39 protein-coding genes are annotated in these 52,692 nt (G+C 32.8%); 13 read left to right on the forward strand and 26 right to left on the reverse strand.

Annotated elements, in window-relative coordinates:
* The first annotated feature begins 326 nt into the window (after nucleotides 1–326).
* The 8 genes from Q5N74_RS16880 (at nucleotide 327) to Q5N74_RS16915 (ending at nucleotide 8,560) form a co-directional block, all read left to right on the forward strand.
* Entirely contained in the window at nucleotides 327–1,931 is a 1,605-nt protein-coding gene (locus tag Q5N74_RS16880; protein ID WP_304390176.1) for a hypothetical protein, read from the forward strand.
* A 68-nt stretch (nucleotides 1,932–1,999) separates the two neighbouring features.
* On the forward strand, nucleotides 2,000–3,148 hold the full coding sequence (locus Q5N74_RS16885) for a hypothetical protein (RefSeq protein WP_304390177.1): 1,149 nt from the start codon (nucleotides 2,000–2,002) through the stop codon (nucleotides 3,146–3,148).
* A gap of 957 nt (nucleotides 3,149–4,105) precedes the next feature.
* On the forward strand, nucleotides 4,106–4,450 hold the full coding sequence (locus tag Q5N74_RS16890; protein ID WP_304390178.1) for a single-stranded DNA-binding protein: 345 nt from the start codon (nucleotides 4,106–4,108) through the stop codon (nucleotides 4,448–4,450).
* A 78-nt stretch (nucleotides 4,451–4,528) separates the two neighbouring features.
* Nucleotides 4,529–4,909 carry a DUF6876 family protein gene (locus Q5N74_RS16895; RefSeq protein ID WP_304390179.1) on the forward strand — a complete coding sequence of 127 codons (381 nt, stop codon included), beginning with the start codon at nucleotides 4,529–4,531 and terminating at the stop codon, nucleotides 4,907–4,909.
* 12 nt (nucleotides 4,910–4,921) lie between these two features.
* Nucleotides 4,922–5,119: a hypothetical protein gene (locus tag Q5N74_RS16900; RefSeq protein WP_026813267.1), complete on the forward strand. Its 198-nt coding sequence runs from the start codon at nucleotides 4,922–4,924 to the stop codon at nucleotides 5,117–5,119.
* A 431-nt stretch (nucleotides 5,120–5,550) separates the two neighbouring features.
* On the forward strand, nucleotides 5,551–5,931 hold the full coding sequence (locus tag Q5N74_RS16905; RefSeq protein ID WP_304390180.1) for a BfmA/BtgA family mobilization protein: 381 nt from the start codon (nucleotides 5,551–5,553) through the stop codon (nucleotides 5,929–5,931).
* A gap of 11 nt (nucleotides 5,932–5,942) precedes the next feature.
* Entirely contained in the window at nucleotides 5,943–6,974 is a 1,032-nt protein-coding gene (gene mobB, locus Q5N74_RS16910) for a MobB family relaxase (protein WP_304390181.1), read from the forward strand.
* Between the two features lie 5 nt (nucleotides 6,975–6,979).
* The gene (locus Q5N74_RS16915) at nucleotides 6,980–8,560 is read left to right on the forward strand and encodes a type IV secretory system conjugative DNA transfer family protein (protein WP_304390182.1); all 1,581 of its coding nucleotides are present in this window, start codon (nucleotides 6,980–6,982) and stop codon (nucleotides 8,558–8,560) included.
* Nucleotides 8,561–8,562: 2 nt separating this feature from the next.
* On the opposite strand, the gene Q5N74_RS16920 is transcribed toward Q5N74_RS16915, so the two are convergent.
* The 19 genes from Q5N74_RS16920 to Q5N74_RS17010 form a co-directional block, all read right to left on the reverse strand.
* Nucleotides 8,563–10,908: a PIN domain-containing protein gene (locus Q5N74_RS16920; RefSeq protein ID WP_304390183.1), complete on the reverse strand. Its 2,346-nt coding sequence runs from the start codon at nucleotides 10,906–10,908 to the stop codon at nucleotides 8,563–8,565.
* A gap of 6 nt (nucleotides 10,909–10,914) precedes the next feature.
* Nucleotides 10,915–16,554 (reverse strand): sacsin N-terminal ATP-binding-like domain-containing protein, encoded by a 5,640-nt coding sequence (locus Q5N74_RS16925; protein WP_304390184.1) that lies wholly within the window; start codon nucleotides 16,552–16,554, stop codon nucleotides 10,915–10,917.
* A 200-nt stretch (nucleotides 16,555–16,754) separates the two neighbouring features.
* A complete protein-coding gene (locus Q5N74_RS16930; protein ID WP_304390185.1) occupies nucleotides 16,755–17,462 on the reverse strand; it encodes a PP2C family serine/threonine-protein phosphatase in 708 nt (235 codons plus the stop codon).
* Complete coding sequence (locus Q5N74_RS16935; protein WP_304390186.1) at nucleotides 17,459–22,879, reverse strand: ATP-binding protein; 5,421 nt, start codon at nucleotides 22,877–22,879, stop codon at nucleotides 17,459–17,461. The genes Q5N74_RS16930 and Q5N74_RS16935 overlap by 4 nt, the downstream gene beginning before the upstream one ends.
* Nucleotides 22,880–22,885: 6 nt before the next feature.
* Nucleotides 22,886–24,439: a hypothetical protein gene (locus tag Q5N74_RS16940; RefSeq protein ID WP_304390187.1), complete on the reverse strand. Its 1,554-nt coding sequence runs from the start codon at nucleotides 24,437–24,439 to the stop codon at nucleotides 22,886–22,888.
* Nucleotides 24,440–24,441: 2 nt separating this feature from the next.
* Nucleotides 24,442–29,172, reverse strand: a complete 4,731-nt coding sequence (locus Q5N74_RS16945; RefSeq protein ID WP_304390188.1) for a protein kinase — start codon at nucleotides 29,170–29,172, stop codon at nucleotides 24,442–24,444.
* On the reverse strand, nucleotides 29,160–30,521 hold the full coding sequence (locus Q5N74_RS16950) for a restriction endonuclease subunit S (protein WP_304390189.1): 1,362 nt from the start codon (nucleotides 30,519–30,521) through the stop codon (nucleotides 29,160–29,162). The genes Q5N74_RS16945 and Q5N74_RS16950 overlap by 13 nt, the downstream gene beginning before the upstream one ends.
* On the reverse strand, nucleotides 30,522–32,543 hold the full coding sequence (locus Q5N74_RS16955) for a class I SAM-dependent DNA methyltransferase (RefSeq protein ID WP_304390190.1): 2,022 nt from the start codon (nucleotides 32,541–32,543) through the stop codon (nucleotides 30,522–30,524).
* A 17-nt stretch (nucleotides 32,544–32,560) separates the two neighbouring features.
* Complete coding sequence (locus tag Q5N74_RS16960) at nucleotides 32,561–33,403, reverse strand: nucleotidyl transferase AbiEii/AbiGii toxin family protein (protein WP_304390191.1); 843 nt, start codon at nucleotides 33,401–33,403, stop codon at nucleotides 32,561–32,563.
* Entirely contained in the window at nucleotides 33,384–34,385 is a 1,002-nt protein-coding gene (locus tag Q5N74_RS16965) for a type IV toxin-antitoxin system AbiEi family antitoxin (RefSeq protein WP_304390192.1), read from the reverse strand. The genes Q5N74_RS16960 and Q5N74_RS16965 overlap by 20 nt, the downstream gene beginning before the upstream one ends.
* Nucleotides 34,386–34,497: 112 nt before the next feature.
* Nucleotides 34,498–34,803 carry a hypothetical protein gene (locus Q5N74_RS16970; protein WP_304390193.1) on the reverse strand — a complete coding sequence of 102 codons (306 nt, stop codon included), beginning with the start codon at nucleotides 34,801–34,803 and terminating at the stop codon, nucleotides 34,498–34,500.
* Nucleotides 34,804–34,867: 64 nt separating this feature from the next.
* Nucleotides 34,868–35,725 carry a DUF4138 domain-containing protein gene (locus Q5N74_RS16975; protein ID WP_304390194.1) on the reverse strand — a complete coding sequence of 286 codons (858 nt, stop codon included), beginning with the start codon at nucleotides 35,723–35,725 and terminating at the stop codon, nucleotides 34,868–34,870.
* Nucleotides 35,726–35,756: 31 nt separating this feature from the next.
* Nucleotides 35,757–36,686, reverse strand: a complete 930-nt coding sequence (gene traM / locus Q5N74_RS16980) for a conjugative transposon protein TraM (protein ID WP_304390195.1) — start codon at nucleotides 36,684–36,686, stop codon at nucleotides 35,757–35,759.
* Nucleotides 36,687–36,718: 32 nt separating this feature from the next.
* On the reverse strand, nucleotides 36,719–37,333 hold the full coding sequence (locus Q5N74_RS16985) for a conjugal transfer protein TraK (RefSeq protein ID WP_034260993.1): 615 nt from the start codon (nucleotides 37,331–37,333) through the stop codon (nucleotides 36,719–36,721).
* An 11-nt stretch (nucleotides 37,334–37,344) separates the two neighbouring features.
* Nucleotides 37,345–38,187, reverse strand: coding sequence for a hypothetical protein (locus tag Q5N74_RS16990; RefSeq protein WP_034260995.1), 843 nt, complete (start codon nucleotides 38,185–38,187; stop codon nucleotides 37,345–37,347).
* Nucleotides 38,188–38,189: 2 nt separating this feature from the next.
* On the reverse strand, nucleotides 38,190–38,759 hold the full coding sequence (locus tag Q5N74_RS16995) for a conjugal transfer protein (RefSeq protein ID WP_304390196.1): 570 nt from the start codon (nucleotides 38,757–38,759) through the stop codon (nucleotides 38,190–38,192).
* Between the two features lie 11 nt (nucleotides 38,760–38,770).
* Nucleotides 38,771–41,167: a TraG family conjugative transposon ATPase gene (locus Q5N74_RS17000; RefSeq protein ID WP_304390197.1), complete on the reverse strand. Its 2,397-nt coding sequence runs from the start codon at nucleotides 41,165–41,167 to the stop codon at nucleotides 38,771–38,773.
* Entirely contained in the window at nucleotides 41,154–41,438 is a 285-nt protein-coding gene (locus Q5N74_RS17005) for a hypothetical protein (RefSeq protein WP_304390198.1), read from the reverse strand. Before Q5N74_RS17005 ends, Q5N74_RS17000 begins: the two co-directional genes overlap by 14 nt.
* Before the next feature lie 2 nt (nucleotides 41,439–41,440).
* Nucleotides 41,441–41,728 carry a hypothetical protein gene (locus tag Q5N74_RS17010; protein ID WP_026813281.1) on the reverse strand — a complete coding sequence of 96 codons (288 nt, stop codon included), beginning with the start codon at nucleotides 41,726–41,728 and terminating at the stop codon, nucleotides 41,441–41,443.
* A gap of 189 nt (nucleotides 41,729–41,917) precedes the next feature.
* On the opposite strand from Q5N74_RS17010, the gene Q5N74_RS17015 reads away from it, so the two are divergent.
* The gene (locus tag Q5N74_RS17015) at nucleotides 41,918–42,547 is read left to right on the forward strand and encodes an N-acetylmuramoyl-L-alanine amidase (RefSeq protein ID WP_304390199.1); all 630 of its coding nucleotides are present in this window, start codon (nucleotides 41,918–41,920) and stop codon (nucleotides 42,545–42,547) included.
* 107 nt (nucleotides 42,548–42,654) lie between these two features.
* On the opposite strand, the gene Q5N74_RS17020 is transcribed toward Q5N74_RS17015, so the two are convergent.
* From Q5N74_RS17020 to Q5N74_RS17040, 5 genes are all read right to left on the reverse strand, one after another.
* Nucleotides 42,655–43,317, reverse strand: coding sequence for an ATPase (locus Q5N74_RS17020; protein ID WP_304390200.1), 663 nt, complete (start codon nucleotides 43,315–43,317; stop codon nucleotides 42,655–42,657).
* Nucleotides 43,301–44,053 carry a hypothetical protein gene (locus Q5N74_RS17025; protein WP_304390201.1) on the reverse strand — a complete coding sequence of 251 codons (753 nt, stop codon included), beginning with the start codon at nucleotides 44,051–44,053 and terminating at the stop codon, nucleotides 43,301–43,303. Before Q5N74_RS17025 ends, Q5N74_RS17020 begins: the two co-directional genes overlap by 17 nt.
* Nucleotides 44,054–44,056: 3 nt before the next feature.
* Nucleotides 44,057–44,341, reverse strand: a complete 285-nt coding sequence (locus Q5N74_RS17030; protein WP_304390202.1) for a helix-turn-helix domain-containing protein — start codon at nucleotides 44,339–44,341, stop codon at nucleotides 44,057–44,059.
* 319 nt (nucleotides 44,342–44,660) lie between these two features.
* Nucleotides 44,661–45,497, reverse strand: a complete 837-nt coding sequence (locus Q5N74_RS17035) for an RteC domain-containing protein (protein ID WP_304390203.1) — start codon at nucleotides 45,495–45,497, stop codon at nucleotides 44,661–44,663.
* A 219-nt stretch (nucleotides 45,498–45,716) separates the two neighbouring features.
* On the reverse strand, nucleotides 45,717–46,922 hold the full coding sequence (locus Q5N74_RS17040) for a site-specific integrase (RefSeq protein WP_304390204.1): 1,206 nt from the start codon (nucleotides 46,920–46,922) through the stop codon (nucleotides 45,717–45,719).
* Nucleotides 46,923–47,179: 257 nt separating this feature from the next.
* Between Q5N74_RS17040 and Q5N74_RS17045 the strand changes: the two genes are divergently transcribed.
* From Q5N74_RS17045 to Q5N74_RS17060, 4 genes are all read left to right on the forward strand, one after another.
* Nucleotides 47,180–48,520: a tyrosine-type recombinase/integrase gene (locus Q5N74_RS17045; protein WP_304390205.1), complete on the forward strand. Its 1,341-nt coding sequence runs from the start codon at nucleotides 47,180–47,182 to the stop codon at nucleotides 48,518–48,520.
* A gap of 1 nt (nucleotide 48,521) precedes the next feature.
* Complete coding sequence (locus Q5N74_RS17050; protein WP_304390206.1) at nucleotides 48,522–49,214, forward strand: hypothetical protein; 693 nt, start codon at nucleotides 48,522–48,524, stop codon at nucleotides 49,212–49,214.
* A gap of 61 nt (nucleotides 49,215–49,275) precedes the next feature.
* Nucleotides 49,276–49,806, forward strand: coding sequence for a hypothetical protein (locus Q5N74_RS17055; protein WP_304390207.1), 531 nt, complete (start codon nucleotides 49,276–49,278; stop codon nucleotides 49,804–49,806).
* 585 nt (nucleotides 49,807–50,391) lie between these two features.
* Nucleotides 50,392–50,874 (forward strand): hypothetical protein, encoded by a 483-nt coding sequence (locus tag Q5N74_RS17060; RefSeq protein WP_304390208.1) that lies wholly within the window; start codon nucleotides 50,392–50,394, stop codon nucleotides 50,872–50,874.
* Nucleotides 50,875–50,931: 57 nt separating this feature from the next.
* On the opposite strand, the gene Q5N74_RS17065 is transcribed toward Q5N74_RS17060, so the two are convergent.
* Both Q5N74_RS17065 and Q5N74_RS17070 read right to left on the reverse strand, forming a co-directional pair.
* On the reverse strand, nucleotides 50,932–51,210 hold the full coding sequence (locus tag Q5N74_RS17065) for a UPF0158 family protein (RefSeq protein ID WP_304390209.1): 279 nt from the start codon (nucleotides 51,208–51,210) through the stop codon (nucleotides 50,932–50,934).
* A 269-nt stretch (nucleotides 51,211–51,479) separates the two neighbouring features.
* On the reverse strand, nucleotides 51,480–52,433 hold the full coding sequence (locus tag Q5N74_RS17070) for a Fic family protein (protein WP_304390210.1): 954 nt from the start codon (nucleotides 52,431–52,433) through the stop codon (nucleotides 51,480–51,482).
* Nucleotides 52,434–52,692: the final 259 nt, after the last annotated feature.

The raw sequence follows: 52,692 nt of genomic DNA on the forward strand, positions 1-52,692 counted from the left end.
CGGGCTAATTCTATATTCAAAATCTAAACACTTTTTATTCAAAGATAACATTCTCCCCAACTTTTATGTTTGACCCATTAAATGCTGTCGAATTCCATTATTTGATCGTTATCTTCCAAAAAACCGCTCTCTCAAGCGTTAAATAATATAGTTACAATTGCAATGATTATTAAAACCTTTAATCTAATACTATATGTACAAAAATGTCCGATGGTCAATAATAACAAGGGAACTATCTGTTTAAATACTGAATAACATATTCGGAATCCGTATTTTGGAGATGAAATGTTAACTTGTGGAAGTATTATTGAAAAGATATACTGATTATGAAAAAAGAAGAGAAAGTTGAAAATAGCGACTTAGACTGGCGAAAAATCGTTGAAGGTGGTTATATGGGATTGATTAAGGGTTCTTTGAATAGAATAGCAGTATTCGGTCACGATACTATATTAAATAATATTGTTCGACTACTAGTGAAGATTCCCGACGCAACAAGTGAAAAAGACATTAATGCTGATGAAGTTTTAATTGTAACTGATAAATTTTATCTTTTTAAGAATATGTGGAAACCCATTCTTGAAATTCTTTACGAGAAGTATTTACCTGCAATTAATTATGAGTTTAACTGGACTGTTGAAGCAACACCATACACACTAACAATCTGCGAACTCACTAAAGCAGATGAAGAAAATGATGAGCTACAACATCTAATGAATTTAGCCAGTCTTACCGATGATGATATAGAGCATAATTTTTCCAAAATTGTCAAAGATTTAGGTTTTGATAAAATGAACCTTGATAACCATTTGGAAGTTAGACTGAGTAAGAGAACTCTACCTATAAGTAATAAAGAAAAATTAAAACTTCTTTTTAGGTTAATGAATTTTCCGCCGCTTCAAGAGATTACATTATTTTACAGGAGGTATGTAGAAAAATTGAATAGGGAACACAAGGAATTAGGAGCAGGATTCTCAACTTTTGAAGAAGTAAAAATGCCAAAGATCGGAATGAGCGAATCTCTTCATTATTCTTATTTTCAGATAGATCACGAAGTTTTTAAAAAATACGGTTTAAAAGGTTTTTCAAAGCATTCAGAGCTAAAACAATTTTCTAATGAATTTGATCAGATTACAAAGGTTGCAAAATCAAGAAAGAATGAATTAAAAGACGATATGATTTGCCCTTGTTGCGGTAAAAAACAAACTATCAATTTACCAGAGGAATTACTTCAGTATAAATTGCTGTTAGAAAACACAAAATTAGCAGAAAGAATAGGACTTGTATATTTTGATGAGTTTGTAGAAGATTTTAAAACTGCAATATCAAAAAGATTTGGTAGCTTTTTACCAAATTTAAATGTGGTAAATGACCCAAAAATTATCATACTGGTCGAAGGAGAAAGTGAAGAAATATCTATTCCTATTTTAGCCTTTCGAAGGCGATTCGTGTTATCTCATAATGAAATTCAAGTATATAATTCAAAATCAAAACAAAAATTGAAAGAAGACTTTTTCAATATGCGTAGTAAATATCCTGAAAGAAAAATTATTTGCTTTTTAGATTCCGATGCAATAAAGGAAAGAGATGATATAAATCGGGTTGTTCAAAATGAGCAAAATAAATATAGAATGATATTTATTGAGAAAGGAACCTTTGAAGATCTTTTTGACTTAAAGTATTCAGTTGAGATACTTAATTATCTTTATACTGAAGGTGTTGATGTTTTGGTTTCAGATTTTGATCCTACAAAAGACTTTCTTACTAATATAAGTAGAATACTATATGTAAAGAAAAAAGCCGTTTTCGACAAGGTCTTGTTTGCTCGAACTATATCTTTAAAAATGGATATTGAGTATATACCAGAAAAAATAAATGAAGTATTACAAATCGTTAAAGATTTTTCGACACCTTCTAAATTTATTAAGAGTTAACTTAATCGTCTAACTTTAATTTTAGCGAATACGAATAACTTCCTCTCTATAAAGATAAAAAGAATTATATGAATGCAGCCGTTAGTAACGTAGAAGAATTATTTACTGAAGCAAAAGCAGCCAGTGAGTTTGATGTTGTTCTAACTCTTATGAACTACAAGGGTATAAGTTCTCAAAATCTCAATTCCAATTTACTGGAATGGTTTGAGGCAATTCCATTTTATGCTCGGTTATACCGTGAGCTTGAGGGAAACGAGAAGGCACGAGTTGCTTTGCAGCTTTACTCAACGTTTTTTGAAAACAGCGATTTCTATAATATGATTGGAAGCTTATGCCGGATTACTTTGGGTTATAAGGGATCATCCTATTTGTTTTGGAAAACTCGTAAGTATGAAAGATTATTGGGTATAGGAGAGAAACAGGACTTCCTAATGGAGTTATTTGCAGATTCGAGCAAACAAGGGCTTATCGAATTTTATGAGCAAATCCATTTCAAAGAAATAAGAAACACATTCTTTCATTCCGCATATTCATTTGAGGATGGAGAATATGTTATGCACGATTCTGATCCTATTAATGTAGATGGTGTACAAAGAAACTCTTTCGAACTATCAACTTTTTTCTATCCAAAAGTCGATGCTGTTATTGCGGTATTTGAAAAATTTAAAAAACTCTATTGGGATCTATGGAGTAGCTACAGTGAAGACAAGGAAATAAATGGTTACTTCCCTAATTACTCTAAAATTACCTTACTTGGTTCCGAAGATGGATTGAAAGGTTTTAGGATAAAGGATGCTGTAAAATTTTACGGTAAGCTTCACGATTCTGGTATTTGGTATGACGAGCAATATGGTTTTTGGGCTGGACAGAACATAACAATGTATATGGATCGGGTTGAAGATATCGAGATAGACGATCAACTTAAGCGTTATGAAAACAAAGATGATATTATAAAGAATGATAAAGACTTCTTCAATCTAATTGATAAAATCAAGGAAAAGGATAATCAGAGAAATATTCGTCGAGCTACGATATTATTACTAAAATATGGCGATGTCCGTATGTCTAAGATGGAAGCAGAAGAAAATCCATATAAGAAAAAGAGTTTTGCGAAAATAATTTTACCTTATTATCAATTGACTTTAGAGATTGGTGGCCATATATTTAAAGACATTGAGGAAATTAAAACAACTATTGCCGAGTTAGAGAGGCTATAAGGATGTGTAGTTAAATCTACCTTTTTTATCTAACTAAAAAGTATTTAGAATAGTAGTAAAAAACTATTCAGCCCATTCCCCTACATTCCGCAATAAAAGCTTCATTTCTGGAAATGCGCTTCACTACAAAAGTCTTGGACACAACTTCTAAGCTTCCGATTTCCATTGCACTGAACCTGCCAGAAAATGGCAGAATCGCTTCATTTCAATCTACACCTTTAAAGTCAAGTCCGCTTAACATTCTATTAAACGAGAGCAATCCCTTTTCATAATCCGATAAGCACATTCCCCTGCATTGCGCGAAAAGCTACATTTCAGGAAAAGAGCTTTCCTATATAAGGTCTTGGACACAATCCCCAATTTCGACTTTCCATTACGTTAACCCGATCCGCTACGCTGGAACGTGACACTACATTCCTGAGCCAAAATCGTGAATTAAGTCCGCTTTTTCATCGGAAAGTCATCGCCTCGGTTTTCTTAACGGAATTTTCTGTGCGGTCTTCTTGAGCCCTTACTCGAAAATGCCTAAAAACCGAACCGCTGCCTTACAGATTTTAAGGGGTTTATAATGGATAAAGCCTTTGTCGTTTTTCGGGTCGTCGAAAAACTGGCACGACATAACCAATTCTAGATTAAACACAGCTGCTTATTTCGCTTAACTGTCGGTACGCTCAAACGCAACTGCGTTTAAAAGAATTGCTAATGCCCTTATGGAACTTGTCAAGACTATACAAGTTTTAGTGAAAAATAAGGTTTCTACTTCCTTGAAATTCCAAGGAATTTACTACGTCGCAAACACACCTGATTTTATCCCAAAAAGTCTGGACAAAACCCACTCTATCCATTGTGCGGTGCACAGAAGAAAAGAACAAACACCCCTTAAAATTTAATTCAGTTTAAATCAAATAGGGGAAATATAAACCAGTCTGTAACAAAGCAGGCACAAATCTTTTTATTATGAGTACTATCAAAAATCACGTACAGTTAATTGGAAACGTTGGACAAGAGCCAACCATTACGAACCTTGAAAGCGGAAAGAAAGTAGCCCGTTTTTCATTAGCAACAAATGAGTATTACAAGGACAAGGAAGGCAACAAGCAAATGGACACGAATTGGCATACCGTAGTAGCTTGGGGCAAAACTGCCGAAATTGTAGAGAAGTATGTTGTTAAAGGCAAAGAAGTTGGAATATCGGGAAAACTTAAAACCCGAAGTTATACAAATGATGATAACGAACAACGCTATGTTACGGAAGTTGTAGCCGATGAAGTTCTATTACTTGGAAGCAAAGACGACAAGTAAATCTTAAAATGAAAGAGGGCGTAACAGTCGAAAGATGCGCCCTCTTTTTCATTATTCACACTTTAAATAATATGTACAATGAAAGCACAAGTTAACGAAATTAAGGAAGGATTGCAACATTTTCACGGAACGGAAATGTTCTATCAAATCCCATTATTAAGAACACGTTTTACAGACGGACTAAAATATCTTGCGAATATAGCAGATTGTTTTTGGTTAATCACGGACACTTCCGTAATTGCAAAAAGTTTGATGAACCGAAGTGAATTTATTACCATTGACTTCAAAAGATTACCCGAAGAAAAACAAGATTATTCTGGTTATGAAGCTGAAATAATTTACAGCGATGGCAATGATAATATTCTAGAAAAACACGGCTATCGGGTTACCGATTTTCCACTTGATGAACTGCGGTTATTTTTTGTAAATGGCACGCTGATGTTGCCAAGCGAATATTAAAAATCGGAAGTTATGATATATCTAAATTTTACCGATTTGAACGAGGAAACACAAGAGCGATTAATTGCCAGTTCCAAAGAAGATGTAAAGGAAAAATATGGCAAGGATATTATGAATTATGCAACCAAGCATAATACCAGTTTGGACAAGATGCTTGATGAAGAAGCACTACGGAATTTGTATTCGTATAAATACATTTTCAACATATAGTTTTTGAAATTAAAAGCAAGCACCTCTAAAATTTTAGAGGTGCTTTCGTATGCAATTAATTTTGAAGTCAATAAAAAAACGTATCTTTATATCGCTGGAAATACAGCACACAAATTAAAGTAAGGTTATCCACTTTTCGACTTTCGCCGATAACCGTACACATCAAAAAATAACATATCGGAAAATTATTTTCCTAAAATGGCAATCGGTTTTTTAACCGGATTGTATGGATTTTTGTCACGCTTGCGCGTGACGAAAAGGAATAGCAAGAGGGTAACACGCTGCGCGATGTTTCATATTCCTTTTTGTTTTCAAGCTGCTGATTATCAGCGACTTGAATATATTTTAATTTCCTGACAATCAACGATTTGCGACAAACGGGCTGGAAACGCCCATTTTTAGGGGAAATTTTGCGACAAATCGGCGAAATTATGGACTCATTTATCGGAATCAGATTTAAAAAGGAAACTGCAAAGCGTTTCCAAACTTTCTCACGCACCTACTTCAAATCGCACACCGAGGCAATGGCAACGATGCTCGATTTTTTCTTTTACAATGAAATCTCACCTAAGGAAAAACTAGGTCCGACAGGGCGAACTATTGAAGCCAAACTTTTAAAAAGAATCAATGCGGTAATTGCCATAATGCGAGACGTAGAAAAGACACAAACCAAACCTACGGTGGCGATGATTCAATCACTTTTTGAAACCGAAGAACCAACTAAAAAACCGCTAATCGTAGAAAAGAAATATGCTGAAGAAAAGAAGGAAGTCAGTTTTCGCGAAAAGCAAAACTCAAGCAATCAACTATAACTTTTTGAACTATGTATATCACAATCACAGCTCAAAAGTTAGGCGGTAATTATTCCCAAAGTTCAGCAGATTTTGTAGGCTATTTAGAGAAAGAAAATGAAGGTTTAGAAACGCGAGATATGGAACACTTTTTTAATCAATATGGCGATGAAATTTCCGCAGAGGAAGTGGTAAAAGAAATTGATGGAAACACCGCAAAATTGAAAAAGAAAGAACCTAAATTTTATTCCATTACGGTCAGCCCATCGAAGTATGAATTGAAGCGATTACAGAACAATCGGAAAGATTTAAAAACCTACACCAAAGAGATAATGAAAGATTATGTCACATCATTCAATCGGGAAATAAACGGAAGACCCATAACAATAGATGACATTAAATATTATGCTAAAATTGAACAGCAACGAACCTTTAAGGGAACAGATATTCAGATAAAAGAAAACCAACCTTTCGCCACAAAAATATTGCAGCTAAAAACGGACATCCGAAATATTGAAGCAGGAAGAGCTGATGGAAATATTAAAAAAATGAAAAGAGAAATTACCAAATTAGAAGGACAAGCACCACATCAACAAAATGGAAAACGAATAGTTCAAGGAATGGCAAAAGATGGAAACCAAAGTCATATCCATATTATCGTAAGCCGAAAAGATGCTTCCAATTCCGTTAGTCTTTCGCCAGGTAGTAAACACATAGCTTCAGAGGTTGAAATGCACGGTAAAAAGGTAAAGCGAGGTTTTGATAGGGACACCTTTTTCGCGAAAGCAGAAAAAACCTTCGATACAAAATTTGGCTACAAACGCAATTTTGCTGAAACCTACAAAGCAAGAAAAGATTTTGTAAAAAATCCCAACCTCTATTTTGCTGCTTTGATGAAACTGCCAGCTAACGAAAAGGCATTGGCTTTTAAAATGATTACAAAAACAGGCTTGTCAGTAATACCAAGTATTCCAGTAAGCCAAGCACAAATTGCACTTCGGGTTTTCAAACGGTTAAGACGTGGTGCAGAAATAGCAATTAAATCAAGTTCCATCGGAATCTAAGTATTATGCAGATAGATAATATCATAACGACACTTTCAATTATTGGTTTTACCAGTACTGTTTTCTATGCGATGTTTCGGGTAAGCAAGTATGCGTTTCTTCTGAATATCGCAATACTGTCATTTCTCGTATTCTATGTTGCTGCTGGAAATGAATTAACATTGATTTTGTTGTATCTAGTTTGTCCGCTACTATTAATTAATACAGGACTATACGTTTTTCTTCATAAAACAGAAAGCTCGCAAAACGGAGATAGTAAATACCAAGTCAACTTTGCGACCACCAAAGGAAATTTCAAATTAGATAACATCAAACGTGGCGCATCCGTCATCGGATCGGCTGGAAGCGGAAAAACCGAAAGTGTGGTTTATGGATTTCTGAAACACTTCCAAAAAGAAGGTTTTTGTGGAATCATCCACGACTATAAAGATTTTGAATTGACCGAAATGGCATATCCACTTTTCAAGGATAGCGATATTCCGTTTAAGGTCATTTCCTTCGATAAAATCATCCATAGGGTAAATCCTATTGCGCCACGTTATTTAGAGAACGAGGAAAGCGTTAATGAGGTTTCAAGGGTCTTAATCGAAAATCTATTAGAGCAAAGAGAAAGTGGAACAACAGGCACAACAAAATTCTTCAACGATGCTGCGGAAGGTTTGATTGGTGGGTTAATTTGGAAATTAAAAACGGATTATCCAAAATACTGCACGTTACCCCATTTGATAGCTGTTTATCAATTTCTTGATACAAAAAGCCTAATCCAGTTTCTGGAAACCAACACCACCTCACGAGCAATGGCAGATGCTTTTATTAGTGGCAAAGATTCTGAAAGACAGACTGCTGGTGTAAAAAGCACCTTGGCCAATGCTTTAAAGCGAATTAGTACACAGCGTATTTTTATGGCTTTATCGGCAGATGATGTTCCGTTAAACATCAATAACAAAAATAATCCTACGGTAATTTCGATTGTAAATAACCCAAAATTTGAAACTTCTTATTCACCAGTAATTGCGACTATTATCCATACAATTACCAAACAAATGAGCGTGCGAAATAGTGAGCCTTCCTTTTTACTTATGGAAGAAGCACCTACGATACGTTTATTAAATATGCACCGTATTCCTGCAACACTGCGAAGCTATAATATATCTACGATTTACGTAATGCAAGACAAAATACAAAACGATATGATGTATGGTGATAAAGCGAGTAAGGCAATTTTAAGCAATCTATCCTATCAGTTTTTTGGAAAGGTTAACGATCCTGATACTGCAAAATATTATGAACGCTTTTTTGAGATTGTCAAAGACCCAACAAAGAGCATAAGTCGTGGGCATAACCTAGACTTTGATACACGTATTACCACTGGAGAAAAAGAAATTCCTAAGATAAGAGCTGACGTTTTCTTCAGATTAAAACAAGGTGAATTCATCACTTATGCAGATGGTAAGGATTTGAAAGTTCAATTTAAGTTACAGGATATTAAAAGAGAGCTTCCCGATGATTCAAAGGAATACTCAAAGGAAGAATTGGAAGCTAATTTTGAGCTGGTTTTTAAAGAAGCTAAATCTATTTTTAAATAAAATTAATTTCTTCGAGATTGACCAAGAAATTCTTTAAGCGTAATTGTTGTAATCTTCATACCTTTTGCCTTTATCTGTAAACCATTATCAGAAGTTAATAAAATAGGGTTTTCGGACTTAAACTTTAAAGCCACTGTTAAGATCAGATTATCAGCGGAACGATTATTAAAATCAATTGGAAGTAAAGACAAGTCAGCCATTTCCATTCTTAAATCCCTTTTATCAATATTTCGATTTATTGACTTTAAAGCTTTTTGTACTTTAACTTTACCATCATTGTCCAACTTAGATTTTAAATTATCAAGCTCGTCTAAAACTTTTGCAGATAATATTACCGGATACTTCTTGTTTATTTTGGAGATTATTTCAGGATAATCTACAAATACGTTAGTGTCTATTATGTACAGGTTTTCCTTATATTTTTTAATTTCCTTTTTAGGCTTTTCAAATTTTGAAACATCAATTTTTCCAATAACTTTTAACCCAATACCGTTCGCTTTAGGATGATTACTTTCAGGTTTATTCTGTTCTTTTTTTAAAGTTGTTTCTTCCACCTTGATTATCAAGTTATCTTCATTACCCTTAGACGTAACCCTGTTCGATTTTGAGCATTTGCCTGTTTTTGAATCTACGGTAAATGCAAACTCGTTTCTCAACGTAGAAAGGTAATTACCAACCTCATTTGGGAGATTTACAAAACGGTCAAAATCTTCTTCTACAAGAATGAAAGTACTTTTTTTAGCACGACTAGTTGCTACATTAAATCGGTTAAGATTAAACGAAAACGAGCTTGCTTTTGGAATAACATAAAAACAGTAATCCACATCCAGCCCCTGTACTCTATCCACAGACTCTATAAGATAGTTTCTTGAATTTGTCTTTGATTTTAAATTCTGCTGTAAATATGTAAGAGTTTCAATGTAAGGGGTTAATACTGCTATTTCGTTTGATTTTAATGCTGATAACTCATTCAATCCTGTAACTAAAAACCGTATCATTTGATTTAAAATATTTTCTAGTTCATTCGAAAATTGAATTAAAGTGGGGCCACCATTATAATGAGTAATTGAAGCTAATTCGTTAAATTTATCTATATCAGATTCTATATTTTCATATAAAGATTTTGATAGAATTGTGTTCCCGTAAAAATTGTTCGTAAATGCTGTCGAACGCTTTGTAAGTCTGCGAGTTTCAGTTTTTCTATTAAATGAGAAATCACCAATTTGACTAAGTGTGCTCATACCGTGAATGAGCATATCAATTTTTGGAAAAACTTTATAGTTCTTATTCGTAACTATAGGAATAATTTGTTTTGGGTCACCTACAACAATTACTTTTTTACCAACTTTACAAGCAGCTGCAATCGTTGTTAAATATGCTTGAGAAGCCTCCTCAATAATTACATAATCATAAGAATGAGTTTGTTCCTCCCAAGTTCTTGAAAATTGATAAAATGTTGTTAGAGTAAGATGCCCTTTAATGGGCACGAGGTCTTTGGCATTTAAAAGTTTAGGGAATTTCTTTCGTTCATCAATTGAAATGGGTAATTTAGAAACACGTTGTTCATCAAAAAGCCTATCAAAAAAAGGTTTTTCACAAACTTCAACTGCTGCTTTGTTTGTTAAAGCTGTAATAAGAACAGAATTATTTTTAAGAACTAATCTTGAGACCAAATCAGCTACCTGATGAGTTTTACCCGTACCTGGAGGGCCTTGGAAAACATAGACCGATAATTTTTCGACCTCCTTTATAATCTCATTTACAATATCTATATTTTCCGTAAGTAGTTTCGGGCTAACATCAATGTTTAAGGCATATTTAAACCCTAATATCTTTTCCCAAAGTTCTGTACCGTCCACATTTAGTCCTTCGCTGAAATCTTTTAGATTTTGTAAATACTCGAAGGGAGGTATTGTTGGACCAAAAGCTAATATTTGATTGTATTGTAAGCTGTCGATAAACTCCGTATCCATTTCTCTAATCAGCATTGTAATCCAACCTTCACGTTTTGAAGGAATATAATCTACTATTTTTGTATCAGTACGATTACGGTCATTTAATAAATCAGAGTATGTGAGGTTGTCCCAACTTGAAGGACGCTCCAATCCTGCTTTTAACGTAAAGCAAGTTAACTTTTGATCAAGGCGTGGAGCGTGGTATTGTTTGCCTGTAGGTATATCTACAAATACATTTCCTCTTTTTTCATCGATTCCACGATATTGACCAATATATAAATTACCAATTTGAAATAAAGATATCCCTGTAGCGCTAAACGCTTTTTTTACTGAGAACTCTAATTCTTTAAGTTCTTCTGTATAAAATTGTACTTGATTCTCTTTTGTTACCATAATAAATTATAATGTAAAATCATCTCCACCAACTGCGCCATTTTCTTCCTTATTAAAATTTCTTTTTTGCTTTAGTTTAGAAAATAGGTTCTCTTTCATTTTCTCGCTGGTTACCAAGATTATGTGAGGTTCGGACTCTAAAGCTTTAAAAACACCGTCAATTTCGATTGTATTTTTATTATTAGGTATCCTAAACAACACATTTTCAGCCAACTCTTCTTTTAATAATTCAAGTCTGTTTTTGAAAAGTCTTGGACTATTTCCTGGATATATAACAATTAAGTAAGTATGGTCATCTTTTAGCATATCCCAATGTTCCTTATCTAAATACAACAGCCCCCCCTTAGCACTTCGAACTATGCAATCTATTATATTGCCATCTAAATCTATAATGTTTGTGAGTGCCGAGCCTACATTATTAACTTTAGATATGTCAAAACCATTTTCTTCTAAAAAGTAAACGGCGTGAGTCTTTGCATTACCACTTTCCTTTCTTTGATCTTCTTCTGAAATACCTAGTCTATCTTGAAGAAGCCGGTCTATATCTTCTTTATAATCAAAAGAATCTTCATCAAGAAGAGTATCATTTTGAAGGGTTTTGTAGTGCCAATCTTTTAAATTCGCCAACATATTATCTGGAAAACCTGAAGGCAAATTATCTAAAACGTCCTTTTTTAAAATACTGGATACGTAATACTTACCATCATTTGTGACTTTCAAGTCACTTGTAAATTTACTGATGATACTGTTGTTAAAAGTCAGTAAGTAAGGGATTTCATTTCCATTGTAGATATAGATCGGATATTCCGAACCATACTCCCACTTTTTATAAAATGGCTCTTGCCAAAGGTTTGAATTTTCCGTTAACAACTCTTCATTAATACAGTCAATAAGTTTAACCACTTCGGTATCGAAGTGTTTTGATATATTACCAGAGCTACCATCTATAAACAATACTGTCTTATTTTCATTTTTGATTTCCGTAAAAATTGAGTGCGCAAATTCTTCATTGTCATTAAGTAAATACAATTTAGATTCTTTTGGTACTTTTTGCAATCTGTACACCTTATTTCCATCTAGACTAATTGTCTCAATAATTGGTATTACAACATCTTCTAAATCATCTTTTTCAAGTTGAACATCATTATTAATTTGCTTAATTAATTCTATGTTTCTTGTAATTATTTTGGAGTTAAAACTAGATAACCATTTAAGAGTATTCCAAATAACTTGTGAATTATTTATTGATGCTGCATAATGACCATTTATCATAACAGAATCAATGTTTTCTGAAATAATAGCCTGTCTTAACTTCACTATTGAGCTATTTATTCCATTATAACCAAGTTTTGTAATAAATTCTGCTCTGTTGTTTTGGTCAATGACAACCCATTCCTCCAACCAAGGTGGGATGAATTCGGATTTAATAGCGTAACTCTTATCTAAACAATTTTCAAGATTTAAATCTAGAAAATTAAAATCTTTCAATTCAGTGAAATCTAATTCAAATATTATATCTAGAAATGATTGATATGAACTTTGAAGTTTAACTTGATCTTCTTGTTTTTTCAAAAAATCATCAAAATGAACTTTCGTCCATTTTTGTTGACCGACATATTTTTTATACAACAATTGAAACACTACTTGATACTCCGAATAATAAATATTTCTTTCAGCTTCAATTTTGGCACAAATGTCATTGAAGGACATTCTTCTAGTTTTGAAAATTAGCTTTCGTAATTTGGCTTTTTCTTTTATAGACCCAAAAGAATCAATCAGTTTATCTAAAACATCCGATTCTCCTTTAAACTCTTCTAGAACATCAGATAGATTCAGTATCATTTTGTCATCACCTTTACCAAATTGAATTCTATTGCTTAAATCATAATTACTTAACGGATTCTGGTTAATCTTGATTTTATCCCTTAGGATATCTATAGTATTTCGAGTTTCTTCTGGAATTGCATTAATATCTTCTACTATTCTAAGAAGATGATAAATAATTATATGCTCAGGTGTATTACTATTATATTCAACATCCGTTTTTAGGTTAAACTCGGTTAAGTTTAAAATAAAACTTTTAAGTTGTTCCGAAGATATACTTGAAGGTAGGAATATTGCCAAATTTTGATCAAAAGCTTTTGATTGAATAATTGCAGTAAGCAATTTATCACCCTGTAACAATCCAATTTTGTTTCGGTCGTCACTGCATAATGATTTATCTAATTCTGTAAACAGAGTTTTTAGTCTTTTATTGGAATTGATGTAAGCGCTTAGTTCTTCATTTGAACTATCAAAGATTTGGGTATTTTCAATTTCTGAAATAGACCATAAACTATTATCATTAACTTTTAATGTGTATTGCTCAAAAAAATCACTGAAACTACCATCATTCTCCATCCAGTCTAGAAGTGAATTTGCAGAAAGCTTTTTAAGGTCATTGATTTTTGTCCAGTCTATATCAGTACTATCATTAGTTTTTAGTTTGAACACTTGAATTATTACTCCACACTCTTGAAGTGGAAGCGTTTTTAGTTCCACTTGGTGTAGTATTGCTTTGATTAATTCATAATCTTTAGGAAACATTGTAGGGAATGCATTTGACCAGTATACTTTATCGCAAGTCAAGAACCTTGTTTCATCATCTACAAATAACCAAGGTATATCAGCCCATTTACTTTGAAGTATTTCTTCATTTTCATTCTTCCAACTAAAAATAGTTTTTAAATTACTTACATAGACTTCAATATTTTGACTGCTAAATTGTTCAGAATACTCATTAAATAATTTTCTATCAAGAATGAATGATGCGAATACTTCATTTTTAGTAATTAATTCTTTTTTCAAAGCATCAGATAGATTATTAAATTCAGCCTCGTTAATTCTAAATTTTTGAATTGTGGCAATCTCTATATCTTCTTGCCTGCTAATTAATTGGCGTAGCGGTCGAACTTTTCTTTTATCGTCAACAAATAGCCTTAATTCATTAAAATATTTGGTTTCTCCAATACCTACCATAAACTCACTATTCTGAAGAAAATCAATAAGCTTAAGCTTTAAGCTAATGTTTAGGATTGGAAGTTTCGAATTTTTAGATATACGTTCATACGCTAAAGTTTTGTCATTTATATAGCCGTTAAATGAGAGTAAAAAATTATTAATATATGTATATTCATTAAGCTTAAGGTTAACTGTGTGATAGCCTAAGCCCTTAATAAGGTTTAAATATTCAAATGTATTTTTATTGATTATCCAAGCATCTTCTTCAACAATCAATCTTTCGAGGGAGAACAAGGAATTGTTATGGACGATAAATGGGATTTTTTCGAAATAATTAGGTGTATGGCTAATCAGTTCATCTAACCATTTTAATAATTCAGGTTTTTCGTAAAGCAATTTTTCGGCAATTGTAACACCTAATTGTTCACAAAACTCTGGGGTAATATGATTAGCCAGTTCTTCCAATTCAATAATTTCAACTTCCAAATAATCATAATTCTTTAAATAGTTTGTGTCAAGATTAATATGAGGAAGCCGTTTATCTGTCTCAATAATTTTATAGAAAAGATCGTGTCCAAATAATTCTACAAATCCTGAGTTATCAATAATTGTTTCGGATAATAACTGGGTTGTATTTTTGTCATTAACCACAATCGATAAAATATTTAATTGCTCTAAATATTTTTCATTATAACTATCTATTATTGATTGTGCTGTATTATCTTCTGGAAGTGTATTCTTTAGAAGCAATGATAAATAAGAACGATATAAATTATTGTCAGTTATAAATTCTGTAGCATAGTCATAAAGGGTAGCAACGTGCTTCTCAGCTACCTTAATCATTATGTACTTATTCCAAAGGTTATCACCTTGAATATTTTGACGATCTGAAGATGGAACAAAGTCAGCGTTAACCAAAAATGGCAGTTGAAATCTTATATCTTCCATTGGTAAGTATGTAAACAAACTGGAGTATTTGGTGAACTCTTTAAGATATTCCTTTTCAGGAGTGATTTTGCCATCTATTAGTGAGATACCAAACGAAATTTCGGTTTCCTTAACAGAGGCTAATTTAGGAGGTATTGTTTCTATTTCTCTTCCATCCAAATCTGTAAAATAGTGAGTAACTTCATTGTAGTCATTGATTTTGGATTGTTTTTTTAATCCAATATTGAGCTGCAAGAATGCCTCATCCGAAACTTCTATATTTTCAAAAGTATGTTTTGTATATTGAAAAGTTTGATTTATTTCTCCTCGTTGAGATTTGATTATTTCAATTACATTATCAATATCATTTCGAAGAACTGTAACGCCATTCTTTGGAGATCTAAATTTAGAGGTGTTTCTTAAAAATAATAAGAACTGTGGACGTTTAGTAATATTATCAATGGCTGTTTTATATTCTTCAATATTATCTTCTCCAAGTTTTAATGCAAATTGAACGGGATTATTAAAATTATTGAAGTTACTGTCATTAAACTCATTTGGTAATTTATTATGCCAAATGGGAATTACTTGCCAAGGTATATCAGTTGAACCATTAAATCTTAATCTTTGGTTTCTGTACTTTAACTTATCTTCTTCTAACAGTTCAGGGTACTTTTTATATCGCTCACTTCCAAAATAGAACTTGTCAAAATTTTCAAATAATGAACTATTCCGAAGAAAAGCAAACTGGTATCCACCCGATTTCAACCACACTTCTGAGCTATCTGTAAATACAGATTTGAAGCCAATCCCCTTGTATCCTGTTTTTTTGTTATCACCTCTTTTGGTGCTTTCCGCAGCACTAGTAATTGCCTCAACATCATCCTTATTAAAAGGCGCTCCATCGTGCATAACAAAGAAATAATCACCGTTAATATCTATATGGAATTCAACTTTTTCTTTTCCTGGAGCGTCATCAGCATTTTGTAATAGCTCGAAAATCATACGTTGTTTAGAAGAATACATTCCTTTTCCAATTTCACGCATCAAATTGGCTATCATCTTGTTTGCTTCTGGATTGTTGAGCCTTTCAAAACGTAAACGTATATAATCTTGATACGGATTAAGGGTTAGTTTTTCAATTGTAGTAGGTATAGCATTAGGTAATTTTCCTTTATTTTCCTTAATAGAAAATGTATAGTAAGCTCCTTCTTCCAGCACAATACTTGGAGACACGAAGACCTTTTGAGATTCGCCTAGATGCATTAAAACCTCACCTGACTCACTAAATACCACATTTTCAAATGCCGCAAATGTTTCATTTGTTTTGTGATAACCACCAAAGTATGTTGTGCTTGTTGAAGCCTCAATATTTTTTTTCTCTAAAAATTTCTTGATTTTGTTTTGATTTAACCCTGACGTTTTTTTAATACTTAATGAATAAGGGTTGTTTTTACCTTTGGTTTTATCTATGAATTCTAATTCAACTTTATAGTAGTTACCATCAATAAGCTCAGTATCATTATTATAGTAAAAGGAAACACGCTTATCAATAATTTCGACCCCATCGAATTCAGGATAATACAACCTCATTTTACTCTCTGGATTTGTGAAATGATTGAAAAACCCACTATTTCCCTTGTGTTTTGTGTAAGTGGCAATGAAAATTAAGTCTTTAGATTTCCAGTAGTCTTTAAGTCGTTCTATATAGTTAGTCATAAACTTTGTTGATTCATTAATCTAGTAGTATTTCCCTAACCACTAAATATTTTCCATCATTAGACATTTAAGAGTTATAATTAATAATGTTTGCTCATTCTAAAATTCTCACTTCAACATCGAATTCAATGTAACCTTGTTTGCCATTTTTGAGTATTACTTTTCCTTGTAACATATGAGTTTCTGAATAAGAATACCTGCTATTTAAATTCTGTAATATATATTAGACTAGCGTTATCATTAGCCTCATTTCCCAACCTACAATTTAATTCATCTATAAAAAAAGCTGAATTTTTTGAATTATTCATTAAAAACAGCATAGTTTGACTATCTATTATACTATGAACTCCATCCGAGCAAATAATCAATTCGTCATTCTCTTTAGTATCTAACTCTTGATAAGAAATAACAGATTTCTTCACGTCTCCTTGAATAGAACGAGTTACTATATGAGAATACTTCGATGGCTTTAAGGTTTTATTTGAGAATTCATTACCTGAAAGTTCATTTATTAAATTATGTGACTTACTTTCAAATACAAGTTTTTTACCTGAGTAATGCAGGATTTTAATGTCTCCCACCCAAAAACATTTTGCAATCCCTTTCGATAATATAATTGCACCAAGTGTTGCTCCTAGTTTTGAATGGTTTTGTTCTTGAAATTGTCGAATTGCAAGATTGGCTTTATTTATAGCTTTTTGAATGCTCTCTTTGTCTATTACTTCCGTATTTGACAAAAAAGTGAGTAAGCTTTCAGTTGTGATTTGTGCCGCTATTTCTCCGTTGTCATAGCCTCCCATACCATCAGCAACCACATATAAATATGTGTCAGGATTAATGTTTTTTACTAAAACAACATCTTGATTGATTTTTCTTTTTCCTTTATGTGTTAATGTTATTGACTTCATTTATTTCCTGTAGCTTGTATGGTACCACCTCCGTGTTTTGTTACTCTAGGTCTTGTCGATACCTTAACTGGTTTGGCAGATATACTTTTTTCTGTAGCTTTAGTTGCCCATAAAAAACCTTCTCCAGGTGTAAGAGCGCTCATATCTGCTGGTGTTAGTGTTGATAATTGAGTAATTGATTTTTGAATATGCTTTAACCATTGTGGACTATTAAACTTATGAAGTAAGACAACTGAACTTAATTCAATTATTTCATTTGGAAGACTTGGTGGATCTTGACTAGCTATCATAATGCTAACACCTTTGTGCCTCATTTCTCTTATAGCAGTTACTATATTTCCAGTCAAATCTTTATTGTCCATATATTTATGAGCTTCATCAAAAACAATAAACTTATTAAAGTGAAGGCCGTTATTTTTTTTAACGGCTGAAAAAATATTTAGCATTATAACAAATAATCCTAATGCTTCATCTTTAACTATAAATTCATCTCTCAAATCGACAACAATTAATCGACCCGGTTTTAAAACATCTCTCATCATAAATCCATCATCGACATACTCACGAGCAAAACTTAATTTTTGCCTAGCCAAAGCCTTTTGAGAATTACTTAACAGCTCTGATGCTTCTACACTGTCTGAGAGGGCTTGTATAGTTATATTAGATCGATGCTCTTTCATAATTGCTTTTAGTTGTCTAATATAAGTTGAATCATTCCCAATGGCTCCTAATATGAACATCCAATCTTGCACGTTCAGCTCTTTAGAGTTAAAAGCAATTGGTAAAACTTTAATCGAAGGGTATTCAGCTTTTCTTTCTTCAATTTTGTCCTTTGGGGTCAATATGATAACATCTTCAATATTATCTGGTTCAGCTCCATACCTAGTTTTTAATTTAGATAGTTCATTTTCTTTATCATTTGGTAAAATCATCGAAGTGAACTCAGGCTCATAATCCATACTTTCACTGTAGTGAAAAATAACTCCTGCTAATGGAGAGGGTAATTGATTTATATTGCTAAACTGCTTTAAAACCATTTCTGAAATTGTTCCAATGGTGTAACTTTTCCCACCACCCTGAACACCAAACAGACTTATAGTATTTGTTTCACTTAAGTCAATTGCAATTTTCTTTTGGAGAATACTCTCACCAAGAATACCAAATTGGTTACTTGCTGAAGTTTTTCCAATTAATATATCATACTTGGGGATAATGTGATCTTTAGAAGATTTTTCTGCAATAGAAGCATCCACTAAATTTGAATTTATATCCTCAGTAGCTAAATTTTCGGTTTCACTATCTTTGGAGTCAAGGTTTTCTTTAATTGTAGAATCAGTATTTTCAAGCTCTATTTCATTATCTGTTTCTGTAGAATCTAAGCCTTCTTCGGTATCTAATTGATCTTCAAGCTTAGATTTAAATTTTTGCATAAATGGTTTTAGCTCATTTTTATTGCCGAATGCGTTACTAATATCTTTATCAAAATCACTTTCTTCGAGTCTTTTTGTATTTAAATCAGAATCAGGATCTAAAATATCATCAATCAATTTACCACCAAAAGTGAAGAATATAGAGTCATTATCTAAAACTGTTTTCTTATGTCTTTCTTTAGCTGCAAAATCAAATATTAATCCTAATCTTTTAAACTTTAAAGAAAATCCTGCATCAAGATTTTGCATAAATGCAAGATACTGGTTGTATGCATTGTTAGATAGGTAATCATATCTATTTGCTCGTTCCAAATAGAAAGTAAGCAATGACTTTAATTCCTTATTCTTAATCTCTCTATCTAGTCTGTCAAAAGAATTATTATATTCTGGATCAAAATGGTTGCGTAAAGCTTCAATAGTGTTTTCTATTTGATCTAACATCTTTAATCTTAGCGCGTCTTTTTCTGTTTCGCCCAACGATTTCCTACATTTTATTTCTATAACAGTAATAGAAATTTCTTTTTTAGTTGGATTCATTGAGACCAAAAGATTATCTGCTCTAGATTTACTACCTGAAGGTAGATTTTCGAATAAATTTTGATGAAGATCAATTGGGATAAGGAAAGCGTCTTCCAGCATTTCTTTTTTCTCTAGAACACGTTTAGTAAATGCAGAACCAATAACTTCAAAAGCCTTATTTTTTGTTGAATTAAGCTGTAATACTAAAGAACTACTCACAGCTCTAAGATCCTCTAATAGAATTTTTATTTTATGTTCATCCTCCTCATTATGGATGTCTAAATTAAATTCTTCAAAGTGAGGTCCTAGTAAGCCTAAAACTTCTGATGTAGGTCGAGTAGTCAGAAAAGATGATATTCCAAGAATTTCTTCGCCTGGAACATAGTCTAGTAAAAACGGGATTTTACCATCTTTTGATGGCTGGTCAAAAATTTGAGGACCTAAGTTTTTGTCAAAAGTGACTACCCAATCTGAATAATCGTGAAGGTGCGTTAAAAGGACTTTGTCTCTATCATTTAATCTTAGCTGAGTGGAAGGAATCGAAGCAGTGAATTTTGAGACTAGCGCGCTACTAACAAAGCTTTGAATATTTTCAAAAAGTTTAATACCATTTGCTCCTGTGGTATCATATTTAATTGGCAATTTGTTGCCTTGAATAAATCTGTTCCATTTTATTTGCGATCCATTTTCATCAACCAAGACCGAAGAATCCGTTATTAATCCGTTTAAATAAAAGTTTCGATCTTCTACTGCAGGTTTTATAAGTTCAATAGAGATAGGGAATGGGCTTATTAAAAAGCTCAAGTGAGAGGTATAGCTTGAAGGGTCTCTGAGAAAATCAGTTATATTATTAATTGAAAAGCGAAGTTTAGGGAACAATCTATTTCTAGATGGTTGAGAAAATGCTTCAGCTTCCTCAGAAATATTGGACTCTGGGTTAATAAGTGCTTTTAACGACTCTCCGTGCTCAATAATCTTATCATCTCCTGTAAATATTCGGACTTCATAATTTATATCTTCAAATGCCTTTTCTTTTTCTAATTCGACAAAAGCATTGGAGAACACTTCTGCATCACCTGCATTAAATAAATTTACAACTAGCTTATCTATATATGGGTGTTGTGCTAAATAATTTTTTATGTGACGAATGACTAACTTTAGGCTTAAATCAGTTTCAACATAGTTGTCTTTGGTAATATTAAATAATAACCTTAAATAGTGCTGTAATTGTCTAGATATAGAAGTCATTCCATTTTTTGACTCCTGAGAAATCGTGCCCAAATAAAGTCCCCAACCGAATGATAATTCACCGCTATAATTATATGCTTTTTGCGAATTTGGCTCAATTAATACTAACTGATTATTTTCTGGAGATAGATTACCTATAAATAAATCTTCAAGATGTTGTGACCAAGCTTCTTTATGACCTGAAAATTCTTTGGTTTGTCTTTCCCAGTTTTCAAATACTTCAATAAGCTGAATTGTCCAAGCAAGTCTAAGCGGATGCAATGGCGATATTAATAAGGCTTCAACTTTACTGCCATCAGGCAATTTGCTTTTAACCCTAGCTACATCAATCATTTGAAGGTCAATCAAAAACTCTTTTAGCTTAGTCTTTTCCTCTAAGTCAATTTCATTAGATTCTAGTTGTGTTTTTAACTTAGTCGTCCATTTTGTGTAGCTATCAACGTATTTTTTAATTTCTTCCTTAAAAACAAATATGTTTGACGTTTCAAATATCCCATCTCCATTTTCATTAGAATTTATGATAGCATCAAAAACTTCTTTTCTTTGTTTCAATAATGACTTGGGAGCTATCTCATTAACTTCACTTTTTACGAATTCGAGCATTTCGAATCCTATAGCTAATTTGTTACTCTTTAATTGAGATTTGACATACCCAAGACTATCAGAATTTTGCAAAAATTTATTTTCTATTTGCCTAAGCTTTGTAGATATATTAATTTGATAATTATGTCTATCTGAATAATTAATATGAAAGGTAGAAGAGTGCTTCTCCTTTCCATCATTTATCCAAAGATTTGAAGTTTCTGAAGGTTCAGGGATATGGTTATCTTCATCATTCTTTAGTGCTTCAATTCGATATTTTAAAAATGCTTGTAAGACGTTATTAAGTTTGTCCTTTCTTTGATTTTCGTCTCTATCAATTACATCTTCAATTACATAATCAAAATCATCTGAATCACAGGTCAATTTATAAGGAAAGGCATTTTTTTGTGTCTCAGGATCATCTTTTTTAGCTTGTTCCCAAGCTTTTTGAATTTTAACATCTCTAAACTCGTCGTCTGAATTAAGCATATTTCCGTGCTCGTCCTCAGCTAGAACCTTAAGAAAATAAGAACCTTCTTCTATAATATTAGGATTAAGTTCTAATGTAACATCTCTATACGGTCTGTTAGAGTTTGAGTTTTTAACTTTTCTTAAAACTGTAATTTCCTCACCATTACTGCCATTTACAGCCATCAAAATAATTCTAAAGAATTTCAAGTCCTTGATGTCTTTAGGGTTAGGATTGGTGCGGAAACGAACTTTCAATTTGGCAATTTTACCTTCTTGAGCGTATAAAACGTTTGTTCCTTCTTCAACTTTTAAATCAGTAGATTTTACTTCCTCAGTAATTAGTTTAATGTGAGTAAAATCTAAATCAGGTATTGGCCAATTACTGAAATTTAAGTTACTGTAACCATCATTTATTGACTTACAAATGTCTTGAGCATTTTTTGCATCCTTTTCTTTTTTTAGAAAATCTACAATGTCTTTTTGAATGGAATCGTTTTCTAACCTTAAATCTGCAATACGATCATAAAGTGGTTTGTTAAAAGCAGATAATAAGGCAACACTTTCTCTATTGAAATTAAGTCTAGACCTTATTTTTTCTTTTTGATTCAATAAAATATTATCAGGAATTAGTGATAAATGAAATAAGTTATTTCCAATCGAATCAATATCATACTGATCCTCGGAAATTGCAATCAGATAATCAATTATTTCAGAATTAATGGGATCTAAGTAATCTATGATATCAGTAGATATTACTTCATAGATGTCATCTGGAATTTCGTTTCTTAATGAAGCTACTAATTCGAACTCAATGCCTTCTAATGAAATTTCTTTGAAAGTTGCATTACCATAAGAATCTTCCGCAGCTGTTCTACTATTAGAAGGAATTAAAATAAAGAGTGGTTTATCCTGCTTATTTCTTAACTCAATTAGCTTTGTTGCAGTAATGTATCTATCATCAGATTTTTCAACTTCAGAAACAATAAATAGATCTAAGTGTTTGTGTTCATCTCGAATTACATTCCATAGATATTCCAATTCTAAAACACCTAGTCCTGTAATTTTCATACAATGACCAGCAGAAGCATTTTCAAAGTCTGGTTTATGTAACTCTAGAATAAGGTTAATTATTTTTTGGTAGTATATGTTTATGGTAACTGTTTCCATTCTTATCTAATCGTTTAATTCGTAGCGTGGACGTATTCTTTGTAAAATGTATGCGTCGCTTAAATCATTATAAAATCCTATTTGACGCAGTTTCATTTTGAATGATTCTACATTTTCTTTAAAAGCAAGGTGAGTATTAAGATCAGCTTCTTTAAAGCGTTCTTCAGAAAGGCCATTAATAATTAGACCATATCTAGTTCTTATATTTTCAATAAGTTCTTCTATAGATAAAGTCTTAGTTGTAAATTGATCATCAGCAACATCAAGAACAAGTATCTGAACTAGAGTTTCTAGTAATCTTGTTCCCAAGACAAATCTTCTAGGATGCTTTTTGCTTCTTCCTTGAGCCATAAAACCACGCTCTGTGTTTTTTTGAGCTAGATTATCTATAAGCTGAACGTGATAACGGTATTGATAAGCGCCACGGGCTTTAACAATAAGTTCTATGTATTTATCAAAATAGGTGTCTTCATACTTCACCATATCCTTAATAAGTTCCCTATCATCTTCTTCAAGAGAATTATAAAGGTTATCCCATTGTGTTTCAAAATAAATTTCAAAACCATTTGGCTTCTTTGCTAATGCTGAAAGTGCTTTATCTAAGTTAGAGGAATCTGTTTTTTCTAACTTGAGTCTTCTTAGGGCTGCATTCACTTGAAATGTAGCCTTAACATAATCGTAAACACTGTTTGTAAGGTTTTCTGCATCACTACTTGCTAATTTCGCAATTTTACTTTCATTGTTATCTGTAGTGTCTATTACAATGCTCCAGTTATCCTTTAGCTCAACAGATCCTTTCTCCACCATTTCTGGAAGCAGATAAACTAATTTTTGAACATAAATAGATAAGTGAAACGATGTTATTGTTTTTAAATAATCTACAACTACGTTTCTTGGTATTTTTCTCTTGTAGACAAGCAATCGTCTTACATCATCACAATAAAGTTTTGCTTGTTTCTTAAGTAAAGGTTTAATTTTATTTAATGAAGTATTTGTATCTAGAAAACCAGGTTTAATATTTTTAATAATATGCAGTAGTCCTAAACTATCTACATCCAATCCATCTTTTATAGTTATTTTATTAGTGGTATTATCCCAACCTTCCATTAAAAAACTTTTTAAATCTTCTTTAACTTTGGGGTTAGCTCCAAGCATAAGATATACTTGATCTGCGGTATTATAATCTCTTGTATGCGCTGCATTTCTAACACGATAGCTTTCAAGATGAATTGGTCTTAAAGAAGATATTTTTTCTTTATCGAGGTTTCCTCTAAAAACCATATTTACTAAATTACTTCGCATCCATAATACTGCTGCTTCTTTATTCTCGCTGAAACCCTTTACCGCTCCATCTTCTTCCAGCTTTCCAAAAACGCGTTGAAGTGTTTCTAGGTCTATAAATGAATTACTTCTTGCCCTTTGTCTTGGTCTAACACCGTTATGCTTTAATAACATAAATAGGTTTACAAAAACATTGTCAATATTTACAGCTTTGGCATCACCCGCATAGATAAGCTCATTTCTTAATACACTTTCTTCTTTATTTAATTTGATTGCCATAACTATAATTGCATTGTTTCTATGTTCAAATGATTATTTTGATCCTTGCTAATTTCATAAAATTCTATATTGTCCTTTGTTACTACCACTTTATTATAAATAAGGTTTTCTAAGAGGTTTTTGAATATAGTTAATTCAACAAATTTCCCTCTTATGTCATTAAGCGAAGGACTATAACCCTTTTGAATAAAGTATAACATTTCAAAAAGATCTAATGAAATAACTAATTCAATATGTAACTGTTTTTTATGCCTAAAAACGAGACTATCAGGTTCATACTCCAAGTATTTCACCAAATGATCCGTACGGCTAACAAAAAGTTCAAAATCATTAAGGTCAAAGAGTCTAAACGATTTACTAAAGGGGTCGTTAATTTCTGAAGAGCTTAGTACAAGGTGCTTTTGCCAAATAGTCTCATTTTCACAACCTTCATTCATTGAAATCGCTTGAGAAATAGACATTTTTAGTTTGTGCAACGAATCCTCAGATAGCTGGTCAAAAAGATTAGGAAGCAACTTCTTTATTGAATCGATATTGGGTGATGATTTAAAACTTGTCCAACTAGATGGTTTGTATTCTACAATTGGTATTATCTCATAATATTCTGTGCCAGGATTAGTAATACTAATTTGTTTTATAGCAGTTGATTCTTCTTGAATAATATTTTTAATTTGTAGTAAACACGCTTTTGCAAAAGTTGAGTCATCGTTAAAGTCGTGACTACTAAATTCAAGTTTATTTTGTTTAGACTCTTCATTACCAGTAACATAATTTAAAACAACATCAGAAACACTATTCTCCTTATCTACATTTAACGCTTTATAAAAACTTAGCAATGACTGGTAAGGCAAACGTTTTTGATAATTATTGATACTCCCTTCAAAATATTGATGTCTGACATACGTTTTTTGAATCGTCTTAATTTTTTTAATTAGCTCATCTGTTTGTTCGTGAGCAGGCACCCAAATTTTATAATTATTAAAATCATCTATGAGATTAAATGATCTATCAGAAAATTCTAAGTAGTATCTATTAATGTGCTGACCAAAAAATAAGTCTCTATCTAAATTTGGTATTGCAACATTTCCAATATCTGTTTCACGTAATAGCTTAACCAATCTATCGTTGTTGCCAGAGTCTTCAGAATCTGAATTTGTTAGATTGAAATAATACAATTGCCAATATTCCTCTGGCTTATTTTGGAGTTCAGTATAAACACTTTCTACTTCCTCACAGCTGTGATCTCTAGAAAGCATAAAAGCGATATAAGATCTTAAATCTCGCATCGTTATATGTAGCTCCCTTTTTAATGCAACAGTACGCAAGAGCCATTCCATTCTAGTGATAACTTCATCACCAGAGGCAGGGTCATTTAAGGATTCAACGTTATATTTTATGAAACATTTATTTGCTATGGAACATCCTTCACATTTATTCCAAAGACTCTTTTTTGTTAATGTTTTAACTTGTTGTCTAAACAAACTCGGTTCCTGCTCGTCCACAGCAGTTACAGATCTAAGGTTGAGATTTATAATCATTAAACCTTGTGGCAACTCAAAATGACCTTCTTTATAAAAATACTGGTCTATGGTGTCGTGAAGTGATTTATATTTTTCTGAAGTTTTTAAAAATTCAACAAGTCTTCCTTCATTTATTGCAATAACACGTCCTTCATTGGCATCATTAAAGTTTTTCAATCCTTCAAAAGGATTAAAAAAAGATTCTAAAACCTGATTATTAACTTTTCCATCTTCATCTTGAGAGCCATCATAGTTACTTTCAAAAGATATTCCATTCACATCAAATTCAGCTCCATTTTTATGCCCAAACCGTTTTAAATTTTTAACAGTGGGATCATCTTCAATTTTTCTAATGAAGGCAGTTTTACCATCTCCTGCATTTCCTGTAATAATGATGAGTTTAAATCTTGCATCAAGAATATCTGGAATTAATTTTCTATCCAGTTTTGATGGAGAATAGGTAAGTTGGTCGTAGTTTGATCCACGGTCATTAACACGTGTTCCCCAGTTTCCAGATTTAGATTGGCTGTAAAGGGAATTAATGTAATCTACGATGTCTATTCCTTCTACATCAATTTTGTGCTCTTTAAGTCTGCTTGTATTATCTTCAAAGGATTCTTTTAACGCACTGTATACTCTAGAAATATTACCATCATTAAAATTGCGAGCACCACCTTTCCAGAAGGTTTCATTGATTAAAATTTCATCATCAACTTTGATGACAATTCTAAGATTTTCGCCAAAAGAAATTGAACTCTTAAATCTTTTTATGGTATCCTTAAACTTACCTAGCGAAGAATGAACCGTCTTACGAATTTCACTATAAGTAGACATTTCATTTAACAACTTAATACTAGTGCTGCCTTGCCTTATAAAAACTTCTATACGGTAGAGCTTACCATCTTGGACTCCTTCGTTACTCGTTTTGTTTTCTGCAAGTAGATTATCTTCACCTATTGCCCGTAGGCTATCTAACATTTCTTTAGCAGTAGTAAAGCGAGAACTCGCATTGGTACTAATAGCCTTTAATAAAAACTCAGAAAAGTCTTCGGATATTCTTGAGTTATGCTCTTTTGGATTGGTTGGCGACTTGCTAATACTTGGAACTCTAAATTGTGGCCAAGGATAGTGTTTTGTTACTAATTCATACAAAGTTATTCCTAACGCAAACGTATCTGCGGAGAAGTCCCAATTAATATTATGTCCATCTAATAAATCTGGCGCCAAATAAGGATTCGTGCCAACATATGATTTATCATTCTCTTTTAATGAAGCTACATTAAAATCAATAAGTACAAATCGACCCTTATTATCCCAAATAATATTTTGCGGTTTTACATCTCTATGAAGTATAGGTTTCTCCCTCGATTGAAGATATTCCAGTGCCGATAACATTTCGATTGCTAATCGATAAACAGTTGAAATAGATAAGTTCGCATCTGTTTTTATATAGGTGCTTAAATTATCACCATCTAAAAATTCTGTAGTGGTGTAAAATTGATTTTGAGGTGTCGTTCCATTCCAGCTAAATTTTACAATGTTAGGATGATCTAATTCCCTCAAGGCATTATATTCATCTAAAACAGAAGTAATATTCACACTTTCGTGAAAGAGTTTTAATGCGTAATCACGTCCTTGCAGGTCGTGTTTTGCTTTAAAAACTCTAGAGTAACCGCCACGCCCTAAAATTTTATGAATAATATAATCTCCAACTTTATCACCTTCTTTTACTTCGTAAGTGTCTGTTGCTTGGGTAGAACTAGAGGTTATGCTTTTTGTTTGTTCTTTATGCGACAACTCTATTTTTAAAGCATCATCAATAAATGCTTCAAGATCTTCTATACTATCAATACGTTTGTCGCTATCTGTAAGTATTGTTCTCAAACAGATTTCGTCAAGCCATTTAGGTAAAGAATTATTCTCAGCAGAAGGCAATCTATCTTTAGGTAATTTACCACCTAATTTATCGAGTTCAAAAGGACTTTTTATAGGCTCTTTGCCAGAAAACAACCAAGATATTAAAACACCTAAAGAATAGATATCTGAAGCTCTAGAAGCATCTTTTGCAATAAGTTCTAAGGGGTGATATGGCGAAGCGTTAGATTCACTAATAGTATGCATTACTGTATAGCCATTATCATTATGATCTGTAAAATAGGACTTCCCAAAATTGCCTAAATACGCATAACCATTGTTTAAAAAGATATTCTCAGGGTTAATATCTCTATGAAAAATGTTTTCTTTATGTGCCGCTTTTAAAGCACTCATTATATTCTTGAGAATATTTACACGTTCATCTATTGTAAAGGTTTTGTTTCTCGCAGCAGAACGCAATGAGTCTTCCTCCATTAAATCTGTAATCTCATAAAACAGGTGGTTTTCTTCATCTATTTTAAACTCTACAGGTAATATAAATGGATTGGATCTTATTTTTTGAAGTGCATTATACTGGTTCTTTATACTTTCTTCACGAGAGTGCAATTCTTCTGGAGATAGACCAACGACTTGCAAAGCATATTCTTTAACGCGCTTTCGTATGTTTGAAGTCACATTTTTTGGCTTCACCAAATATTCTACGTAATTATCTGATTCTTGTTTTAAAATTTCAATAATCTCATAGCCTTGCACTTCCTTTTTTTGATCTGGAGACTTTTTGTTTTGAGCACCTATAAGAAATTGAACAATGTCATTTTGAATATCTACAATGTCATCTTCTCGTTTGCCTACTTGTTCAGGAGATGTAATATGATTAATAAGCTTATCTGATAATGTAAAAGTCATATCAGCCGCTTTCTCCCACATTATGGGTTCAAAAGAATTAGGATAGGATAGCGTAACCATATTATCTATCCAAGCTTTGCCGTATTTATAATCAGCCTCCTTAAGTTTTGAGGCTAAAATGGCAGTCTTTTGACGATTAGTTTTAAGCGGATTAGGTTTTTGCCTATCATTTATATACCAGTAATCATCTGCACCTTCTATACGTCCTTTCCAATCTTTATTTTCTATATTATAAATAGCGTGTGGTGCAACAACAACCAAATCATATTCCCAAAATTGGGTGCGGTTGTTTCGTGGATTAGTAGATGCTATCTCTACGTTAGGAATTAAATAGTAATTGTCTGGAAGCTTGATTTGTAAAAAATCTAGCAAACGTTTTTCTCCAGCATTTACAACCGAATCAAAATATGGTGGTTTAATTATTTTTGCCATTCTTCTATTTCTTTTTCAACTAAATCAATTGCTTGGTTTTCTTTTATGATAGACTGGTCTAATTTCAATACATAATCCTCAATTAACTCGGAAATTTTTTGCTGATCTGATTTAGACAAAATCGGCATATTTATATTACCTATGAGGTCTTCGTTTAAAGTAATAATTACTGACCCAAATGATGATGCTTCCATACTTCTGATTCCATATTTAGTTCTCAAAAAACAGAAAACGTAATTTGGAGAAATTTTAGCAGGGTCAATCACAAGTCGCAAAGCGTGTTCCGAAACAGCTGTTTGATTTAAATCATTACCAACTAGAATAGTATTACCAACTGTTCCTGATCGACTAATTAAAATATCTTTACTATTGACTAGCATTGAATCCAAACCATTTGTTTTAGTACTTACATTTTTACAATTTCTCTTTGAATTATAAACCATCATCTCAGAAGATGAAAGAAAAGGAATTCCCTTTTCTACATATATTCTTTTACCGCGTCCTCCTACAAAAATTGAAGACGCATAGCTGCTAATTTTGTCATATTGTAAATCAGAATTTTCCTCCTTGCTAAGACTTTTCCATAATAACTGGTATTGCCCATCTAGTCTTTTATGGAAAGAATCTATTGTTTGAGATGATACTCCTCCAGTTTGAAACCCCAGTTGAGTATTATTTTTACTAATCTTACTTTCAAAAAGGCTTATCGCCTTTTCAATACTTAAACTAGATTGATATTTAAGATTAGATGAATCCACAATCAGACGATTGATTTCATTTTGCTTATGCTCACTTGGTATTAATATAGGGAGTCGACCTAGTTCTGATGGAGATATCCTTGGAATAACCGCCCCATAGACCATCGATTGGATGTATTCATTTACAGTTAGTGAACTCAAATATGCATAAAGATATCCTGAAGAAATAGCCGAAGATTCTACTCTAATTATTTCTTGAGAACCAATGCATCCAGAAAAACTATTATTGACATAAGCAACATTTCCAACTGTACCAGCACAACTGATCAATATTTGACCTTCCTTTAATTTCATTCTTTCAATCCAAGGAGTATACTTTTTAGATATATTTTTGGAAGTGTCTAATGGTGCAATTTTAACCATATCACTTGCGGTAATATATTTGAAAGCAAAATCTACTTTATTAACGAAAACTCTTTTAAATATGCCGCCTTGATAAATATCTCCACATAAATTCGAAAGAAAATCAAAAGGTATATTTTTATCTAGTAAATCAGATATTGTTTTTTTACCTCTATTTAAATAATAATCGGGCTTAAGGACAGTTAGTCCTTCCATAAAACGAGTAATTTTTATAAATCCACTTTTCATCTAATTATCGAAATTTAAAAATTTCATAAATGATTTGTATATTTTCGGTAAATCATCGTCTAATTGCTTTAGTTTTTCCCTTCTTACTTTTAATATTTTCTCTCCGCTAATTTTTTTAGTTAAATACTTGGTTTCAGTATTGAAAAGTAATTCAGCCCCATCATCATCTCTTAAATAAATAGGATTTCCTCTTCTATCCTTACCCAGTTTTTCTGCTATAGCCATAAATACTTTATAATCCTCATCTTTTTCTTGAGCTAATTGTCTTTGCTGCTCAGTCTTCTTTTCTAAGAATAATAATGAAGCTTGAACACCTACTTGCGGTAAAAATGCTTCTACAGCTAAATCTATAGAGGCTAATATTTTGAAACGATCTAAAATCCATTCTCGAACTTTAAGCATATTTGGATTCCCCAAAATACTATCGGGTAGTACGATTGCCATTTTACCACCATCTTTTAAAAAATCATAACAAGCTTCAATAAACAACACTTCAGGCGCAGTGCTAAATTTGCTTAAATGATAACGTGACGCAATATCACTTTCCACTTTTACTTTTGCTCCAAAAGGCGGATTGGTAAAAATCATATCAAACTTGCCACGGGCATCTGTACCGTATGCATTATCTATATCTTGCATTTCGTGCAAGCTTTTATCAATGGCATTGTTAATTTTTTCAACTTCTGTTGGGTGTTCCCATAGAGGGTAAGCTAAAGAGTTTACGTGAAAAATATTTGCGTGGCCATCACCACCCATTACCATATTCATTCGGGCAGCTTTTTTAAGATCAGGATCAAAATCAAAACCAAAAATGCTATTTTCTGCATAGATTCTCACTTTTTCATTAACTTCTGGAGAGTTGTATTTTTCTACTAAAAATGGACCTTCTAAATCTGGAAACATTTCTTTTGCCATTTGTTGGCGTACGTGGTCTAGTACCATTACCAAGAAACCACCAGAACCACAAGCAGGGTCTAGCACACGATGGTGTTCTTTTGGGTCAAGCATTTCCACCATACATTTTACAATGTTACGTGGTGTAAAAAATTGTCCTGCTTCTTGCTTTAAAGTATTGCTTACAATGGTTTCATAAGCCAATCCTTTAACATCTACAGAAGCATCTAAAAAGGAATACTTAGCTAATTCTCCTGCGATAAAAGCTAAGCCTTTATCTGTCAAATCAATACTTTCGTTTCCTTGAAATACTTCAGAGAAAATATCGGCACTTTTAAGTTCTTCAAAAAGCCCTTTTATTCTTTTAGCTACAGCTTTTCTACCTTCTTCTGAATTTTGTTCTTTAACACCAACCCAAAATTTACGACGGTAACTTTCACCATTAGGCAATTCCATAAAGCGACGTTTTTCATCATAGAGCTTACAAAATATTAAATTTAATAGCTGCCAGAATGCATCTTTCTTACGACCTTCATTACCATAAATATAATCGTGAGAGCGTTTAAATACTTTTACCAAAGAGTCGTTTGCAGGTGTACGTGTATGTGAACGATCTGCTCTATCTAAATCTTCTAGTGTTTCTCCTTCACCAGGAAAGTCAGACAGATCAGTGAAATTATAATCAAAGCCAATATCATCTTCTTCCTTTTGTAAGAAGTTGTAACTAGAACCATTTGCCCATAGCCCAAATTCACAACTTTCTACCGCACCCATAGCATTTTCAAGTGTGGCTGTTAGTCCTTTCTTTTTATCTGTTACTTTAACTTTATCATCTTGAACGATAGCGATCCTAATAATAAAATCTTGCTCGTGCCGTTTACCTTTTTCAAAAATAACTAAGCTTACTTTTTGCTTTTTTGTTCTGCCAGTTTCAGGATCTTCATATTCAACGGTAAAATCGCGCTCCATATCATCAAGATCAAACCCATATTCTTCATTAAGCATTAATAGTACTGACTGTAGATTAGATTCTTGAGCTTTTATCTTCTTGACTTCTCCTGAGAGAATACAAACCAGCTCATTATCTTCTAATACTATTTCTTCTTTACTTTTTATATCTGTAGACATTCTATTTAATAGTTCGTTTAGTTAAGTTGGTTTATTATGTTTTGAAGGCTTTTTAAAGCTTCTTCGTAAGAGATGGTTTTGTGTGTTTCGATAATTTGATTTATTAAAATACTGTGCTCTTTCATCTTTAAAGTTTCTATTAAGGTTTGCTTTACCGTTTCCAAATCTTTAGGATATCCTTTTAAAATTTCTAATATGTCAATTCCAAGTAATAAGGCTCCGCCAGTAAGTATGGTTTGATCATCAGAATAAACCAATTCATAGTGTTGTTCTGCCGCACGTTGGTCATTGATAGACAAATAATTTTCTAGTATGAAGCCAATGTCATCTGCATCTTTGTTGTTTTTGTGATGGCGATCTTTCCAAGCCATTATTTTTAATAAAAAAATACCACTTAAGGAGGCAACTTTAATTTCAATTTCTTCGTCAACAATCACTTTTAGTGATGCTTCTTCAGCAGCATCAAAACCTAATACAGACATTGCAAAACTTTCATCTGGCGGCCAGAATATTTTACTATCCTGTTTCATTATATCACCAAAAGGAACAATGTCTAATTGGAATTTATCTTTATATAAAAACCGCTGCTTTTGATCCTTATCCTTGGTAAAATTCTCAAGACTAATTATTTCTTTTTCAAATTTTTGCCATTGCTCCCAATCATTAACGGTTATTGCGATGTCTAGATCGTGTGTTAAGCGACCAGATTTTTCGTTATGTAACTCCATTACTATATCTCTGGCAGTAGCTCCAATTACAAAAAAGGAAATACCTGCTTGTTCAAAATATTCAGTTAGCTCTAATAGAATTGGCTTCAATAGAGGATGTGTGAATTTATCGCTAGATATAATTAAGCTCATTCTCTAGTATTTGTTTTGCTGTTTCAATATTTCTACCAAAACCGCTGTTAATTAAATCTGCATATATTAAAAGTGCTGGAGCTGTTTTTTTCTTTTCAGAATTGTTATTCCAAAATTTTTGTAAAATTTCTACGTCACCTTTTTCACTAGGCACAAGCTTTAGGGATCTAGCTACCTCAGATAAATCTAAATTAGTAAAGAGTGTAAATTTTTCCGGTCTTAAATTTTCTGTAAGTATTGCAGCTCCTGGTTCTCCCCCCCATAAAACATAACCATCATTGATATGTGTATCGATATTTCTCCATTGTTGTTGAAAATCGTTATCTAAAAATCGCATTCTTTTTCTCATTATACGAGGCCTTAGTACTGCGTTGAATGCAACGATCCATCTTTCTATTAACTCATTTTTATTTTTAAGAACACGTTTATCACTAGTTTTTAGTAGATAATTTAGATCTTCTAATTCTGCCATAACATTGCTAACAGAACCAATTGAAACGTCTGCTTTCTCTGCTATTTTTCGATAAGAATCTTGTAAATGTTCTGGCTTATATAATAGTTGGAATAGGATTTTTAATCCTGCTTCTTGAAAAGCACGAGATTGGTTTGTTCTTTCTTTCTTGGCTTTCTTTTGCCCTTCTATAAAAATTACTAAATCATTAAATTTTATATAGGCGTTGCCTGCAATATCTATATAGTTAATATCACGATTTTTGAATTCTTCTGCAGCCGTTTTAGAAATATACTCAGCGATTAAAATAATAGGTCTGTTATTATTCTGTTTCATCTCTTCTAATTGAGATAGTACTAAGCCTTGGTTAGAAGTTCTAACAGCTGATTTTGCCTCTACGATAAATTGCTCGTTCTTGATGCGTAAGAGTGCATCATAGTTCTGTCTACTGCTATCTATGTCAATAGGAATATTAATTAGCTGTTCTAGCTTAGAAGTAGCTTCGTATATGAAGTCATTGTTGCGATACATAAGATCAAGTGTTCATTATTTTGGTTTGTTCAGTGACAATGAACATTCAAATATAGTGAACATATTGAGATATGCAAGATAATATAAGAAAAAAATGATTTTGAAGCTTATTTTAAAAAGATCCTTTTTCCCTAGGACCTTTATTAGTTACTTTCCATTGGTCATTCTCTTTAACCAGTTTAAAGATTCCGGTCTTTCCATCAAAGGACGTTTTGTATCTTACCCAGGCAATTTCACCATCAATGGCTTCATCTAAGATTTCTACTTCGATTATTTTATTGGAATCTGGTAGCATATCTTGAACCGTAATCAAACTGGCATATCCTTCTGATGTAGTATGCTTTTTTAGTGTGGATTCATCTTTAGAGAAAAAACTTTTCGCAACAATTTCAGCGGTTTCTGTGTGGGACCTATTCACATTTCCAGAACAAGAAATGAATAAAACTACGAGTGAACAAATAATTAATCTTTTCATAATATTATTAATTTGGGTTATTAATATATCTGTGTGATATCTTTAATTCAACATTGCGTTCGCCAACTTTCTCGTTCAATTCTAAAATTGCCCTGCGGTCATTGGACAATGAAAATTTGGGCAACACGTAAACGAATCGTGTCATCTTACCCTCTGCAATTTTTGACGGTAGATTGTGCTTGTAAATAGGTTCTTGATACAAACTCTGTAGAGATTTCTTTTTTCCTTTTTGTCTTGTTTCAATCGAAAGGTTCAAGAAATTCAAATCGTAATCCAACGTAGAATTATTCTCAATCTGGATAACGAAGTAGAGTTCTTTTTTATCAAAAACAATATTCTCAACACTCAAAACAATGCCTTCGTTTCGCTTCTTAATTCGACCTATACGCTGGTTTCTGTTAAGAAGATAAGAGCAGAATTTGTGATAATAATACGTTCTGTTGTCTATACTATCTTTAATAGTTGCAGTCTGAATAGAATCACTTACTAATGGCTTTTCATTCCCAATACTATTTGATAAAGGAATGAAGTAATTGAGCTTAGACAGTTGCTTTTTATACCTCACAATATACGAAAAAATTGATCCATTTCTGTTGACTACCAGTAGATTACTTTCTTTCCCAGGCTTTGCCTGAAGTAATCCAAAGTATTGTTCTTTCTCACGATTGTAGGTAAAAACAAAATTATCCGAACCAGTTATACCCTGACGTATAGGTTCTGGGAAAAATAGCGCAACATTTTTAGTGTCGTTTGCGTAAATAGTGTCGAGGACTGTGTTTGTTTGCGTTGTAGCTTGTGCCCAGCACAATCGAGGTGCGATAGCGGACATAATTATAAGAGCTGAAATAATGATATGCTTTTTCATAAGAGTGCGTTTTTAAATGCCCATTATGGGCTCATAATTTTGGTTTTAGAATTAATCTGTAATTATTTAGTACGGTTACTTTTATGTTTCGATTGTTACGCCTAAACACCTTTGTAATTCCGCCTACTTGTGGAACGGTAGGAATATTGATGTCGCTAACAATATCGTCTATAACTTCGGTGGTAGCTTCTGCTCGAAAATTGTTTTGTACATAGATGCCCTCACTACCATCCGATAAATCGAAGGCTTTGAGTTTGGTGGGATGATGCTTTATATTTTCAATTTCAATTAAAGCCCGATTGGGCTGAAAGCTTATAAATCCAAAAACTGGTGTGTTCTTTGGCATCAATTTGTTATTGATTGTTGCAGCTTTTGTAAGACGCATTCGCAATCTGGTATTTGCTTTCACAATTTGGTCGCCATCGACAACCACATAAATGGTTTCATCTGTATTGCCAATAATCGAAACTTCGTTTGGTTTCGGCGAAGCAGCAAAGAACAGTTGATGTTCCAAACCCAATTCTTTAGCTTCTATTTTTTGTTCTCTTTTGATATCGGCTGAGTCTATTTGCTGTGCAGTATTTTGAGTGATTTTCTTTTGCCCAAAGCTCTGGTGTCGCTTTTCGGAATATTGAATTTTGCCAGCCTCGTAAATACTATCTACGATACGTTTCTTTTCCTGTTCTGGTAGATCAGGATTGTAAAGACCTGTTGAATCCAAAAATTTTTCATCGTAGATGCTAGGCGCATTATTTTCACGCACTTCTTTTAAATCATTGATAGCATCCAGTTTAGAATCATACTCTTTTTGGTTTTCATCTAAATCTGGCACTAAAGTCTGTTCAAGATTTTCATTTTCACTATTATTATCGCCCATAACCATCATAGAATAGGAAATTAGGAATATGAAAATCACGACTAATACCGCTGCAAATACTATTTTATTCTTTTCTACTTTCATAATCGTGGTTTTTTTAATTGCCGATTATCGGCTCAATTTTCATCGTTTAATTTTTTTAAGGTGTTCTCGAAATAGTTTGTAATCAATAATCCGTGTGGATTGTTTGGAAAATTTCTATCAACTGATATTAAGTTTCCACTAGAAATAAGTTCGTAGGTGTCTATTATTGAACCACGATTGATTTCAAAAATGGTAACGGTTCTAAAGACATACGTTCCGTTTTGTTCTTCGATTTGTGAGTTTGTGCTCAGCACCTTCTGAACGAGCGAGTATTGAAGTAATCTGTTATAGACGCCATCAGCCTTTTTCTGGCGATATAAATTGTCTACAGAACTATTCCCTAGCCAAAGTGCCTTTTCAAGATTCCGTTCGTAATTACTTGCATCGATGTTATAGAAGTAGTTATGAAATAGGTCTAAATGTGCCAAAGCTTCAACCTTAAAATTCTCTTTTTGGGTAACGAGTTTCAGCGGAATAATACTGCCATCAGTATTAATAGCAAAAGCGCTATTGAGTGCTTTTTGATTTGTGCTGAATGCCATCCAAAGTGAAAAGATGCTAGATAGCATTGCAAAAATGACAACTGCCAGTACGATAAATCGGTTCAGTTTTAAGACGGCATAGATGTTTTTATAAGGTGTTTTCATTTTCATTGGAATTAACTGGTAAACAATCTGAGCGTGAACGATGTGGCGCGTTTGTATAATTTGAATTTTAGGAAGACAATAAAAAATACCGACCCTAACTGAACCACAGGTGCAAAAAAGCCCTGGCCAACATCTGTACCAAAAAGGTTAGTCCAGAAATTAGTGTTGATTTCAGTATAGAGCGCATTTACAAATACATTGACCAAAAAGAAGGCAGGCACCAACATATACACCGCAGCATATAACTTAAAAAACGTGTAGGCAAGCGAACGAAATTTTTCAAAAACCGCTAGACTAATTACCAAAGGAAAAAAGGCTTGCATTATACCCAATAAGAAGTAGCGTTCCGCAAGGAATAGTGGGTAGATGAACAAATCCAAAATCCAAAGAAAAAGGCTAACGATAAATGCAAATATTTTGAATCCGTAGAGTGGTGTTACCAATGCTTCATATAAGAGCGTCATAGCAGCTTGCGCTACCTCGATGATACTTACATCTTCTTCAATGGGAATATCTTGCATCTGCAACGGTAATAAAGCAGGTGCTGTACCACGATATTGCGCTTCTATCGAAACCAAGATACTATCGAAAAAGCCTAATACTTGTGTCGAGAATATGACTAGAACAACAATTGCAAAATTCTTCATCAATTCCCCAGGACTCAATCCCCAAGTATAGCCATCCTTATCTGCAACACCTTCATTATACTTTTTAAGGATATTAATTAAAAAGAACAGAACAGCAAGCGTTTTCATTCCGGCAATAGTGTATTGCGAGAAGCTGCTGTTCTGTATGGTTTGAAACACCGCATCGATGTATTCCAGTCCAATCCCTAAAAGTATGGTTGCGGTCATTTTTAATATTCCGTTTCTCTGTTATTTACTTTATCCTGCATTTTTCTGAAGGAAATAATATCCTTGTAGCGTTTCGTTTTTGTCTGAATATTGGAAACCATTTCTTTCGATTCCAATTCTTTTTCTTTTAAAACTTCCGCACGTTCAGCATCGGTCATTTTTAGATTATCGCTAGATAGTATTTCGCCCATAAAGTCAACGGCGTCCAATGAGTTTTGAACTATCGCATCAAAGGATTGTGCAACCCGAGTAACTTCCTCTGGTTTGATGTAAGGCGAGTTCAGGATGTCTTGTAAATCATTCTGCATTACATTGATAAGGCGCTGATTGTTTTGTGCTATTTCTTGAACCGCTCTAAGTTGTTGTACCACACTTGATACTTTCTCGACGCTCTCTTTTGCATCTTTTAAAAATTTTACAGACTTAATCATTTGAGCTGTCTGTTTACCAGATTCTACAAGTTGTTTTATCAAACTGACAAAATTGGTATTGTCATAAGTTGGCATTCCCTGGGCTTTAATATTTAAGCTAAACAGTAATGCGATTGCGAGTACTAAGATTTTTGTTTTCATTGTTTTTATATTTAAGATGTGAATTGAATTATTGCTTTTTCCATATCGTTATGCTCATTGTAGAGCTTCATTATTTCTTCATTTTCCTGTCCATCTGTCAAGTAAGCTGCATAGACTTCCTTTGGAACTTCAAGACGGAAAATGTTACTTTCCTTTCCGATTTTGATAAACATTTCTGTGTACTTCCGTGGTCCAGAAAGGTTGTTTTTAATGGACTTTAATTGGTTCAAATCGTGGCTCGAAAGATTTAGCCTTTTGACTAATTCGTCATAGCCTTTTTCATTGTTTAGGCTATAAATGACTTGTGTATTTTCTAATATGCTTGCGGATGTTGAATTATTCGGTAGCTGATTAATTGATTGTAGAATAATCCCAATAGCACCATTTTGTTTACGAATAGCTTGGTAGTAGAATTCCACACTTTCCAGTACGTTGTCAAACTTTAACTGTTTGGCAAACTCATCAAATAGGATGATACCTTTTTCAGCTCTATTCTTCCAAATGGTTCTTTGGATAGCTGACTTAATCAACTTCAACATTACGGACAAGATTTCCTTGTTATCCTTTACTTCATCCAGTTCAAAAACAATCAATCGTTTGTCCTCAATCTTATAGGTCTGGTCTTCGCTTACCTCAAACAAGAAGCTGTATAGACCATCGCCGACATATTCGGACATTACGTGCAAAAAGCTTGTGACGTTGAAGTAGTCGGGATGGATTTTTAGAATGTTTAGAAGGTCTTTTTGGTTTATTTCTATAAAGCTGTAAAAACCATCCAATGAGTGATTTTCCGGTGTGCTATCGTAATAATGTTTCAGTATTTTCTTGACAGAAACAGATTGTGCCTTGGTCACTTTTAAATCTGAAGCGAACAGTTCAAACAGGAAAACGGGCAAGTCTTCCAACCGTTCCGGTGTCAAATCTTTTACATCGCTGATGTAAAAAGGATTGATACCTAAGTTCTTTCCGCTTTCATATCTGAGTACGGTATATTTCTCAGGATATAGTTTTGCAAATTTGGTGTAAGAACCACCCAAGTCGATGATGACCAGACGGACACCACTTTCAAAATATTGACGTAAAATATTATTGGCCAAAAACGATTTCCCTTCGCCCGTTGGTGCGAAAATGGCGAAGTTTCGTGCTTTTATACGTTTCTTGCGTTCGTCCCAAACATCTTTTAGAACAGGTACATTATGTTCTCTATCATTGAAGATGATTCCGGTAGCATCTGAGTTGTAATTCGTATTGTTGATAAACAGGCATAAAGCGTGCTTTAAATCTGTCACATATAAATCGTTATTTGAAAAGTTGGATGAAAAACAGCAGTAACTATTAAGGATGTAGTTCTTCCGTTCTTCGCCTCTTGGATAGTATGGGATAATGTCCAGTTCTTTAAACTCAGTTTTAATTTTTGAACCGATTCGGCTTAAATTTTCAGGGTTCTTATCCCAATACACAATGTTTAGATGACCACGGATTATTCGTGCATTATCATCGGCATTAATCTGGTCGAGAATGTGTTGAATTTTGCCTAGTACGACTTTGTTCTGAGAGCCGAAATTGGAACTTTTGTTCAGTTCTTCAACTTTCTTATCAAGCAGCTTGCGCCACTTCTGTTTGTCATCCAAATACAAGATTTGATTGACTATGTGATTCTCATTAAGCGTAAGCCCTAAGCCATCAATAAACCCTTGATGAAACACAAAATCGTCAGATGTGAATTTCTCATTGGTCTTGCTACTCTGTACACTTTCGCCAAAGCACAGTTCGCTATTGATAGCCAGGGCATCAAAATGGTTTTCGCCAATATTGACGCTTTTTTTATCTAGTATGATATCGGTATCAAACCCATCATTGAAGCCATTGAAATAGCCATTTGTGAGTTGCTGTATCTCTTTCGCTTTAAGCGATACGAAGGTCATCTTTCGGCTATTGTTTATAAAGGAGATAGAATCGCTTACTGAACCGATGAAGCTCTTAACGTTATCATCCAATTGTTGAACAATTCCTTTGGAAACTTTACGAAAAGGGTTGACATATTTTGAATTATTCAACGCTTTGTTCTTAGTGAGCGTAAAGAACAAAAAGCAACGATGTTCCATATAATCACGCCCTTTGAAGTGGTCGTGGGTCGCTTTTTCTAAAAAGGTTGTATTCGGAAGCTTTTCTGAAGTGTATGTTTTCTTTAGGTAGATATCCTGTTTTTGAACCACCGTACCAATGGGCAATGATTTTAAAGCCTGAAACCAAGCACCGTGTATGTCCTCGAAGTCTTTTTCAGATAGTGAATAGATTTCTGGTAGCGTTCCTTCATAGCATAGGACGACATTACCATTATTGGCAAATATGATATTGTCTTGAATATCCGTAATAGGGTTATATGCTGAAAGATTAATCTTGTTCATAATCGAAGCCAGAATTTCTTTTGTTACTTATTATTTTAGGGAAGGCTTTAGCTGTTTGAAAAAGTTGTGGATTATTAGCCATCCTTGTAAGAGCAATGTATAAGGCTGCATTAAAAACCATAACACCTATTATAATTAAGAAGCTGAATGAAAAAATGATGATTAATAACGAAGCAAGAATCGCAACCATCATTAATGCAAACAAGGAAATAGGCAACCCAAAAATGACCGCCCGTTTCCTGATGTTTTTATAGACCTCAAACTTCTTCATAGTTACACTACGATTCCGATTAAGTATGTGAAGATGCCGACTACTGCGCCAGCAATCAAAACAAATACTAGTACTCTAGTAATTCCTTTTTTAAGGTCTGCATTTTCCCCAAAGAAATGTCCTGCATTAAACAGGAAGCCAACTAGGAAGATGACACCTAATAAAATTGGAAAAATAGTTCTGATAGTATCGCCAACATCATTAACTGAATCTTCAATACCACCAATTTGAGCAAAAAGCGAAGTGGATAAGAGCGAAAGAAATGATGCTAAATAGAGTGATTTTTTCATAATAAAATTGTTTGAATTTTTATGTTGTTTTCGTTATTAGAAATTTACATATATTTGAACATAAAATACTGTAAATCAGTAATTTGTGAATAAAATATTATTTGAAATCAATTGAATTTAATTGCTATTATTTAGTATCAAATGCTATGAATTTTTGAAAGGAAGTTGTTGATAACCTGAAAATTGAAAATGAAAAAAGTACTCAAAAACGTCAGTTTTATCTTTTTGATTCTAAAAATGTGCATCATTTTTGGACAAGAATCGAGTACTCAAAAAAGAATAATTATTGATGTTGGACACGGTGGAAAAGATACTGGAGCAATAGGAATAAATAAAATCCAAGAAAAGGACATCGTATTGGATATTGCGAATGCTATTTTGAAGCTAAATAATGAATCAGTTAAGCCTTTGGATATTTATTTGACCAGGTACAGAGATACACTTATTTCATTATCTGATAGAATAAGGCTCGCCAAAATCTTAAAAGCAGATTTATTTGTGTCGTTGCATTGTAATCATTCGGATAATCCAAATGCAAGAGGAATTGAAGTTTATGCTTCAAAGAAACAAGCGAAGTATTCTAAAGAATCTGTTTTTGTCGGCTATCAAATTGAAAAAATGCTTTGCACAGCGATAGGATATGAAAGTAGAGGTGTGAAGTTTGCCAACTTTCAAGTGCTTCGAGAAACAGTTGGTTTTTGTCCTTCCGTGCTTTTGGAATTGGGTTTCTTATCTAATAAAGATGAAGGTACTTATATTTCAAATGCTACCAATATTCAATTCGCTGCCAACGCTATTTTACTATCAATACAAAACTAATATTATTATGAAAGACATATTTTTAGAGTTAACCGAAAGTTTAAAAGCGATTATAGTGCAATTTATTTCAGAAGTGATTTTGTTATATAAATCCTTCAGAAGTTAGATTACTTCCGCTTGTCGCCAGCCTTAGTGTCAAACGCAATTAAGTTAAATAGTTCTCGCATTCTGCTACGAACCCGATTGCCGTAGCGTTCTTCCAGTTCTTCAGCATTGAGATTTGTGGTAGCGTGTGTCTTGATTTTATGTTTGGTCTGAAGATAAAGTTCATATCGGGAAAGCAACACTTCGCCCATTACGTTCAAGTCTTTGCCATAGAATCTTCCGGCAGGTTCAATGCCTAAATCATCAAAGCAATAAAATCTGGTATTGCCATAGTCTTCAATAGTTTTAAAACCAAGGTGGTTAAAACTGAAAGCCACGTTCCTGCAAGGAATCATTTCGTAAGGCTTTTGCATTGGTACGATATGTCGAAGTAGCTTCATCAATGTAGTCTTTCCACATCCTACAGGTCCAGAAAGTAAAATGCCTTTGTCGATATCAATTCCGTTCTTTTCACAATTTTCTTTGTCCTTGATGAAATAATGGCAGAGTTTACGAATGATAACCGTGTCCTCGTCATAGATTCTAAATTGTTGACCAAATAATTTCGATCCCTTTGCATTTAGATAAATTAGGATTTTGTCAAAATCGTAAAGAACGCTTTTGCCATCAAACTTTCCGAGCGAGTATTCCACGCCACTTTCGATAATTTTAGAGGGGTTGTCCATAATCTTTATTTTTAGTGGTTCGCAAGTTGTCCTTGATTTGGGACGCTTGTTTTTTGTTTGGTTTGTTTTCTTCATCGAAAAGCTCGGTTCTATCCATCCAGTTCAAAGCTAAGGCTCGCCAATCTCGAATTTCTTTTCCATCGCTAGTTTGCCAATTTCGAGTTTCATAATGCTCGAAGAATTTTTTTCCTTCATCAGCATTAAAACTTTTTTCAATAAAAAAATCAATAACGGCCTGCCAGCCCTTTGGTTGTTTTATATTGTTTACTTGTTTGGTATTGTTTATAGTAGATACCAATGCTTGTCCACTCACGGGACGGTGCGAGTCCACAACTTGTCCATATATGGGATAGTGCTGTCCCGCTACCGGTACACCATTGGGACGGTACTGTTCCGCAACCTGTTCTAATATGGGACTGTACAGTCCCATATCAGGTTCATCACTTGTACCAATAATGGACATCTTGATTTTACTACCCTTGTAAGGATTGTTTGAAGGGTAGTATGACAGGTAGCCCCAAGAATCTAGGTTGGTAACACACCTGTGATAAGTGGATTTTGAACCTATTTTTGATGCGAGCATCAAATCTCTACGATTAACATAGAATTCATTTGCAAAGCGGCTGCTGTTCCATTCTTGGAACAAGGCCATATACAAACTGATATGGGTAGGGTTTAGGCGGTCATCAAAATAGAACTTTTCAAAAGCCGCGTTTAGTAGCTTTATATAGTTCATCGCTTAATGATTTAAACCGTGATGTACACGGTTAGCTGTCATTACATTTTGTATTTCTTCGCTATCATAATAAATGATTCCGCCAACTTTAGTATAGGGTAACGTTCCATTGATGCGAAGATTTTGAAGTGTTCCAGGACTTACTTGCAGTAAGTCCATAACCTCAGAAGATTTAAGATATTTTTTAAGTTTTCCATTTCCCTGTTTGGATAAGAGATTTTTGATGTCATCGAGTAATTCCATTTTGAATTCTCTAAGGTCGTCTGAAGTAATAATAGTTGCTGGCATAATAAAACGATTTTAAAGAAAGGGACTATTGATTTACAATTAATTTGATAGCCCCTGACTTGATTTGACTTTCGTTCTACAAATTTGAATAGGTTTATTGGATTTTATTCCCCAGTTCGACCGTAGTACGGTCAAAATTTAACATCTTGAGATTTGCTTTGTTTTGATAGTTTTTGAGGGTGTTTTTGCAAACCTACACCTTCAAATCATATTAAATTTTATAAAAAATAGATACATAAGTTAATTACCGTAGGTCAACCGTAGTACGGTCTTTTTTTAACAGTTTGAGTATAAGGAATCGAATAGAGAAATAATGGCTTTATTCTTCACTTTTATCCATTTCTATGAGTAGTGAGGTAGAGAGTTCGTCAAGAAAAAGCGTTCGACTATTCTTCCTGCTTTTGATGTCGTGATAGGTTTTGTAGATGTCTTTTGGTTCAAGATCAAATAGCTGTTGCAATTTTCTGGAAATTTGCATTATGCTTTGGTTATCTTGTTTCCCCAATCCTTTTGCACAGAGTGCATATAAAAGTTCAACGTATTCTGTATTTGAAAATGGCCAATGTATTTTTTCAATCGGTTTAATGGATTTAAGTTTACCATTTAAACCGTTGCGAATTTTAAATTTTTTCTCATCTAAATAAATTGCTAGCGAATTATAGGCTCTGTATTTACCAAGAAGCATATCTCTTGGTGTACAAAATTCAGGGTCTTGGAAATAGAATTTAGACGTAGCTATAATGTAAGAACCCAAAAATTCTCGTGTATAATATTCTTTATCAAAATGAGTATGGTTTGAATCAGTATATTGAGTGAAGTCTAAATTGTAGCTAAAAAAACGATTAACTTTCTGCATCTTTTTTCTAATAAATTTGCGTTGTGATTCCTTGTCTGTTTTGGGGAATTGAATTTCAAAGGAACGAATTTCAGAAAAATAGATAAGATGTCTTAAAGGGATTTGTTTTGTGTGCTTAAAAAAATAAATCTCATCCGAGATAGAGGCGAAACCTTTGTTAATAATTTCCTTTTTAAATTGACCTAAAAGTTTCGTGCAGACTATTATAGAATGCTTTGAACGTTGCATTATTGTCTCTGAATTTTCTTCAATTTCTAATAATTGTTTTTCTAGATTTTGTGCGAGTAAATGTAATTTCATACCATACCTAATTACAGAGTTAGTAACTGTTAATAGTAGGGTCGATATTAGATAAGGTAATTACAAAGAATTATGGAGTTGACGTTCTATAGACAGTTTTTTACTGGAAAACTGCAAAAATTATGCCTTTTTAAATAATTGACTAATTCTATTTTCTTTAGGTGTTAAAACCTGGTGTAGAATACCAAAGCAAAATTTCTCTTTTTTGTAATTTGCTCATTAAAAATTAATTACACTATCCAAAGCATCATCGGCATCTTTGTGAATAAAGTTTGCTTGATAGCGAATGGTAGTTGTTACTGAAGAATGACGATATAATTTTTGCAGCATCTGAATAGGGATTTTATCCCCAGATATATTACCGAAACTATGTCTTGCGATGTGCATACTGATATTTTTTTTAATTCCCAATTGCTTAGCAGCAATCTTTAGCCTTCTGTTTATATTTCGAGTTGTTGATTGTGTTCTTTTTGAAATTTTCTCTGTATTATTAAGGTCTATATCCCTCAATTGAGGAAACACTAGCCCACTGTTTTCTGATTCATCCTTATAGTTATTGAATATTTCAGTTGCTTTCTCAGGAACTTTAAGCGAAACCAGTTTACTATTTTTATTCATTCTATAAAGCAGTCTGCCATCATTAAAATCCGTCCACTTTAATTGAAGGACATCACCAACCCGAATACCAGCAAAATAAAAACTGATTAGCCAAATATGAATTGCTTTTTGCTGAGCTTCTGTAATATCTTGAGCATTTTCTAACTTTTGTATTTCATCAGAAGTAAAGCCTATTTTTTGTGATTCAGGAATTCTAATTGTCATTTTGCCTTTACCAAAAGGATATAGCCCTCTGTCCGTAATAGATTCTGCAATAGCAAGATTATAAATTGTTCTGATTAAAATAAGGTAGTTTACAACCGTTCTAGGGGAAAGCTTTTTGCTATGTATTAAATAGGTTTCAAATTTCTTTAGTAACACAACATTTAACTTGTTAAAAGGAAGCACATCCTTACCTAAAAATTCCTTAAACTTTTTTAAACGGCCAAACTCAGTATCATATTGATGATGTTTATTTCTATTTTTAAGATTTTTAAGGTGCATATTGGCAACAACAAAGAAATCAAAGCCCTTGTTTTCTACTATCTTGTTTCTAATTTCTGCAACTGATTCGTACTCTGGTTTCATTTCAGATTTTAAAACCTTATCATTAGCTTCTGCAACTTTACTGACAATAAAATTATTGAGCACCTTTGAGTTTGGATGGGACTTCCGAACGTTACGATTTTTTTCGTCCCAAAATTTTTCATCAATATATTGTCCAGTATTTAGGAAAGAACTTTTACGGTCTTTAGTTATCCGTATAGCAATAGGGAACCGTCCAGCTTTATTCTTCTTTTTTCTCAAAACTACTCTTACCGTTGCCATATTAAAACTATTAGATTATAAAGATAATCATTTTAGGTACAACATAGGTACAACATTTGTTGGTTTTGTTTACTATTATTTGATATTAAATAATATTAATCATTACTTAATACGTTGTATTTCAGTGTATTTGCACTAGTTTAGCATACAAGTATCAAACACTCATAACCCGAAGGTCACTGGTTCGAGTCCAGTTCCCGCTACTAAGAGGAAATCCTCTAAAATCAACGGTTTAGTTCACTCTAAACCGTTTTTTTATGCAAAATATTTTAGATTTACTTACCTTGGACGTTCAAAAAGAACACGATTTGGAACACGATCCTGAACACAAAGTACTATTTTCTGAACCCAAGATTTATGATGCCGATGGCGATCTTTCAAAACGTTGGTATGTTTACTTTTCATTTCAAGACCCGAAAACGGGCCGCCTTAAACGGATGAAAAATATTTATGGAAAAACAAATCGTTATAAAACGAAAGAATCGCGTTATTTCCTTTTGGGTCTTTATCGTAAACGATTATTAAGGTTACTTCAAGAAGGATATAGTCCGTTTCAGGACAACAAGTCTCTTCATGTCAAAAGAACAAATAAAGTGGAGCAGGAAAGAGAGGAATGTGATAGTCTTTCTGTTTTGAAATCGAAAGTAGATTTAGTCGAAGCGGGAGAAAAGGAGGAGCTAGATGTTAACGAGGGAAATATAACAGTTAGGGGTGCTTTAGATCATGCTTTGGAGTTAAAGGTTAATGTAGTAGGGGTAAGAACTTTGGTAGACTATAAGAGTCGTTGTAATTTATTTGTAAAGTGGATTACGGAAAATCATAATGAGATTCAGTCTATAAAGGAAGTAGATAAAAAAGTAATGTCAAGTTTTTTGAACTATGTGCAATTAAAAACGTCACCGAGAAATAGAAATAATTTTAGGACTTGTTTAGGAAGCTTGTTTCAGGTTTTGGAGGACAACGAGATTGTTGCTAAAAATTTATTAAAGAGTATTAAAACTTTGAAGACTAATCCAGAACGTAATAAGACCTATTCCGAAAAACAGCATCAGGATATTTTTAAATACCTAGAAACAGAAGATCCGTTGTTGCTATTGTTTATTAAGTTTGTTTCTTACAATTTTCTGAGGCCTTTAGAGGTTTGTAGATTGCGAGTTAAGGATGTCAATTTAGATAGCAATACGCTGCAATTTAGAGCGAAGAATAAAACATTAAAAACAAAGCTGATACCTAAGATACTCGTTGATGAACTCCCGGACTTATCTAAAATGGATGGTGAGTTACTTTTGTTTACACCTACTAAAATTGGTGGTATGTGGGAAACAGCTTTAGGTAATAGAAGAGGCTATTTTACAAACCGCTTTAAAAAGGTGGTAAAGCAGCATTATGGACTAGACTCGGATTATGGTTTATATAGTTTTAGACATACTTTTATAACTAAATTATACAGGTCGTTAATAAATGACTCCTCACCACATGCAGCCAAAAGTAGTTTAATGCAAATTACGGGGCATTCAACAATGTCTGCCTTAGAAAAATATTTAAGAGATATCGATGCCGAATTACCGAAGGATTATTCAATACATTTAAATTCATAGTATGAGTGCAAGCCTTGAAATGGAAGCGTTGTTAAATCGCATATACCTGCCAACTGTATTTTATTTTCCACATGAATTATTTCCTAATTTATCTCCAGAGACAAAAAAGGTGTTGGAAGAATATCATTTTTTTGAAGAGCTAGGAGTGTTGAAGGCCGATGGGGAAGTTAGTTCTCTAAATCAAGGAATCCATAGCTTGGAGTTGTTTAAAAAAGACACTATTTTAGAAAGTAATTTATTCGAACTTTTAGAAACGAAAGAACGACTTAAGAGCCAGTCTTTCGGTGTTTTGTTGGAAAGGTATCTGTTGAATGTGAAAGCGTGGATTTTTGCTTATAAGTGGTTGCATGAAAATTTTAGTAAGCAAATACCCAAAGATTCTGATAATTATTTGCCCTTATTTGAATATCAAAGTGTTGTTCTTGAAAAACATTTAACGAGTCTTAAACAATATTTTAAGTTTGATGATCAAGGTGGTCTTGGTTCAAATGAGTTAGCTGACGTTTTGTTGGAGAACAAAGCGGTATTTCCTTTAAATAAAACGGTAGTTGATGATATTGTTGAGGCCTCGAAAGGTGTTAAGCAATTGGAAACATTAAACCCAGTCAAGAAACAAAAAAAGCCTCTCTTGCTAACAAACAGTCAAGCGGATGATTTTCTTTTAAAAACTGTTTTTAATATTAGATCAGAATAGTTTATTGAATGATTGTAGTAAATTAGATTTTTTTTCTTGAATAGTATAAATGTAAAAATCAATGAGTAAACCTGTAAGCCAAGCGTCAATTAATTTAAAGTTATCTGATGACTTAAAGGAAAAAATAAAAACCAAGGCTGAATTGAAACAACTAACAATCTCTAAGTATATTAGGGAGCTACTGTTGGACTATTTTGACGGTACATTATGTAGAAGAGAAGTCGTGAAAAATCAAGAAAATGAGTTTGTAAATTCAACAGATTTTTTACAACTTGTTGTTTGGGTGTATTCAATAAAGAGGTCTAGTAAATTTAAAGAAAAAGCCGACGATCTTGATAACTATATAAAGACGCTTAAGAAAGTTGATAATCACTTGCCAAAGTATTTGGTTGTAGAATTCGATAAAGTCCTATCAGACGTATTACGCGTCATTAATGAAAATACAGCATATTCTAAAGAGTATAGATTTGCAAACGGCTATTCGGCAAGTCCAGAGTTTAACTTTGATCTTTTAGAAAAATACCTTTTAACTTATGGGAAACGAATAATTGTTCCTGATATGAGTTACTTAAATTTAAAGGAAAAACCTTAATGATACGTAGATGATAATTAGGGTAGTAAAAAGGTGATATAAAGGTGATAAAAAAATATCACCAAATTTCTGGTTGTGGTTTATTGGTTTTTTTTTGTAAAAACAAGCACAAAAAAGAATAAAAACAACTGTTTATTATGAATACCCACATTGTTTTTGTGAAATATTATGTGATAATAAATTTGATATGAATACCTATTTATTTACATGAAAATTAGACTGATGGTTTGTTTATCCAATTTATTCTATAACCTTCCTAAGAAAGTATAAAGTTCTCAAAAACAGAAGTACGTAATTTAATGTAGCATTTTTAAACGTAATTTTAGTGTGGATTTATTCAATTTATAACTTGGGACTAAGTTATATTGTTTTTTGTGACGAAGGGATTCTACCAAAATAAATTTTAAAATTTTTAAAAGAGTGTTTTTTTTTGTGAGATGAAATTAAAAAAAAATAGAAAAAATCAAACTGCTTTTTTATTAAGATTATAATATTGAAATTTATAATTTTAACCTGTAAGAATATTTAAGGACAAGACCTGTGAGAAGAACCAAAATACATACAACCAAAAAGTTAGAAAAGTTAGTGAAGAAACTTATCACGACGGAGAATGCTAATGACTGTGGTGTTTTAGGAAAATGGAATGCAACCGTGTTTTATGTTGATAGAAAAAAATGTTGGTTAATCACAAACGGACTGACCAAGTATAATGTAGTTCTGACCGATGTAAAAGTATCGGATTTTAGCAATATTGAACAAATTTTTAAAGATGCACTTTTTTCGCAACTAATCTATGATGGAATAATAACGGACTTTGAAATTATAAGTTCAATTATTGGCGGACTGGATTTTCTAGCAACTGATAATGATCGAAGCACCACAGGATTTCAAAATCAGCGACTTGAACAATTAGATTGGTGGAAATATGAATTTGGAAGTTTAAAAAATATGCCAATAAAGGACTTGACAAACCGAATTAATACGAGTCCAATTCACATTGGAAAGGAAAGAAAAATGTCTGATTATACAGATTCGGTTGAAGAAATGAGAAAAATATTAACAGAATAAAAAAACAGTGGCAAACAAGTTGATAAAACAAGCCATTCCGATTGCAAATAAGGAAGATTATATGCCGAAACTTTGTTTCAAAATTAGTCTTAAAAGGTCTGTTTTATAATTAAGTTCTTTGTGATGTGCGGGTTTTTTTAGTTGTTTTTCTATTATCCTTTCCAGCTCTGTTTTTTTGAAATCGAACCACTTTTGTCTAAAAGCAGAATTGTCGATTGAATTTTTAAAATTCTTAAATGGTTTTTTCTTTTGTAAAATATTTTCTAACTCTAATTGAAACTGTTTGTCTGTTATTTGGTCAATAAATTGTTCCATAATTTTAAAGGATTGAGACAATAGGAATCAAGCAAGCTAATAGGGTGAAACGAGCAGAGGCAATACCTTCGATGGTCTCACAAGTAGGGAAGGACTGAACGTAATTCTCTTCAAAATTCGCATAGGAGCACTAGTTGTAGCCTATGCTTAAACTAAAAGATAGTACCAAGGGTGAAAAGAGCTTTGGTGTGATGATTTACGAACCGCCGTATACGAGACCCGTACGTATGGTGGTGTGAGGGGTGCACTCCGCCATTTGATGGCGGAGCCATCCACTCGATTGTACCCAGTTATTTTAAACGATAGATTGTTTTATTTTTTTCTCCTATTTTTTCAAATAAATCCAATTCTGCTCCTTTCTTTAAATCTCTACTTGCAGTTGCTGAAGAAATATCTTTAAAAATATCCATATAATCTTTTCTTGTAAATTCAGTTTTATTTAATGAAACATAATATTCTAATCTATCTTTTTCATTTAACGTTCGATTATTAAAATCTAATAGTTCACTAATTGAAATGTCAATCACGTTTAGCATATATTCAATAAACTTAGTTGATTTTCCAGATTTATCACTTTCTGCCAAAGCTTTGTAATACTTTTCTTGGTCTTTACTTATTAAAGTTTCAAAAGGTAAAAATTCAAAGATTGGATATTTTTCCATTAAAATTAAAGTTTGCCATAATCTTCCCATTCTGCCATTTCCATCCAAAAATGGATGTATAAATTCCATTTCGTAATGGAAAACACAACTTTTAATTAATTCAATTTCATCAGACTTTTTCAAATACTCAAAAAGGTCTTTCATTAAGTACGGTACATTTCCAAAAGGTGGTGCTAAATGCTCAACTTTTGAACCTTTTACAATTCCGACACTTTGATTTCTATATTTTCCAGAATTTTCAATTAAACCTTCCATTAAGTTTTGATGTGCTTTTAAAAAGGATTTTTCATTTGAAGGATTGTAATCTTCTAAATTTTCATAAATTTTAATTGCGTTTAAAACTTCAAGTACATCTTTTTTAGGGCCAATAACTCTTTTGTTTTCAAGAAGTGCTGTTATTTGTTCTTCTGTAAGTGTGTTTCCTTCTATTTTTAATGAAGAATGAATAGTTTTGATTCTATTCTGTTTTCTCAATTTAGGTGAAGGTTTGTTTAATAAATTAGCATTTACTTCTCCTATTTTTTCTGAGATAGAAGTTATTAATTTTAAAATAGAAGATGTTATTTCGTAAGGTGGTTTCATTTGTGATACTATCATTTGATACTATCAAAGGTACAATCATTTAATCTGAATTATGTTACGAAACGTAATTTTTTAATTGGGCACAACGTCAGTCTGTCTAATAACCTACTGCAATTTTATATATTTCTACTAAAATACAGTTTTTTGAATTAGCTGTATGCTGCAAAAAAACGGGCATAGTATGTAAGCTTCCCCTATAACCGAACTGTTTAAAAGTGTAAAATAATTATTAATTTTAAACAGTATTATGAGAAAAAGT

The sequence above is a fragment of the Mariniflexile sp. AS56 genome, from assembly GCF_030552475.1.
In the GTDB taxonomy this organism is placed as follows: Bacteria; Bacteroidota; Bacteroidia; order Flavobacteriales; family Flavobacteriaceae; genus Mariniflexile.

Coding starts and splice junctions, on each gene's coding strand:
- Q5N74_RS16965 (WP_304390192.1), bottom strand. CDS start 34,385: ATGTATCGCAACAATGACTTCATATACGAAGCTACTTCTAAGCTAGAA.
- Q5N74_RS16930 (WP_304390185.1), bottom strand. CDS start 17,462: ATGAAGTCAATAACATTAACACATAAAGGAAAAAGAAAAATCAATCAA.
- Q5N74_RS16895 (WP_304390179.1), top strand. CDS start 4,529: ATGAAAGCACAAGTTAACGAAATTAAGGAAGGATTGCAACATTTTCAC.
- Q5N74_RS17015 (WP_304390199.1), top strand. CDS start 41,918: ATGAAAAAAGTACTCAAAAACGTCAGTTTTATCTTTTTGATTCTAAAA.
- Q5N74_RS17045 (WP_304390205.1), top strand. CDS start 47,180: ATGCAAAATATTTTAGATTTACTTACCTTGGACGTTCAAAAAGAACAC.
- Q5N74_RS16935 (WP_304390186.1), bottom strand. CDS start 22,879: ATGGAAACAGTTACCATAAACATATACTACCAAAAAATAATTAACCTT.
- Q5N74_RS17050 (WP_304390206.1), top strand. CDS start 48,522: ATGAGTGCAAGCCTTGAAATGGAAGCGTTGTTAAATCGCATATACCTG.
- Q5N74_RS16925 (WP_304390184.1), bottom strand. CDS start 16,554: ATGACTAACTATATAGAACGACTTAAAGACTACTGGAAATCTAAAGAC.
- Q5N74_RS17000 (WP_304390197.1), bottom strand. CDS start 41,167: ATGAACAAGATTAATCTTTCAGCATATAACCCTATTACGGATATTCAA.
- Q5N74_RS16940 (WP_304390187.1), bottom strand. CDS start 24,439: ATGGCAATCAAATTAAATAAAGAAGAAAGTGTATTAAGAAATGAGCTT.
- Q5N74_RS16995 (WP_304390196.1), bottom strand. CDS start 38,759: ATGAAAACAAAAATCTTAGTACTCGCAATCGCATTACTGTTTAGCTTA.
- Q5N74_RS16890 (WP_304390178.1), top strand. CDS start 4,106: ATGAGTACTATCAAAAATCACGTACAGTTAATTGGAAACGTTGGACAA.
- Q5N74_RS16975 (WP_304390194.1), bottom strand. CDS start 35,725: ATGAAAAAGCATATCATTATTTCAGCTCTTATAATTATGTCCGCTATC.
- Q5N74_RS17030 (WP_304390202.1), bottom strand. CDS start 44,341: ATGCCAGCAACTATTATTACTTCAGACGACCTTAGAGAATTCAAAATG.
- Q5N74_RS16990 (WP_034260995.1), bottom strand. CDS start 38,187: ATGACCGCAACCATACTTTTAGGGATTGGACTGGAATACATCGATGCG.
- traM (WP_304390195.1), bottom strand. CDS start 36,686: ATGAAAGTAGAAAAGAATAAAATAGTATTTGCAGCGGTATTAGTCGTG.
- Q5N74_RS17070 (WP_304390210.1), bottom strand. CDS start 52,433: ATGAAACCACCTTACGAAATAACATCTTCTATTTTAAAATTAATAACT.
- Q5N74_RS17035 (WP_304390203.1), bottom strand. CDS start 45,497: ATGAAATTACATTTACTCGCACAAAATCTAGAAAAACAATTATTAGAA.
- Q5N74_RS16945 (WP_304390188.1), bottom strand. CDS start 29,172: ATGGCAAAAATAATTAAACCACCATATTTTGATTCGGTTGTAAATGCT.
- Q5N74_RS16905 (WP_304390180.1), top strand. CDS start 5,551: ATGGACTCATTTATCGGAATCAGATTTAAAAAGGAAACTGCAAAGCGT.
- Q5N74_RS16955 (WP_304390190.1), bottom strand. CDS start 32,543: ATGTCTACAGATATAAAAAGTAAAGAAGAAATAGTATTAGAAGATAAT.
- Q5N74_RS16985 (WP_034260993.1), bottom strand. CDS start 37,333: ATGAAAACACCTTATAAAAACATCTATGCCGTCTTAAAACTGAACCGA.
- Q5N74_RS16950 (WP_304390189.1), bottom strand. CDS start 30,521: ATGAAAAGTGGATTTATAAAAATTACTCGTTTTATGGAAGGACTAACT.
- Q5N74_RS16885 (WP_304390177.1), top strand. CDS start 2,000: ATGAATGCAGCCGTTAGTAACGTAGAAGAATTATTTACTGAAGCAAAA.
- Q5N74_RS17055 (WP_304390207.1), top strand. CDS start 49,276: ATGAGTAAACCTGTAAGCCAAGCGTCAATTAATTTAAAGTTATCTGAT.
- Q5N74_RS16915 (WP_304390182.1), top strand. CDS start 6,980: ATGCAGATAGATAATATCATAACGACACTTTCAATTATTGGTTTTACC.
- Q5N74_RS16920 (WP_304390183.1), bottom strand. CDS start 10,908: ATGGTAACAAAAGAGAATCAAGTACAATTTTATACAGAAGAACTTAAA.
- mobB (WP_304390181.1), top strand. CDS start 5,943: ATGTATATCACAATCACAGCTCAAAAGTTAGGCGGTAATTATTCCCAA.
- Q5N74_RS16960 (WP_304390191.1), bottom strand. CDS start 33,403: ATGAGCTTAATTATATCTAGCGATAAATTCACACATCCTCTATTGAAG.
- Q5N74_RS16880 (WP_304390176.1), top strand. CDS start 327: ATGAAAAAAGAAGAGAAAGTTGAAAATAGCGACTTAGACTGGCGAAAA.
- Q5N74_RS17025 (WP_304390201.1), bottom strand. CDS start 44,053: ATGAACTATATAAAGCTACTAAACGCGGCTTTTGAAAAGTTCTATTTT.
- Q5N74_RS17005 (WP_304390198.1), bottom strand. CDS start 41,438: ATGAAGAAGTTTGAGGTCTATAAAAACATCAGGAAACGGGCGGTCATT.
- Q5N74_RS17010 (WP_026813281.1), bottom strand. CDS start 41,728: ATGAAAAAATCACTCTATTTAGCATCATTTCTTTCGCTCTTATCCACT.
- Q5N74_RS17040 (WP_304390204.1), bottom strand. CDS start 46,922: ATGGCAACGGTAAGAGTAGTTTTGAGAAAAAAGAAGAATAAAGCTGGA.
- Q5N74_RS17020 (WP_304390200.1), bottom strand. CDS start 43,317: ATGGACAACCCCTCTAAAATTATCGAAAGTGGCGTGGAATACTCGCTC.
- Q5N74_RS16900 (WP_026813267.1), top strand. CDS start 4,922: ATGATATATCTAAATTTTACCGATTTGAACGAGGAAACACAAGAGCGA.